At 62.8% G+C, this 57,671-nt stretch carries 48 protein-coding genes (1 of these 48 running past the window's edge); 14 read left to right on the top strand and 34 right to left on the bottom strand.

Features of this window, described 5'->3' with window-relative positions; genetic code table 11:
* The 3 genes from hisD to GBB14_RS03235 all read right to left on the bottom strand — a co-directional run.
* Positions 1-280, bottom strand: the start of a protein-coding gene (hisD, locus tag GBB14_RS03245) for a histidinol dehydrogenase (protein WP_151530324.1). It extends 1,037 nt beyond the left edge of the window; only the first 280 of its 1,317 coding nucleotides appear in the window; its start codon is at positions 278-280; its stop codon lies beyond the left edge, outside the window.
* Positions 281-422: 142 nt separating this feature from the next.
* On the bottom strand, positions 423-989 hold the full coding sequence (locus GBB14_RS03240; protein ID WP_151530325.1) for a hypothetical protein: 567 nt from the start codon (positions 987-989) through the stop codon (positions 423-425).
* A gap of 6 nt (positions 990-995) precedes the next feature.
* Positions 996-1,676 (bottom strand): hypothetical protein, encoded by a 681-nt coding sequence (locus GBB14_RS03235; RefSeq protein WP_151530326.1) that lies wholly within the window; start codon positions 1,674-1,676, stop codon positions 996-998.
* Positions 1,677-1,777: 101 nt separating this feature from the next.
* Here GBB14_RS03235 and GBB14_RS03230 point away from each other — a divergent pair, with 101 nt between their 5' ends.
* From GBB14_RS03230 to GBB14_RS10575, 7 genes are all read left to right on the top strand, one after another.
* A complete protein-coding gene (locus GBB14_RS03230; RefSeq protein ID WP_151530327.1) occupies positions 1,778-2,458 on the top strand; it encodes a TetR/AcrR family transcriptional regulator in 681 nt (226 codons plus the stop codon).
* A gap of 9 nt (positions 2,459-2,467) precedes the next feature.
* A complete protein-coding gene (gene glgX / locus GBB14_RS03225) occupies positions 2,468-5,107 on the top strand; it encodes a glycogen debranching protein GlgX (RefSeq protein WP_151588406.1) in 2,640 nt (879 codons plus the stop codon).
* Between the two features lie 180 nt (positions 5,108-5,287).
* Positions 5,288-6,490, top strand: a complete 1,203-nt coding sequence (locus tag GBB14_RS03220; RefSeq protein ID WP_151530329.1) for a BRCT domain-containing protein — start codon at positions 5,288-5,290, stop codon at positions 6,488-6,490.
* Positions 6,491-6,558: 68 nt separating this feature from the next.
* Positions 6,559-7,221: a hypothetical protein gene (locus GBB14_RS03215; protein WP_151530330.1), complete on the top strand. Its 663-nt coding sequence runs from the start codon at positions 6,559-6,561 to the stop codon at positions 7,219-7,221.
* Positions 7,222-7,485: 264 nt separating this feature from the next.
* Positions 7,486-9,909, top strand: a complete 2,424-nt coding sequence (gene treY / locus GBB14_RS03210) for a malto-oligosyltrehalose synthase (protein ID WP_151530331.1) — start codon at positions 7,486-7,488, stop codon at positions 9,907-9,909.
* A 6-nt stretch (positions 9,910-9,915) separates the two neighbouring features.
* The gene (locus tag GBB14_RS03205) at positions 9,916-10,944 is read left to right on the top strand and encodes a GTP pyrophosphokinase family protein (protein WP_151530332.1); all 1,029 of its coding nucleotides are present in this window, start codon (positions 9,916-9,918) and stop codon (positions 10,942-10,944) included.
* Positions 10,945-11,025: 81 nt separating this feature from the next.
* Positions 11,026-11,184, top strand: coding sequence for a hypothetical protein (locus GBB14_RS10575; RefSeq protein WP_192796151.1), 159 nt, complete (start codon positions 11,026-11,028; stop codon positions 11,182-11,184).
* Between the two features lie 85 nt (positions 11,185-11,269).
* Here the strand turns inward: GBB14_RS10575 and GBB14_RS03200 are convergent, their stop codons facing one another.
* From GBB14_RS03200 to GBB14_RS03190, 3 genes are read right to left on the bottom strand one after another with little or no spacing between them, the layout of a single operon-like run.
* Positions 11,270-11,659, bottom strand: a complete 390-nt coding sequence (locus GBB14_RS03200) for an RNA-binding S4 domain-containing protein (protein WP_151530333.1) — start codon at positions 11,657-11,659, stop codon at positions 11,270-11,272.
* 2 nt (positions 11,660-11,661) lie between these two features.
* The gene (locus GBB14_RS03195; protein ID WP_151530334.1) at positions 11,662-11,892 is read right to left on the bottom strand and encodes a hypothetical protein; all 231 of its coding nucleotides are present in this window, start codon (positions 11,890-11,892) and stop codon (positions 11,662-11,664) included.
* A 59-nt stretch (positions 11,893-11,951) separates the two neighbouring features.
* Entirely contained in the window at positions 11,952-12,620 is a 669-nt protein-coding gene (locus tag GBB14_RS03190; RefSeq protein WP_370451598.1) for a YigZ family protein, read from the bottom strand.
* A 97-nt stretch (positions 12,621-12,717) separates the two neighbouring features.
* On the opposite strand from GBB14_RS03190, the gene treZ reads away from it, so the two are divergent.
* Positions 12,718-14,490, top strand: a complete 1,773-nt coding sequence (treZ, locus tag GBB14_RS03185; RefSeq protein ID WP_151530336.1) for a malto-oligosyltrehalose trehalohydrolase — start codon at positions 12,718-12,720, stop codon at positions 14,488-14,490.
* A gap of 106 nt (positions 14,491-14,596) precedes the next feature.
* On the opposite strand, the gene ilvA is transcribed toward treZ, so the two are convergent.
* Both ilvA and dnaE read right to left on the bottom strand, forming a co-directional pair.
* Complete coding sequence (gene ilvA / locus GBB14_RS03180) at positions 14,597-15,922, bottom strand: threonine ammonia-lyase IlvA (protein ID WP_151530337.1); 1,326 nt, start codon at positions 15,920-15,922, stop codon at positions 14,597-14,599.
* Between the two features lie 139 nt (positions 15,923-16,061).
* Positions 16,062-19,607, bottom strand: a complete 3,546-nt coding sequence (dnaE, locus tag GBB14_RS03175; RefSeq protein WP_151530338.1) for a DNA polymerase III subunit alpha — start codon at positions 19,605-19,607, stop codon at positions 16,062-16,064.
* Positions 19,608-19,744: 137 nt separating this feature from the next.
* On the opposite strand from dnaE, the gene rarD reads away from it, so the two are divergent.
* The gene (gene rarD, locus GBB14_RS03170) at positions 19,745-20,623 is read left to right on the top strand and encodes an EamA family transporter RarD (protein ID WP_151530339.1); all 879 of its coding nucleotides are present in this window, start codon (positions 19,745-19,747) and stop codon (positions 20,621-20,623) included.
* 19 nt (positions 20,624-20,642) lie between these two features.
* On the opposite strand, the gene GBB14_RS03165 is transcribed toward rarD, so the two are convergent.
* From GBB14_RS03165 to lspA, 3 genes are read right to left on the bottom strand one after another with little or no spacing between them, the layout of a single operon-like run.
* Positions 20,643-21,281, bottom strand: coding sequence for a hypothetical protein (locus GBB14_RS03165; protein ID WP_151530340.1), 639 nt, complete (start codon positions 21,279-21,281; stop codon positions 20,643-20,645).
* Between the two features lie 24 nt (positions 21,282-21,305).
* Positions 21,306-22,238 (bottom strand): RluA family pseudouridine synthase, encoded by a 933-nt coding sequence (locus GBB14_RS03160; RefSeq protein WP_151530341.1) that lies wholly within the window; start codon positions 22,236-22,238, stop codon positions 21,306-21,308.
* Positions 22,235-22,726, bottom strand: a complete 492-nt coding sequence (gene lspA / locus GBB14_RS03155) for a signal peptidase II (RefSeq protein ID WP_151530342.1) — start codon at positions 22,724-22,726, stop codon at positions 22,235-22,237. The genes GBB14_RS03160 and lspA overlap by 4 nt, the downstream gene beginning before the upstream one ends.
* 138 nt (positions 22,727-22,864) lie before the next feature.
* Here lspA and GBB14_RS03150 point away from each other — a divergent pair, with 138 nt between their 5' ends.
* Both GBB14_RS03150 and GBB14_RS03145 read left to right on the top strand, forming a co-directional pair.
* Positions 22,865-23,836, top strand: a complete 972-nt coding sequence (locus GBB14_RS03150) for a hypothetical protein (protein WP_151530343.1) — start codon at positions 22,865-22,867, stop codon at positions 23,834-23,836.
* Positions 23,837-23,955: 119 nt separating this feature from the next.
* Positions 23,956-25,605: an ABC-F family ATP-binding cassette domain-containing protein gene (locus GBB14_RS03145; protein ID WP_151530344.1), complete on the top strand. Its 1,650-nt coding sequence runs from the start codon at positions 23,956-23,958 to the stop codon at positions 25,603-25,605.
* 78 nt (positions 25,606-25,683) lie between these two features.
* Here the strand turns inward: GBB14_RS03145 and GBB14_RS03140 are convergent, their stop codons facing one another.
* The gene (locus GBB14_RS03140) at positions 25,684-26,316 is read right to left on the bottom strand and encodes a hypothetical protein (protein WP_151530345.1); all 633 of its coding nucleotides are present in this window, start codon (positions 26,314-26,316) and stop codon (positions 25,684-25,686) included.
* Between the two features lie 383 nt (positions 26,317-26,699).
* On the opposite strand from GBB14_RS03140, the gene GBB14_RS03135 reads away from it, so the two are divergent.
* A complete protein-coding gene (locus GBB14_RS03135) occupies positions 26,700-27,668 on the top strand; it encodes an asparaginase (protein WP_151530346.1) in 969 nt (322 codons plus the stop codon).
* Here GBB14_RS03135 and GBB14_RS03130 read toward each other — a convergent pair whose 3' ends face one another.
* Entirely contained in the window at positions 27,669-29,069 is a 1,401-nt protein-coding gene (locus GBB14_RS03130; protein WP_151530347.1) for a DNA polymerase IV, read from the bottom strand.
* Positions 29,070-29,337: 268 nt separating this feature from the next.
* Between GBB14_RS03130 and GBB14_RS03125 the strand changes: the two genes are divergently transcribed.
* Positions 29,338-30,771 carry an HNH endonuclease signature motif containing protein gene (locus tag GBB14_RS03125; RefSeq protein WP_151530348.1) on the top strand — a complete coding sequence of 478 codons (1,434 nt, stop codon included), beginning with the start codon at positions 29,338-29,340 and terminating at the stop codon, positions 30,769-30,771.
* Between the two features lie 54 nt (positions 30,772-30,825).
* Here the strand turns inward: GBB14_RS03125 and ileS are convergent, their stop codons facing one another.
* Together ileS and GBB14_RS10570 are read right to left on the bottom strand one after the other, a co-directional pair.
* Positions 30,826-34,011 carry an isoleucine--tRNA ligase gene (gene ileS / locus GBB14_RS03120; protein WP_151530349.1) on the bottom strand — a complete coding sequence of 1,062 codons (3,186 nt, stop codon included), beginning with the start codon at positions 34,009-34,011 and terminating at the stop codon, positions 30,826-30,828.
* A 360-nt stretch (positions 34,012-34,371) separates the two neighbouring features.
* On the bottom strand, positions 34,372-34,536 hold the full coding sequence (locus GBB14_RS10570; protein ID WP_192795949.1) for a hypothetical protein: 165 nt from the start codon (positions 34,534-34,536) through the stop codon (positions 34,372-34,374).
* Positions 34,537-34,754: 218 nt separating this feature from the next.
* On the opposite strand from GBB14_RS10570, the gene GBB14_RS03115 reads away from it, so the two are divergent.
* Positions 34,755-35,621, top strand: coding sequence for an FTR1 family protein (locus GBB14_RS03115; protein ID WP_192796149.1), 867 nt, complete (start codon positions 34,755-34,757; stop codon positions 35,619-35,621).
* 128 nt (positions 35,622-35,749) lie between these two features.
* Here GBB14_RS03115 and GBB14_RS03110 read toward each other — a convergent pair whose 3' ends face one another.
* The 19 genes from GBB14_RS03110 to GBB14_RS03020 form a co-directional block, all read right to left on the bottom strand.
* Positions 35,750-36,724 (bottom strand): DivIVA domain-containing protein, encoded by a 975-nt coding sequence (locus GBB14_RS03110; protein WP_151530351.1) that lies wholly within the window; start codon positions 36,722-36,724, stop codon positions 35,750-35,752.
* A gap of 421 nt (positions 36,725-37,145) precedes the next feature.
* Positions 37,146-37,448: a YggT family protein gene (locus tag GBB14_RS03105; RefSeq protein ID WP_151530352.1), complete on the bottom strand. Its 303-nt coding sequence runs from the start codon at positions 37,446-37,448 to the stop codon at positions 37,146-37,148.
* 210 nt (positions 37,449-37,658) lie between these two features.
* Positions 37,659-38,144: a cell division protein SepF gene (locus tag GBB14_RS03100; RefSeq protein ID WP_151530353.1), complete on the bottom strand. Its 486-nt coding sequence runs from the start codon at positions 38,142-38,144 to the stop codon at positions 37,659-37,661.
* A gap of 101 nt (positions 38,145-38,245) precedes the next feature.
* Complete coding sequence (locus GBB14_RS03095; RefSeq protein ID WP_151530370.1) at positions 38,246-38,953, bottom strand: YggS family pyridoxal phosphate-dependent enzyme; 708 nt, start codon at positions 38,951-38,953, stop codon at positions 38,246-38,248.
* Positions 38,954-38,976: 23 nt separating this feature from the next.
* Positions 38,977-39,735: a peptidoglycan editing factor PgeF gene (gene pgeF / locus GBB14_RS03090; protein ID WP_151530354.1), complete on the bottom strand. Its 759-nt coding sequence runs from the start codon at positions 39,733-39,735 to the stop codon at positions 38,977-38,979.
* Between the two features lie 16 nt (positions 39,736-39,751).
* Complete coding sequence (gene ftsZ / locus GBB14_RS03085; RefSeq protein ID WP_151530355.1) at positions 39,752-41,020, bottom strand: cell division protein FtsZ; 1,269 nt, start codon at positions 41,018-41,020, stop codon at positions 39,752-39,754.
* Between the two features lie 188 nt (positions 41,021-41,208).
* On the bottom strand, positions 41,209-41,889 hold the full coding sequence (locus GBB14_RS03080; RefSeq protein ID WP_151530356.1) for a cell division protein FtsQ/DivIB: 681 nt from the start codon (positions 41,887-41,889) through the stop codon (positions 41,209-41,211).
* Positions 41,890-43,350, bottom strand: coding sequence for a UDP-N-acetylmuramate--L-alanine ligase (gene murC / locus GBB14_RS03075; RefSeq protein ID WP_151530371.1), 1,461 nt, complete (start codon positions 43,348-43,350; stop codon positions 41,890-41,892).
* Between the two features lie 112 nt (positions 43,351-43,462).
* Complete coding sequence (murG, locus tag GBB14_RS03070) at positions 43,463-44,542, bottom strand: undecaprenyldiphospho-muramoylpentapeptide beta-N-acetylglucosaminyltransferase (RefSeq protein WP_151530357.1); 1,080 nt, start codon at positions 44,540-44,542, stop codon at positions 43,463-43,465.
* A 9-nt stretch (positions 44,543-44,551) separates the two neighbouring features.
* Positions 44,552-45,982, bottom strand: a complete 1,431-nt coding sequence (locus GBB14_RS03065) for an FtsW/RodA/SpoVE family cell cycle protein (RefSeq protein WP_151530358.1) — start codon at positions 45,980-45,982, stop codon at positions 44,552-44,554.
* Positions 45,975-47,450, bottom strand: a complete 1,476-nt coding sequence (gene murD, locus GBB14_RS03060; protein ID WP_151530359.1) for a UDP-N-acetylmuramoyl-L-alanine--D-glutamate ligase — start codon at positions 47,448-47,450, stop codon at positions 45,975-45,977. Before murD ends, GBB14_RS03065 begins: the two co-directional genes overlap by 8 nt.
* Before the next feature lie 9 nt (positions 47,451-47,459).
* The gene (gene mraY, locus GBB14_RS03055; protein ID WP_151530360.1) at positions 47,460-48,560 is read right to left on the bottom strand and encodes a phospho-N-acetylmuramoyl-pentapeptide-transferase; all 1,101 of its coding nucleotides are present in this window, start codon (positions 48,558-48,560) and stop codon (positions 47,460-47,462) included.
* Positions 48,561-48,612: 52 nt separating this feature from the next.
* On the bottom strand, positions 48,613-50,106 hold the full coding sequence (murF, locus tag GBB14_RS03050; protein ID WP_151530361.1) for a UDP-N-acetylmuramoyl-tripeptide--D-alanyl-D-alanine ligase: 1,494 nt from the start codon (positions 50,104-50,106) through the stop codon (positions 48,613-48,615).
* A gap of 10 nt (positions 50,107-50,116) precedes the next feature.
* Positions 50,117-51,625 (bottom strand): UDP-N-acetylmuramoyl-L-alanyl-D-glutamate--2,6-diaminopimelate ligase, encoded by a 1,509-nt coding sequence (locus tag GBB14_RS03045; protein ID WP_151530362.1) that lies wholly within the window; start codon positions 51,623-51,625, stop codon positions 50,117-50,119.
* A gap of 178 nt (positions 51,626-51,803) precedes the next feature.
* Positions 51,804-53,666: a penicillin-binding protein 2 gene (locus GBB14_RS03040; protein ID WP_192796164.1), complete on the bottom strand. Its 1,863-nt coding sequence runs from the start codon at positions 53,664-53,666 to the stop codon at positions 51,804-51,806.
* Positions 53,667-53,996: 330 nt separating this feature from the next.
* Positions 53,997-54,845: a hypothetical protein gene (locus tag GBB14_RS03035; protein ID WP_151530364.1), complete on the bottom strand. Its 849-nt coding sequence runs from the start codon at positions 54,843-54,845 to the stop codon at positions 53,997-53,999.
* Between the two features lie 3 nt (positions 54,846-54,848).
* Entirely contained in the window at positions 54,849-55,898 is a 1,050-nt protein-coding gene (gene rsmH, locus GBB14_RS03030; protein WP_225976682.1) for a 16S rRNA (cytosine(1402)-N(4))-methyltransferase RsmH, read from the bottom strand.
* Positions 55,899-56,090: 192 nt separating this feature from the next.
* Complete coding sequence (mraZ, locus tag GBB14_RS03025) at positions 56,091-56,522, bottom strand: division/cell wall cluster transcriptional repressor MraZ (RefSeq protein ID WP_151530365.1); 432 nt, start codon at positions 56,520-56,522, stop codon at positions 56,091-56,093.
* A 598-nt stretch (positions 56,523-57,120) separates the two neighbouring features.
* Positions 57,121-57,525 carry a DUF3040 domain-containing protein gene (locus GBB14_RS03020; RefSeq protein ID WP_151530366.1) on the bottom strand — a complete coding sequence of 135 codons (405 nt, stop codon included), beginning with the start codon at positions 57,523-57,525 and terminating at the stop codon, positions 57,121-57,123.
* Positions 57,526-57,671: the final 146 nt, after the last annotated feature.

The following is a 57,671-nucleotide window of genomic DNA, read 5'->3' as shown; positions in this document are numbered from 1 at the left end:
TGCGAGAAATAGCCTCGTCGAGGGCGGCACGCACCTGCGGCTCAAGCGATGCCGCAGCCTTGCGCAGCACCGCCTGTGGCACCCGCACCGACTCGGGGCGGATGCCATCAAACTTCTCGCCATAATCTAAGGCTGCGGCGGCGCCGCGCTCCTGAACATCCGCCACCATGGGAGCGACGGTCTCGATAACAGCGCCCACATCGGTGGTACCGCGCGGCAGCGCCTCCCGCAGTTCGCGGGTCGAGGGGGTTGTTCCACGAAGGTCAGTAATCTGCAGCATCGCTCACACACATCTTTCGTTAAATTCATCGGCTGCTCGGCGGGCGTGTGGGGCTATTGTAAGAGCCCACCCTTAACTATCGGCATTCTACGCCCCGTACAGGTGTAGCCCCCCGATACCTCTACCGCAGGAAACGCCGCGCTCAGTGCCGGGCCGGTGCGGACTGCTCCGCTGCGGGCGGCTGCTCGCTGACGCCGACGCTCACCCAATAGGACAGCGCCGCCACCCCGGCCGCGGCCAACACGCCCACCCGTCCGGTGAGAGTCACAGCGATCATGGCGCTATCCCCCACCTCGATATCGTGCAGGTCGGGCACCGGATGGGCGATCATGGACAGCCAATTGCCAAGATCAAAAGCCATCAGGGCGCCGATGGCGGCGCTGCCCACCACGGCTGCCATCGTCCAGAGACTTGGAGCGGCTGGGCAGCGTCGATAAGCGCCCATGCCCAGCACCATCGCCACCGCGGAACTCGCGATAACCCACAGCGCATACTGCGGAAACTGCTGCGCAATGGCCGCGGCATCGCTGTATACCCGGCCATCAGCGGCCACGGTGACCCGCTGGCCGGGGCGCAGCAGACCCCACGGAAGAGCCCACGCGGCATTGACCCCCACCGCGAAGGCAAAGCTGCCGAGCGCCGTGCGCACAGCGGGGCGCTCGCTCACATAGCGCCGCAAAGAAGACGCGGCGCCAGTCGATCCTGCCATGCCCACCTAGTTACACATGGTCCAGCGGCCATCTTCGCGTTCAAAGCGCATGGTGCTGGTTTCGGCATTCGGGCCGGTCGGAGTGACCTGTGCGCTCGCGGAATCGCCATTGACCTGGATATCGCTGACGTCTTGCACCCCGAGGTTGAGATTAGGCTGATCCTGCAGCGACACATCCGGCACCTTCGAGGGATCGCCCGCGGCATAGCCGCCATTGCTTTCAATCACGCGCCGGCAGGTGTTGTTATTGGCATATTCCATAAAGGAGCGCAGGGTGGTCTGCTCGCCCCAGCCGCGCACGAGCTGCTCAATTTCCTGCTTGTCTTTCTCATTGGCCGGCTGTCCGCCTTCGATTGGCTGCTGGTCAGGGGCCGCCACGGCGGCCTGTTGGGCCGCTTGCCGGGCCGCCTCCAGCTGCTCCTGCTGGGCCTGCTGCACCCGCTCGCGCTCATCCTCTGGGCGGGGCTGCTCTGCCTGATTGTCGCCGTTCTCTTCGGCCTTCTCCTCCTCGGAGCGCTCCGGCGTGGCCGTGGAGGTAGAGGTTGTTGTGGTGGTGGATTGGCTACTGCTGCTCGAGGACGAGCTCGGTGCCGAGTCCTCCTCGTCGCGGCTGCAGGCGCTCAAGGTCAAAGGCAGCACCAATAGTGCTGCGACGACGCTCTTTTTGGACAGAGACGCGATGGACACGATAGACAACTTCTCCTCAGTTAAAGGTCTACTACCCGCATAGGCATCTCATCCCGCGGGTCAGTGCTGGATCAACCGTAGCAAACACACCTGACAACCATATGAGAATCCGCGCAGACCACTCCCAGACTCCGCTGAAAACCATCCTCACGCTTGTCGACGCCACCCGCTCGGCAGAGTTCACTACAGTAATCACTGTGCAACTATCGAAACAGGCGATTATTGACTCCGCCATGACCATCCTGGACACCTTTGGATTGGCCGATATGACCATGCGGCGCGTGGCCACACACCTCGGGGTCGCCCCCGGGGCTTTGTACTGGCATATCCCCTCCAAGCACGCGCTGATCGCGGAGATCGCCCAGGAGATCCTCGCCCCGGCGTGGGCGGAGATGCCCGCAGAGGGCGTCGATAAGCACTGGAGCGAACGCCTCGAGCAGGCGGCCGATCGGCTGCGGGAATGCCTGAACGCCCACCGCGATGGTGCCGAGATCGTAAGCGCCGCACTTCCCCAACCCGAGCTCGCGGCCCGCGCCGGCGAGATTTTCCGGGCGCATCTGCCGCCGGAGATCCCCGCCGCCCAGCGTGAGGACATGGCAGCAGTATTTCTGCACTACGTGATTGGCGCCGTGCTGGCGGAGCAGTCCACACGCCAACTCACTGAGCTTGCTCACCCGCGCGAAAAATGCCCTTCTCACCTGCACGAGGTGGACTATCGCGGCCGCTTCGATATGGGCGCCCAGCTGCTGGTTAAGGGTATTATCTCGCAATACCGTCTATGATCGTTCCCTATGAGCACTTCTGATCTACCCTTCGAAGTTTGGCCCGGCGACGCCTACCCTCTGGGTTCCACCTACGACGGCGCCGGAACCAACTTCGCCCTCTTTTCCGACATTGCGGAGAAAGTGGAACTCTGCCTCATTGATGCGGATCTGAACGAAACCCGCGTCAATATGGAGGAAGTAGATGCCCACATCTGGCACTGCTACCTCCCTGGCGTTCAGCCCGGGCAGCGCTACGGGTATCGCGTGCACGGCCCCTATGACCCCGACAACGGACACCGTTGCGACCCGAATAAACTGCTGGTTGATCCCTACTCCAAGGCCTTTGCTGGGGAATACGATGGCGATCCCTCGCTGTTCTCCTACGACATCTTCAAGCCCGAGGATCCGAACGCCCGCAACACCGAAGACAGCCTGGGCCACACCATGCTGTCGGTCGTGATTAACCCCTTCTTCGACTGGGGCGCAGATCGCGCACCGGAGGTTCCCTATCACGAGACCGTCATCTACGAAGCCCACGTCAAGGGCATGACGATGACGCACCCCGACGTGCCGGAAAACCTGCGCGGCACCTACGCCGGCCTGGCCCACCCGGCCATCATTGACTACCTCAAGCACCTCGGCGTCACCGCCATCGAGCTGCTACCGGTCCACCAGTTCTTCCAGGACGATCGTCTGCGCGAGCTCGGCCTGCGCAACTATTGGGGCTATAACACCTTCGGCTTCCTCGCCCCGCACGAAGACTATGCCGCCGCCTCCGAACCGGGCGGAGCCGTGGCCGAATTCAAGGGAATGGTGCGCAGCTTCCACGAAGCTGGCCTCGAGGTGATCCTCGACGTGGTGTACAACCACACCGCCGAGGGCAATCACATGGGCCCGACCATCTCCTTCCGCGGTATCGACAACGCCGCCTACTACCGGCTGGTGGATGGCGATCGCCGCCACTACATGGACTACACCGGCACCGGTAACTCCCTGAACGTGCGCCACCCGCACTCGCTGCAGCTGATCATGGATTCGCTGCGCTACTGGGTCACCGAGATGCACGTCGATGGCTTCCGCTTCGACCTGGCCTCCACCTTGGCCCGCGAGCTGCACGACGTGGACCGCCTCTCCTCCTTCTTCGATCTGGTTCAGCAGGACCCGATCGTCTCCCAGGTGAAGCTCATCGCCGAGCCCTGGGATGTGGGCGAGGGCGGCTACCAGGTGGGTAACTTCCCGCCGCTGTGGACCGAGTGGAACGGAAAATACCGCGATACCGTCCGCGATTTCTGGCGTGGCGAGCCCGCCACCCTCGGCGAGTTTGCCTCCCGTTTGACCGGCTCCTCCGATCTTTATGCCAATAATGGTCGCCGCCCCACGGCCTCCATTAACTTTGTCACCGCCCACGATGGCTTCACCCTCAATGACTTGGTGAGCTATAACAACAAGCACAACGACGCCAATGGCGAGGGCAATAACGACGGCGAATCCCATAACCGCTCGTGGAACTGTGGCGAAGAGGGCCCCTCCGAGGACCCGCAGGTGCTGCAGCTGCGAGCGCAACAGCGCCGCAACTTCCTCACTACCCTGCTGCTCTCCCAGGGCACGCCGATGCTGGCGCACGGTGATGAGATGGGGCGCACCCAGGGCGGCAATAACAATGTGTACTGCCAGGACAACGAGATCGCGTGGATGGACTGGGAGCAGGCCGAGACCAATGCCGATCTGGTGGCCTTTACCAAGCGCCTGCTGAACATTCGCGCCATCCACCCGGTGTTCCGTCGTCGTCGCTTCCTCGCCGGCGGCCCGCTCGGTGATGCGCAGCTGGCAAAGCGCGATATCGCCTGGTTGGTGCCGGATGGCAAGGTGATGAGCCAAGAGGACTGGAACTTCGCCTTCGGCAAGTCGTTCATGGTGTACCTCAATGGCGATGCCATTGCCGAGCCCGATGAGCGTGGCGAGAAGGTCCATGATGATTCCTTCATTTTGTGCTTCAACGCCTATCACGAAGACATCCAGTTCACCGTTCCCGATGAGCAGTTTGGTAAGAGCTGGCGGTTGATCGTGGACACCACCGAGGCCACCGGCTACCCGCTGGAGGAAGAAGTGGTCGAGGCCGGGCAGACCTTCGTGGTTCCCGCCCGCTCCACCTCCATCCTCAAGCAGATCGAGCCGCCAGAGGCCGAGGAGAACCAGGCCAACGATGACGAGTACGCTCGCCGTCTGCACGCCGTGAACGTGGGCTCCGAGCGCACCAACTACTCCGGTGAGCGCCTCGAGCGTGCCCTGCGCGACCGCGATCACCGCATCAAGCAGTCCCAGGCGCAACTGGCCAGGCTCGCCGAAACCGATCCCGAGAAGGCCAAGGCCAAGCTTGAGCGGGCCAAGGCGAAACTCGAGGAGGCAGAGGGCATGGACGAAGCCGAGGTGGACGCCCTGAAGGCCGAGGTGGAGCTCCTCATGGCCCAAGCCGAGCAGCACGCCCACGAGGATTCCGACAAAGAAGGTGAGCAGCAGGCACAGTCCTGTTCCTGCAGCGACACCGAGGCCCGCTCGCACACCGACTGGACCGAAGAGCTGGCGGATGCCGAAAAGCGCGCCCACGAGAAGGTCGAGCAGGTAGCCCGCGAGACCGCCGAACGCGTCGAGGAGAACAAGGCCGACTAGCTCGGCACGAGGCCGCCTCCAGGCTTCACCCACGCCCGCGTATGATCGTGACAGACATGTACACGCTCCTCTGCGCGGGGCGTCGGCTATGTGCGCGGGTGTGCGGCTAGGCGCCGAGTGCGCGGCCGCACAGGGCGTGTACGGCCTTGTTAGCGCGAATGAATATAAGGAGCGGGACACGTGGTTGCGGTTCATGGCGGAAATGTGGAATTTGTGGGCACCACGCTCACCTTTCAGCCCAGCGAGCTTGCCCGCGCCCTTCGGGTGCCGGCGCAGTCCTTGCGCCTGGATTCCTCCTGCACGTGGCAGCTAGAGGAGCCGACCGCACTCAGCTGCGGCACGCTCACCGTGCGTTCCGATCACGACTGCCTGACGATTACTATCGCACCCAACCACGCCGAGACCGCCCGAGATCTCGTGCGGGTGCTCACCGGCATCGCCACGGGAGAGGGCATGTCCATTCCCGGCTTGGACTGTGTGCTCGCCAGCGGCGAATTCACCCATGGTGATCCAGGCCAGCTCGAGACGCTGAGCCTCGCACGGGTTCGCGATGGGCGGATAGAAGAAGAGCGCACCCTCGAAGGCACAGACATTGCCCCTCGCTGCAGCGAGTTCCTGAGCCAGGACATCCTGGTGGCCTATAACGCGCAGCCACTCCTGCTGGGTATTGCCCAGGCGGCCCGCCGGGAAGGCGTGGATGCGCCGGAGTGCGAGTTCGGCTGCCTGCTTGCGCTCACCCGCGCCCAGGCCGCCACGGCGGATGCCCCCGCCCAGCAGGTCCGCTTGGGCATGCCCATTGCGGAGACACTCACCCTGCTTGGCGCTGCCACCGCAGACGCCACCGAGCCGGGGGATCTCCGCGCGGTGTGGGCAGCCTCCTCGCTGCGGCTGGGACGCTGCAGCTCCTCCGGAACAGTGCAGCCCGTGCTGCACGATCGTCTGGCCGGTGTCTCCGGCACGAGCGCGCGTGCCGCCGCGAGCACTACCGCTGGGCAGGAGGCATCCGATACGACTGGAGGCGCGAAAGCCAAGGGCTCTGCCAACGCCCCGGCATGGGCCAAGGTGCAAGCCCCCGACTCGGTGCCGGAGGCCAACCCCAATGCCACCAAGGACAACCCGCTGTTTGGCCAGAATGTCACTCTCACTGGCGAGTTCTCCCCCTTTGACAAGGGACAGCTCTGGGAGCGCATCGCCGATTGCGGCGCGACTGTGGGCAAGAACGTGACCAAAAAGACCACCATTCTGGTGTGCGGGCCGTGGAATGGGATCACCTCCAAACAGAAGAAGGCGGAGAAATACCGCGATCAAGGCCAGAGCATCGAATTCTGGGATCAGCCACGGCTGCTGCAGGTGCTGGGCTTGGACGAGGAGCCGCCATTCTAGCCCCCAATAAGGGGTGAAGATGCAGGGCGAGCGGAACCTCAACCGCCCTCGGGAGAGTCCACATCAGTATGACTCTTCATACGCATCTGATCACGCCCCTTCTCCGGCCGACGGCATTAGTGCGCCGGGACCGTCTCGACAGCGCCCACTTCGCGGCATCAGCACCGCTGGTGAATCTGTGCACCACCTTGGCCGCAACCCTCTGCCATGACGGCACCCCGCTGACCCAGCGCGATATCGACTCCCTGCAGATCAGCGTCTCCCGCGCGTGGGGCATGGCGGCCACGAACCTCGTCAACGCCGCCCGCACCCCGCGGGGCCTGCGTTTCCTCACTCGCCGGTGCGGGGAAATTACCCAAATCCGCACCCCTGGCTACTCGCCTAGTGCATGGCTGGCCCACCCCACCACCTTCACCATTCTCAATAATCATTGCAGCAACCTGCTCGGCAGCGATGTGGTGTTTGTAGCGCTCTCCGATGATCATCTCTTCGCTGTTCCGGTGCGCGCGGCCGCAGGCTTCAGCGATGATTGGATCACTGAGCTTGCGCGCATCCACCTGCCGCAGCGCCCCGGAGAGCCCCCGCAGCCGCTCAGCCCACACGCCCTGCTCTACCAAGACGGCTTTCCGCATGAGCTCAGCCCGCAGAATATGCCCAGCACGCTCGCGTCCTCCCCGGCCGCGGCGCGGCGACGGCGCACTATTCCGCTCATGGGAAGCGAAGCAAGCTAGCCCGCAGAGGAGCGGCTGGACTGGGGCATGCCCACCCGCACGAGAACCCGCAGGAGAACCCGCAGGAGAAAGAGAATCGCCCGCGCAGGGCTAGTTCTGCCGCTGCGGGCGCAAGCAGGTCTACACTCATAAGGCACATGTGCGTGTGCGCCTGTTCCGCTATAGCGGGGGCGAATCTTTCAGCCTCTGTCGCGCGGCGGCATAGGCGCGCCGCTTGTACTGTCACGCATTGTGCGATTTCTAAAACCTGAGGACTGATTTTTCATGCCCCGAACACCCATTACCTCCACGTATCGTCTCCAGCTGCGCGGCCCGAAGGCCGATGCCCAGGGCCGTGCGTTTGGTTTTGCCGAAGCAGCCGAGGTGGTCCCCTATCTGCATGAGCTGGGTGTCAGCCACGTGTACTGCTCGCCGATTCTGGCGGCGGCACCGGAGTCCAATCACGGCTACGATGTGATCGACCCCACCACCGTGAATCCGGAGCTGGGTGGTATCGAAGGCTTCCGCGCGTTGGCGAATGTGGTGCATGAGCACGGCATGGGCTTAGTTATCGATATCGTGCCCAATCACGTGGGCATCGATAATCCCCGCGATAATGCGTGGTGGTGGGATGTACTCAAGCGCGGCCAGGCCTCGGAGTTTGAGTCCTATTTCGATATCGACTGGCACAAGGATAATGGTGCCGGGGGCAAGCTGGGGCTACCAGTGCTCGGCGCGGAGGGCGATGAGGACAAGCTCGAGTTCCGCGAGGTGGAGGGCGAGACCGTCCTTGCCTACTATGACAATATTTTCCCCATCGACGAGGGCACACTCAGCGAGGATCCCCTCGAGACGTATCGCCAGCAGCACTATAAGTTGATGTATTGGCGCGACGGGGTGATCAGCTATCGCCGCTTCTTCTCCGTCAATGGCCTCGCCGGTATCCGCCAGGAAGATCCGCTGGTGTTTGAGCACACCCACCGCGTGATCCGTCAGCTCTGCGCTGAGGGGCTTATCGACGGTATCCGGGTGGACCACCCCGATGGTCTCTCCGATCCTTTTGGTTATCTCAAGCGGCTGCGCGATGTGATCGGTGAGGATCGCTGGCTGGTGGTGGAAAAGATCCTCGATGTACACGAACCACTCGATGCCCGTCTCGCCGCCGATGGCACCACCGGCTATGACGCACTGCGCGAGCTCGACGGGGTCTTTCTCAATCGTCGCGCCGAGGATGCACTCTCGATGCTGGCTCTCGAGCAGTCCGGCTCTACCTGGAATCAGGCGGCGATCGATGCGACTGAGCACGCCCTGAAGCGGGATGTGGCTGCCGATGAGCTCTCCGCCGAGGTGCGCCGCCTGGCGCGGGCGCTGCGCCGCGATAACTTCTCCACTGTGGGCGGGCGGGTCTCCGACGAGGAACTTTTCGACACCATTGTGGACTTGGTGGCCGCCATGCCGGTCTACCGCGCGGACTATCTCTCTTTGTCGCGCGTGACCGCCACCATTGTGGCGGATATGGGCCGGCGCTTCCCCTCTCGCCGTAACGCCCTCGACCTCATCTCTGCTGGCCTATTGGCAGATGGCGAGGCCAAGATCCGCTTCGCCCAGGTGTGCGGCGCGGTGATGGCTAAGGGCGTGGAGGACACCACCTTCTACCGCGCCTGCCGTTTGGTGGCGCTGCAGGAGGTGGGCGGTGCTCCGGGTCGTTTCGGTGTCTCCGCCGCGGAGTTCCATCTTTTGCAGCAGGAGCGCAGCGTGCTGTGGCCGAAGGCCATGACCACCCTGACCACGCATGACACCAAGCGTGGCGAGGACGTGCGCGCCCGCATCCTATCTATTTCTGAGACCCCCACCGAGTTCGCGGAACTGGTGCGCGAGGTCTTGGCGCTCACTCCTGCCCCGGATTCCCAGACTGGGCTCTTTTTGCTGCAGAACCTGCTGGGTATCTGGCCGGAAGACGGCGAGGTATCCGATTCTCTCGTGGAGCGTTTCCACGCCTATGCGGAAAAGGCGATGCGCGAGGCCAGTGTGCACACCACCTGGACTGATCCGGATGCCCAGTTCGAAGATTCCATTCACAATTGGATCGATGCGCTCATCCAGGGCCCCGCCACCCCGCTGATCACCGCCTATGTGCAGCGGCTGGCGCCCTCGGCACGGGTGCTCTCGGTGGGCCGTAAACTTCTGCAGCTCATCGGCCCCGGCATCCCGGATATCTACCAGGGCAACGAGTTCTTCGATGATTCCCTCGTGGACCCGGATAATCGCCGCTTCGTCGACTACACCAAGCGCGAACAGTGCCTGCAGATGCTGATCGAGCAGGGCCTGCGCACCGAGGAGGGCACGACGCTTATCGACGCCACCCCCGACCTGGTGAAGCTCGCCGTGGTGCACGAGTCCTTGACTCTGCGCCGGGAGCACCCTGATTACTTCATCAACGCCGACTACCAGTCGGTATTCGCCCAAGGTGTGGCGGAGAATCACCTCGTGGGCATGGCCCGCGGCGATGGGGAACGCAATGTGGATGTGATTGCGGTGGCCACCCGCACCCCGCTGCTCTTGGACGATGACGGCGGCTGGCGCGACACCACCATCACTCTGCCCGACGGCACCTGGCAGGACCGCTTCACGGGGCGCCAGTGGCAGGGCACCATCGCCGTCGCGGATCTTTTCGCCACCTTGCCGATCGCGTTGCTGGAAGGTATCTAAACCGGAGTGAGCACTGAACCTGTTTCCGAGGGTGACATCGTACACACCCCCGAGCACATATCCGCCCTCAGCGACACCTATACGCAGTGGTGCGCTGCGCATCCCGATGCGGCGGAACGCTTTCAAGATGTGATTGAGGATCTGCTCACCGATGGCGGTATCACCTATGACCGGGTGGTGGCGCGGGTGAAACAATGGCCCTCCTTAGAGGCGAAAGCCTATAAGCGGGATGCCGAGGGCGAGTGGGTGTATCCGCATCCCTGGGACGATATTCATGACATTCTCGGGGTGCGGGTCACCACGTTTTATTCCACCGAGATTCCCATCGTGATCGACATGCTGGGCGGGCATTTTCATGTGCTGCGCTCAATCGATAAAACTGCGCAGACACGGGTGAGCGGTAGTTTCGGCTATGGCAGTCACCACCTGGTGGTGCGGGTTCCTTCCGATCACGACGATCTGGAAGATTTCGCCGGGCTGACCTTCGAGGTGCAATTGCGTACCGTGCTGCAGCATGCGTGGGCCGAGTTCGAGCACGATATCCGCTATAAAGCCTCTGGGGTCACTGTGGATCCGCGGGTGGATCGCGCTTTTACTCTCGCCGCTGGGCTGATTGAGTTGGCCGATCAGCAATTTGATCAGATAGCGAGCATCCAGAATCCCTCCCCAGAGCCGGGCGATGATGTTGCCTTGACTGCGATCACCTTGCCCGGCGTGCTGGCCATTTTGTTGGGCTCGCAGTTCCCGCGTTCTAAATCCGAGCACTATCCGTGGCTGGAAGAGCTCCTCAAGCGCAATGGTGTCACCACCGTCGCCGAGTTGAAGGAGCTGGTGAACGCACCCGCGATTGCGCGGCTGCGGCGACGCTTGGACTACCGTTTCCAACCCAGCCAGGTGCGTATCGTGGACGATCTGCTGCTCGATCGCTTCGGCGAAGAGCATATTGCCCGCACTGATTCCACCGGTAACCGCGCTGCTCAGCGGCCCCATCGCCTCGCCCGCCGCTTAAAGCGGCTGCGCCGCGAGGACACCTAGAGGCTTCTCCACCGTAGGGTCGGTGGGCTAGACTGGCGGCTGGTAGATACCCCATCCGACTAGTGCAAGGAGACGATCGAGATGGATAGTTTTGCAGAGCAGTTCCCTGTTGCCGCTGACATGGTGCACGTGTGGGCGCTGCGGGCAGCCGATTTCTTCCGCGAGTACGGGATCGATATTCCGCCCGCTGAATGGGGCATGGACGATCTGGACGCTGTTGTAGGAAGCATTGAGTTCTAGCTTTCCACCAGCTATCGCACGCGCCGCACTGGAAGAAGGACATCACTGTTTTTCTTCCGGTGCGGCGCTCGTGTGTATCGCAGAGCTATAGCTCCTCGCTGCGGCCACGCAGGCGATCGAGTTGGCGGCGTTCTTTCTTCGTGGGACGGCCGGCGCCACGGTCGCGCCGTGGTTGCGAGACGAGTATTTCTCGCGGCGGAGGAGGCGGGGAATGATCCACATAGCAGGTGCGAGCAATGGTGGCGCTGACGCGTTTCTTGAGAGTCTGCGTGACCTCAAGCTCAAGGTTGCGGTGCTCCACCCACACGCTGACGCGGTCTCCCGGCGCGACGAGTTGGGATGGTTTGGCCGTGGTGCCATTGATCTTGACATGCCCTGCTTTGCACGTCGCCCCGGCACGGGTGCGAGTTTTGACGATGCGGACAGCCCAGATCCATGCGTCGATACGCACGGGCTCGCTACTGGGGGAGGTCACAGCTAATTCAGGTCCCGGTGGTTGATGATTTTGTTCACGCGCCAGGCGTTATATGACGCCCCCGCGACCGCGCAGATAAACACCAGCATCGCCAGCGTTGAGCCGATAATAAGCCCGGAGACAATGGCCGCACCGGTACCACCGATGCCCCAGATAGCCGCGTTGCGGGAGTACTGCCGAACTGCTCGTTTGCGCCGTTCGACGGGGTTATTGGGGTAGCGCTGCATACTCATGCACCCAATAGTACCCACTGCACTCGCCGCACAAGCAGCACGGGCACGGCCGTGTGCAGCTACTTTCGCTGCGGCGTGTCCACCCACATGGTGCCGTCCCGCTGGGCCTCCACCGTACCGCCGGTGAGCTGGGCGATCAGTGTCTGGGCGCGCTCCTCGTCCGCCGGGTCGAGAGCAAGGCTCAACGCCACCCCTTGGGCGGTGTATTCCGGATCGAGCACCGTCAGCTCGAAGCCATGCGGATAGCGCAGCTCTGCCTCTATTTTTCCGGCGGTGGCGTGATCGAGATCCAGTCGCAGCAGCAGCCGTTCCGCCCTTTCGACCACGTGGACGTTCTCCATGGCGCAGTGCACCGCCTGCCCATAGGCGCGCACCAGCCCGCCGGTGCCCAGTTTTATTCCACCGAAGTAGCGCACCACCACGGCCACAACGTTCTGCAGGCCGGTGCCGCGCAGCACATCAAGCATGGGCATTCCGGCAGTGCCGGACGGCTCCCCATCATCGCTGGAGCGCTCCACCGGCTGAGCGCCGTCCACGTGGAGGATAAAGGCGTGACAATGGTGGCGCGCATCCGGGTAGTCGGAGACGCAGCGCGCGATAAAGGCGCGGGCATCTGCTTCGCTGTCGGCGCGGGCGATCAATCCGATAAAACGGGAGCGCTTTTCTTCAAATTCTGCCTCTGCGGGCGCCTCGATGCTCTCTGCTGGCAGCTGGTACATAGGTGACATTCTTGCATTAGTCTGCGCGCTCGACCGCATTGTCCCGCCCCAGTCTGCTCGCTCGGTGCGGCGGTGCTGGCCGGGGTGGTTGCTACAGTGGACAAGCATGAAAACTTTTAGCGTATGGGCCCCGTATGCACGCGCTGTGTCGTTGCTTGTCCACCCCGGCGGAGATTCCTCCCGGGAGCGCATTATCGAGCTGCACCGCGATCCCCATCGCAGAGACGTCTACACCACCTCGGAGATCAGCCCCAGCCCGGGCGATCGTTATGGGTTCATCCTCACCATAGGCAATGAGGAGGCCGAGGGTGGCGTCGATAAGCTCGGGCCCCTGCCCGATCCCCGCTCTCATGCGCAACCGGATGGGGTGCATGGCCTCAGCGCCGTCGTGGATCACGATTATCCTTGGGAGGACCAGGCGTGGGCCGGCCGCAGCCTTCCCGGCCAGGTGCTCTACGAGCTGCATGTGGGCACCTTTAGCCCCGAGGGCACCTTCACTGGCGTGATCAATAAGCTTGATCACCTTGTTGATCTCGGTGTCACGGCGATTGAGCTGATGCCCGTGCAACCCTTCGGGGGCAACCGCAACTGGGGCTATGATGGCGTGTCGCTGCACGCGGTCCACGCCGGCTATGGCGGACCCGATGGGCTGAAGGCGCTTGTCGACGCCGCCCACCGCCGCGGCATCGCCGTGGTGCTGGACTGCGTGTACAACCACTTTGGCCCGGAAGGTAACTATGTGGGCGCCTTTGGCCCCTACACCTCGGGAGGCTCCACCGGCTGGGGCGAGGTAGTCAACCTCAACGGGGAAGATTCCGATGAGGTGCGGCGCTACGTCCTCGACGCCATCGAACACTGGCTGCGGGACTATCACATCGACGGGGTGCGCCTAGACGCGGTGCAGGCCCTCGACGATCCGGGCGCGGTACCGATATTGGAGGAGATCTCCGAAGTGGCGCGTCGCGTCGAGGCAGAGACTGGAATCTCGCGGTTCATGATCGCCGAATCCGATCAAAATGACCCCCGCTTGGTCACCGCGAAAGAAGCGGGCGGCTATGGCCTCGATGCGCAGTGGATTGACGATATCCACCACGCCCTCCACTCCCTCGTCAGCGGCGAGCAGCACACCTACTACACAGACTTTGGCGATACCGCCACCTTGGCGAATGCGCTGGAGGAGGTCTTCGTGCACACCCGCTGGCATTCCACGTTCCGCCGGAAGCGCCACGGCCGCCGCCTCCACACCGATGTGATTCCCGCCAGCCGCTTTGTCACCTACACCACCACCCACGACCAGGTGGGCAACCGCTGCCAGGGCGATCGCCCCAGCCAGAACCTCACCCCTGCCCAGCAGGTGCTCAAGGCGGCCACAATCTACCTCTCCCCCTATACCCCGATGCTCTTTCAGGGCGAGGAATTCGGTGCCACCACGCCCTTCCAGTTCTTCGTCTCGCATGGCGATGAGGAGCTGCTGCGCCTGACCGCGGAGGGTCGTTTGCGCGAATTCGCCAGCGCCGGCTGGGATCCAGCAGACGTGCCCAACCCAGCTGAGGAGGACACCTTCCTGCGCTCCAAGCTGAACTGGGACTTCGATGCCACCCAACACCGCATCATGGAGGCCTATCGCACACTGCTGCAGCTCCGCCGCAGCTGCGGCCTGGCCGATCCGTGGCTCGAGCACATGGAGGTCAGCTGCGATGAGCAGTGGGTGGCCATGGACCGCGGCGAGTACGTATTTGTGGGCAACTACTCCGGACGTGAGGCCCGCGTCCCCTTCGGCGGCACCCTCGTCTACTCCTTCACCTCCCCCGAGGTGGGCGAAACCCACACTACGCTCGGCCCTTGGGAGTTCGCGCTGATCAAGGCGGATAAAAGCTAGGACGAGCCGGTAGCACTACGCATCAACGCCACCTCTCCTCCGTGCCGAGGGCACGAACTGGGAGCAGGTGGCGTTGTTATGGGCTAGGCCGGCAGCGTCCTCAGAACTACACCAGGAACTGGTATTCCGGCGACTCTGGGGTGAGCATGGTGCACTTCATGCGGGAGGCATCCATGCGCTCGAGGAGAGGGGCGAGATCGCGGGCGCGGGAGAGCTGCAAGCCCACCAGGGCGGTGCCGGTTTCTCGGTTATTGCGCTTGAGGTACTCGAATCGGGTAATGTCATCATCCGGGCCGAGAATATCGGTGACAAAGCTGCGCAACTGGCCGGGCTCTTGGGGAAAATCAACCAAAAAGTAGTGCTTGAGGCCGCGGTGCACCAACGAGCGCTCCACGATCTCGCTATAGCGCAACACATCGTTATTACCGCCAGAGATGATGCACACCACGATCTCGCTGGGCTTGAGGGCGACGTCGAAAAGCCCCGTCACAGACAAAGCACCGGCGGGCTCGGCGATGATTCCCTCGTTTTGGTACAGCCCCAGCATCTGGGTGCACACCGCGCCCTCATTGGCGGAGATCATGTGCACGCGCGAGCGGTTGCGATCAATGATGCGATAGTTGAGATCGCCGACGCGCTTGACGGCCGCGCCGTCGATAAACGGATCGACAGTGGGCAGCGTGATGGGGCCCTTATTCTCGAGGGCGGCCTGCATCGAGGCGCCCGTCTCCGGTTCCACACCAACGATGGCGGTGGTGGGCGCCATATCGGCCAGATAGCTGACCACCCCGGCCAGCAGTCCGCCGCCGCCCACAGGCACCACGACGGTGTCTGCCGATTTGCCCATGGCGGTGAGCTGGGCGAGAATCTCGGCGGCCACGGTGCCCTGGCCGATGATGGTGTCGCGGGCATCGAAGGGCTCCACGATGGTGGCGCCGGTCTCCTGGGCATCGGCCTTCGCCGCCGCCGAGGCGGCGTCATAGGTATCGCCAATCTGGATGACCTCGACGAAGTCGCCGCCGTGCACGCGGATGCGCTTGAGCTTCTGCTTCGGGGTTTGCTCCGGCACATAGATGCGACCGGTGATGCCGAGGGTGCGGCACGCATAGGCCACGCCTTGGGCGTGATTGCCGGCGGAGGCGGCCACGATCCCGGCGGCACGATGCGCGTCATCGAGCTGCGAGATGTTGTTATAAGCGCCGCGGATCTTATAGGAGCGCACGTCCTGGAGATCTTCGCGCTTCAGATACACCTCCGCGCCGGTGAGCTCGGACATGCGGGGGCTGTACTGCAGCGGGGAGGGACCCAACACGGTGGAAATTCGCGCCTGCGCCATTTGAATATCGGACGCGTGAATCTCCAGGGATGCAAGATCGTGCGTCGCGGTGTCAGGTGGCGTGGGCGCGTCAGTCGCGCTGTGGTGATCCGTCATGCAGCAAGATTCTAGCGCCTCGCGCTATCGCCTTTGTGCTCCCCTCCCCTAGAGCGCAGAAAACGCCACCCTTCAGGGCCATCGCAGAGGCGCGCGCGATGGTGGCCGGAGGGTGGCGTCGATAAGCGACATAGGGGCGCTAGGCCAGAATGCCGGGCCCCATCTCTGCCTTGAGATCGCCCATCAAGCTGGGGGTACGGTTCACGCGCAAGTGATCGCCGAGCACCATCATCGTGGTTTCCTCGCCACACTCGAGCGTGAGATACACATCAGATTCGCCCTTATTGGCCTGCAGCACACCCTTCAAACGGGAAATATTCGCAATCGTGCACTGATCGGCGCGCATGCGCAGCCGCAGCGGAATACCATTGCCACTTCCCGCAAGATCGGGCTGTTTCATGTCATCGCAGAAGATCGATTGGCGCTCATCCTTTTCGGAAATGTGCGCCCTCACCAACACGATGCTGTCCTCGGCGATCATGCCACTCACCAGGGCGTAGACCTTGTTAAACACCAGCACCTCGAGCTGGGCGCCAATGTGATCCTCGATCGTGATAATCACCCAGGGCGAGCCATCGCGCTTCGAGAAGCGACGGTCCACCTTGGAGATAATGCCGCCGATGGTCACCTCCTGTCCGTGGCGCACATTGCGCTCCAAGATATCGGTGAATGCCGTATCGGTTTGCAGCGCCAGCGCGTCCTCGAAACCGTCCAGCGGGTGGCCGGAGACATACAGGCCGAGCATTTCCCTTTCGAGGGCGAGCTGCTGCTTTTTATCCCAATTCTGGTCCGGCACATCGATCTCGAAGATCGTGGTGTCCTCGGCGCCATCGCCCAGGCTGGCGAAGAGATCGAACTGGCCCTTGGCCACCGCCTTCTTGGTAGAGGAGACACCATCGACTGCTTCTTCGTGAATCAGCATCAGGCCTTTACGGGGATGCCCCAAGGAGTCGAAGGCGCCCGCCTTGATCAGTGACTCGGTCACGCGCTTGGTGCACGCCACGGTGTCGATTTTGTCCAAATAGTCGGAAAAAGAGGTGAAACTTCCCTTTTCTTCACGCGCGGCGATGATGGAATCCACCACTTCCTCGCCCACATTGCGCACCGCGCCCAGGCCGAAGCGAATGTCCTTGTCCACCGATTGGAAAGTCAGCTTGGAATCGTTCACATCCGGCGGGAACACGTGAATACCAAGGTGGCGGCAATCGGCCAGGTACACGGCCGACTTGTCCTTGTTATCCGAGACCGAGGTGAGCAGCGCTGCCATGTACTCAGAGGTGTAGTTCGCCTTGAGATAGCCCGTCCAAAACGAGACGAGGCCATAGCCCGCGGCGTGCGACTTATTGAACGCATAGGAGGCGAAGGGCTCGATGGTATCCCACAGCGCCTTGATGGCCTCCGAGGAATAGCCGTTTTCTTTCATCCCCTTCTCGAAGGTGATGAACTCCTTCGCCAGCACCTCGGGCTTCTTCTTACCCATGGCTTTACGGAAACTATCCGCTTGGCCCGCCGAGTAATTGGCCACTTTCTGCGAGATACGCATGATCTGCTCTTGGTAGACGATCAGACCATAGGTGTCTGCGAGAATTTCCTTCAGCGGCTCGTCCAGCTCGGGGTGGATCGGCTCGATGGGTTTGCGCCCATTCTTACGATCCGCATAGGCCAAGTGCGCGCCCACACCCATGGGTCCTGGGCGATAGAGCGCGAGCGCCGCGACGATATCATCGAAGTTTGTTGGTTTCATGCGCTTGAGTAGCTCTCGCATACCGGAGGAGTCCAGCTGGAACACGCCGAGAGTATCGCCGCGGGAGAGCAGCTCATAGGTTGGCTCGTCCTCGGTGCTGAGGTTTTCCAAATCCAGCTCTTCGCCGCGGTTTTCCTTGATGTTTTCCAGGGCGTCACCGATGACGGTGAGGTTGCGCAGCCCCAGAAAGTCCATTTTCAGCAAACCAATAGCTTCGCAGGCAGGATAATCCCAGCCGGTGATGATGGCGCCGTCGGAACGCTTCCACATCGGAATGTGGTCCATCAACGGCACCGAGGCCATGATCACCGCGCAGGCGTGCACACCCGCTTGTCGCACCACGCCCTCGAGGCCGCGGGCGGTCTCATAGATCTGCTTCACATCCGGATCGGACTCAATGAGTGAGCGCACCTCCCCAGCTTCCTCATAGCGCTCGTGCTCGGGGTCGGTGATACCGGCCAAGGGAATGTCCTTCGCCATGATCGCCGGCGGTAGGGCCTTCGTGATGCGGTCTGCGATCTGATAGCCGGGCTGGCCAAACTGCACGCGCGCCGAGTCCTTCAGCGCCTGCTTGGTTTTCACCGTGCCGAAGGTAATCACCTGCGCCACTTTGTCCTCGCCCCAGCGATCGGCGGCATAGCGCACCATTTCGCCGCGGCGGCGATCGTCGAAGTCGATATCGATATCGGGTGCGGAGGGACGCTCCGGGTTGAGGAAGCGCTCGAACAGCAGATCGTGCTCGATCGGGTCAATATTGGTGATTGTCAGCGCATAGGCCACCAAGGAGCCCGCGGCCGAACCACGGCCCGGCCCCACACGGATACCGACAGAGCGGGCGTGCTTGATCAGTTCCGCCACGATGAGGAAGTAGGAGGGATAGCCCTTCATGTCGATCACTTCGACCTCGTATTGGGCGCGGTCGATATAGTCCTGCGGCACCTCTCCATCGGGGAAGCGGTTACGCAGGCCCTCAAGCACCTCGTGCTGCAGCCACGACGTCGGAGTTTCGCCCTCCGGCACATCGGCGATCGGCATGCGATCGTGCGGATGCGGCTCCCAGATTTCGCTGTAATCTTCCACGCGCTCCGCGATCCACAGCGTATTATCGCAGGCCTTGGGCACCAGAGTGTCCCAGGTATCGCGCATCTGATCGGCGCTTTTAATGAAGTAGCCGGTGCCGCCGAATTTGAAGCGATCTTCATCGTGCAGGGTTTTGCCGGTCTGCACGCACAGCATCGCCTCGTGGGCCTTGGCCTGGGATTCGAGCACATAGTGGCAGTCATTGGTCACCAGCGGCGGCAGCTGGAGCTTCTGCCCAATTTCGAGCAGTTCCCGTCGGACCCGCTTTTCGATATCGAGCCCGTGGTCCATGAGCTCGAGGAAGAAGTTGTCCTTGCCATAAATGTCTTGCCACATGGCGGCCGCCTCGAGGGCTTGATCGAACTGCCCGAGACGCAAACGGGTTTGCACATCTCCGGAGGGGCAGCCGGTGGTGGCGATAATGCCCTCGGCGCGCTCGGCGATCAGATCGGCGTCCATGCGCGGCCACTTACCCAATTGGCCCTCATAGGAGGCCATTGAGGAGAGGTAGAAGAGATTTTTCAACCCGGTGGCGTTTTCCGCGATCATCGTTTGGTGCAAATACGCGCCCGAGGCGGAGACGTCATCCGATTTTTGGTGCGGCTCGCCCCACCGGATGCGCTGTTTATTAAAGCGCGACTCCGGGGCCAAATAGGCCTCCACGCCGATGATTGGCTTGATGCCCATATCGGTCATCTTGCGATAAAACGCATCAGAGCCGTACATGTTGCCGTGATCGGTCATACCCACGGCAGGCATGCCCTGACGCTTGACTTCCTCAGCGAGCAGGTCGATCTTGGCCATGCCGTCCAGCATGGAAAACTCTGTGTGATTATGAAGATGAACGAAGGATGAGCCCATAGTGTCACGATTCTAACTGCTTTCTGCTGCCGCCTCGAAGCCCCTCGTGGCGCGACTCTTTTTCCCCACTGCGCGCTTATCGACGCTGCCCCACAGCAATGAATCCCGCCTGCAGCTGAGGGCCTAAGGTATCTATCATGGTCTACGGCGTTCTTGCTTATTTGCTGTGGGGACTTTTTCCCGCCTATTTTCCTCTGCTCGACCCCGCGAGCCCCTTCGAAATCCTGGCGCACCGCATCGTGTGGACCGCCGTAGTGATGGCAATCGTTATCAATATCACAGGGGCGTGGAAAGAGCTCTGGCGTGCCAGCAGCCGCACCTGGATGACTGTGGCCGCCGCCGCGGTGGTGATCGCGATCAACTGGCTCGTCTACGTTATTGCGGTGACCACCGACCATGTCGCCGAAGCCGCGCTGGGATACTTCATCAATCCCCTCGTGGCCGTGGTGCTCGGATTGGTGTTTTTACGCGAAAAACTGCGCCCGCTACAGACGGTCTCGGTGGTAATCGCCAGCATCGCGGTCGCGTTACTGCTGCTCTTTAGCTCCACCCCACCACTCATCGGCCTCACCCTGGCGTTAAGTTTCGCGATCTACGGTCTGCTCAAAAAGCGGGTGCCGCTACGCCCGAGCGCCTCGCTCGCGGCCGAAACTATCGTGCTGCTGCCCTTCGCCCTGCTCTATATCCTCTGGCTCGAGACCAGCGGTGAGGGCACATTCCTCTCCACTGGGATCGGGCACATGGGGCTGCTCGCGTCTGCCGGCGCGGTCACGGCGCTGCCGCTGCTGCTTTTCGGCATGGCGGCACAGCGCATCCCGCTCTCCACGGTGGGCATGCTGCAATACATCACCCCCACCATTCAGATGTTCTGGGCGCTCTTTGTCACCCACGAACACCTCGATCAGGTGCGCTGGGTCGGTTTCATCATTATCTGGATCTCAGTCACGATCTTCATCGTCGATATCGCGGCGCACGGAGTACACCGCCGCTCCCAGAACCGACGCCAGAACTCCTAACGGCAGTGCCCGGCAGGCTTTAGAGCGCCGGGATCTGCTGCGTGGTGGCCGGGGCCTGCTGCGCCGTCTCGAAGTCGGCGCGGTGGACGGGCATGATTCCGAAACGCCCCCACGCGGCGTCATTGGGCAGCGCCTCCAGATAGGCGACGTCCTCATTCAAACTAAGCGTCTTAATGGTGCGGGTGGGAGCCCAAATCACCAGTCCTTCGATCGGCGTGGACTCGGCGTCGTCAAGCAAAAACTGGGCGGCCAAATCGTGGCGCAGCGCCGTAGCAAATACCTCACGCCTATCCGCGGCGGCCGAAGGCTCCGGCACCACCACCGGCGAGGACATGTTGAGCACCACCGCCGAGACCCGGGGCACATCCAACTCATCGGCGATACGCGCCGCCCGCGTCACCGACACGGGCGCGTCGAAGGTCACCAAAGCGAAGGCCGGCTCTGTACTGTCGAGCCCCGATACCGTCGCCGCGGCGCGCTCGGCATAGTGATCGATAGATTCGCCTGTCTCCCGCCCCAGCATGTCTCCATTCGAGCTCGGGGGACGCTCGCCGGTGTAGACCCGGCCGGCCGTGAAGACCACGGCAATGGTCAGTAACGCCACGCCCACAGCAATGAGGACATAGCGCAGCATCGAGGAGTGGTTCACATCAGACATTGCGTACCCATCGTGGTGTATCGGCTAACTTTCCCGAAGAGTATCGAGCGCTCGCGCAAGATCCTCTGGGTAGTCGCTCGTGATCGTCATCTTTTTGCCCGTGGCAGGATGATCAAACGTTAATGACACGGCATGCAGCCACTGCCGGTTGAGGCCGAGCCGCTCCGCGAGCGCCGGATCCGAACCGTACATGGGATCGCCCACACAGGGATGGTGCAAACTGGAAAAGTGCACGCGAATCTGGTGGGTGCGCCCCGTCTCTAGGTGAATATCGAGCAGAGATGCCTCGGCGAAGGCCTCGAGAGTCTCGTAGTGGGTGACACTCGGCTTGCCGTCGCGCGTCACCGCGAAGCGCCATCCCGCGGAGGGGTGGCGGCCAATGGGGGCATCGATCGTGCCCTCGAGCGGATCGGGGTGGCCCTGGATGAGGGCGTGATACGTCTTGGTCACCGTGCGCTCCTTGAAGGCGCGCTTGAGCACCGAGTAGGCGAGCTCGGATACGGCCACCACCATCACTCCCGAGGTGCCCACATCGAGCCGCTGCACGATGCCCTGGCGCTCCGGCGGCCCCGAGGTGGCGATGCTAAAGCCCGCGGCTTTCAACCCGCCGACCACGGTGGGCCCCTCCCAGCCGATCGTGGGATGCGCGGCCACGCCGACGGGCTTATTGATGGCAATGACGTGCTCGTCGGAATACAGCACCTCCATGCCCTCGATCAGTTCCTCTTTGGGAATGAGATCCTGGTTCGGCCCGGGCAGGGTGACCTCGAGCAGCGCGTCGACGGCGAGCCGATCGGATTTTCGCACCGGCTGACCGTCGATAAGCGCATCGCCCTTCGCAACAATATCCGCGGCCGCCGACCGAGAAATCCCCAATACCTTGGATAGGCCTTGGTCTACGCGCATTCCCGCCAAACCATCGGGGACCAGCATGCGGCGAAACTGCTCAGAGCTCATGCTTTCTCCTTCGTTGGCTCGGGTTCCAAAAACATCGACACAATCACCACAACGACCCCAATGGTGATCGCGGAATCCGCCAAGTTGAATACGGCGAAGCTGCCGATGGAGATGTAGTCCACGACATGGCCGACGAAAAAACCGGGGGCGCGAAAGAGCCGATCGATGAGGTTTCCCAGGGCCCCGCCCGCGATGAGAGCGACTCCGATGATCTGGGGACGGTGCACCATTGTGCGACCGAAGTACAGCGCGCCGAGAACAAACACCAACTGCACTGTGGTGAACACCCAGGTGTGATCTTCTCCCATAGAAAACGCCGCACCAGAATTAAATACCAGCACAAGACGCGCCCAATCGCCGATGACTGACACGGGATTGAGGGGGTCGATGGTGTGCAGAATGGCTTGTTTAATCACCTGGTCCAGCACCGCGATCACCACGATGATCGGGACCAGCACTCTCAATGCGCTCCTCTTCTTTGTTTCCACGCCATCAATATTGCCTTACTCCCCGCGCAGAACAGAACTGCCGCGCCTTCCGCCGCGCTTATCGACGCCTACCTCCATACCGCTGCACACTGGCCCCCGCACTAACCAGCCCGTGCAGTCTCACTAGAATCATCGGTTATGACACCCCCGTGCCGCAGCCACCGCCCTCGTCGTTTATCCCGCAGCGTCATTGCCCTGTGCGCAGTTGGCGCCGTGGGTTTAGCAGGATGCTCCGCTGAGGAGTCCTCCCCCGACACCGCTGCCGTTGACAGCGATAACGCGGTGGAGTTGCAGCTGGACTCCCCCAAAGTCACCGTCATCGATGCCGGGGCGCAGGATTCTGCCGCCGAACTTCGCTACACCGCAACCTCAGACAGCCCAGAAGAAGAACTATCGGTGGTGGCCTACGACGGGTTTAGCCAACAGATCGCAGCACTCAGCGAGGTGACACCCCAGGCCCCCGCCGGCGGCGATGTCACCAGCCTCACCCTGCCGCTCACCGGCCACATCGACGGCGATAGCGGCCGGCTCGAACTCGCCCTGGGCGCCCCCACCTCGACGGATCTATCCCTCAACGACACCCTCGCCAGCGCCGAAGGCTTCCGGATCGCGGTCGACCGCAGCGATCGTGGAATAGCGAACTCGGTGCGCCTCGCCGCCCCGAAGGAAGCATCCGACGAGGCCCGCTCCATGGTGGAATCCGCGGTCTTTACCTGGCTATCGCTTTCCGTGGTGTTCCCCGAGGAGCCCCTCGGCGACGGCGCCCAGTGGACCGTGGACAGCCGGGTGCCCGGGGAAAACTCCATGCTCCAAACCATCACCTACACCCTCAACTCCCACGAGGGAGCCACCGCCACACTCAGCGCCGAGATTCAACGCCGCTCCACCCTCGGGGCGCTCAGCGCCGGCGAGGATCATCCAGAACTGGAGGTTGTCTCCACGGAATCAACCTCCACAGGCGAACTCACCGTGGACCTCGACAGCAGTATCCGAAACACCGGCCGCATGGCAGTAACCACCCGATTGGTCTACGCCGCCGATGCGGCACGCGAGGACCAACAGGCCGTGATTCAAGATCTCACCAGCGCAGTGGAGTATTCTTCCCCATAGAACACTGGGTGTCACCCCACTACAGCAGTCGCCGCGCGCCCTGCCCGCACGCCGACGACGTCTCAACGAGCCTGCCCGCTGTGAGGCCGACACCATCACCCGCCGACGAGGAGCAGCCCATGTCTAAACACATCCATATTGCCGTCGACGGTGTCAGCTTTTCCTATGGGGCACACCGCGTCCTCACCGATGTGTCCTTCGCCGTCGGCGCCGGCGCGGTAGCCGGACTGATCGGCGAAAACGGTGCCGGGAAATCAACGCTCATGCAGTTGATCAGCGGCAGCCTCGAACCCGATGTGGGAGCAATCATCACGCCCACCAAAACCGGCTACCTCACCCAAGAGGTATCGTGGCCGCCCACCGCTCCCCTGCACTCTATCATCTCCGACGCGATCGGCGAGCTGAAAGCCATCGAGCGCGACATCATCAGTGTCTCCGAAGAACTCGCCACCCACCCCGACTCGGCCGAACTCGCCCAACGCTTCGACACCCTGCTCGCCGCCGCCGAACGCCACCAAGTCTGGACCCTCGACGCCCGTATCGCAGAAGTCCTCGCAGGCTTGGGGCTGGCCAAAGTTGATCTCGACGCCCCCATAGGCTCCGTCTCCGGCGGGCAACGCCGCCGCCTCGCCCTCGCCGCGCTCCTGCTCCGGCCCGTCGACGCGCTCATCCTGGACGAGCCCACCAACCACCTCGACGATCTCGCCTGCGACTTCCTCATCGACGAACTCCGGTCCTTCGACGGGCCGGTGCTGATGGCCAGCCACGACCGCTGGGTATTGGACAAAGTCGCCACCCACATCGTCGATCTCGATCATTCCCTCGGGCCGGAGGGCGGCGAAGGTGAAAATCTCGCACAAGGCACCGTGTTTGGCGGAAGTTTCTCCGAATACCTCGCCTATCGCAAAGAACTTCGCGCCCGCTGGGAGCACGACTACCGAATCCAGGAAGCAGAACGCTCCCGCCTCGAAGCCGGGGTGCAAGTAAGCGAAACCGACCTCTTTTCCCACCAGGAAGCCAAAACAGAAACCCGCTCATCGGCCAAGTACTACGCCGACAAGGCAGCCAAAGTGCACGGGCAGCGCGTACGTACCGCCCGCAATCGCCTCGACGCTCTCGAGCGACGGGAGATTCCCGCGCCGCCGAAGCGGCTCGAATTTGCTGGTTTGCCGGAGCACTTTCTCACCACCACTGGCTCGGACTACGCACTCATTTTCCGTAATTTCACCGTTGCTGGCCGCATGGACCACGCATTATCGGCAAAGATTCGCCACGGCGACCACGTTCTCATCACCGGCCCGAACGGCGCCGGAAAATCTTCTCTGCTGGAAGCAATCGCGAATACCACCGATGACGAGAACCCCAATCTGATCATCGGCGATGATCTCCGCGTCGGCTGGATGCAGCAGGACACCGACTGGGACGACCCATTCCGCAGCACCAATGACATCTACGCCGATCACGCACCCAAGGGCGCCGCTTCCCTCACCGAGCTGGGTTTGCTCAGTGCGGAAGCCGCCCGGCGCCCGATTGAAAAGCTGTCTTTGGGGCAGCGCCGCCGAGTGGCGTTGGCGATCGTGTTGGCGGATCCACCGGATATTTTGCTGTTGGATGAGCCCACCAACCATATTTCTCTCACCTTGGCCGAGGAACTCGAGGAGGCGCTGGACGGCTACGAGGGGGTGCTGCTGCTGGCCACCCACGACCGGTGGATTAAGCGGCGGTGGCAGCATCGCGTGATCGATATTCCCGCACCGCGCCCCGAATAGAGCGCACAAAAATGGCCCATCCTCCCGCTGCGGGGAGATGGGCCATATGCTGTGCGGCGATGCGCTCGCCGTGTCAGCTTATTGCGGAGCTGGGGCGCCTTCCGGTGCGGGCGGTGCCTCGCCCTCGGGTGCGGGAGGAGCCTCGCCTTCAGGAGCGGGTGCTTCGCCCTCGGGGGCGTTGTCCTCGGGCACCGGTGCCGGGGCGGGGAGCTCCTTGCAGAATGCGGGAACTTCCTCCGGGGCGACGGTGCTGTTGACCACGGTGCAGGCCCAGTCTTGGGAGACCTTCCAGTGGCCGTCTTCGTTGACGAACTCCACGCCCTCAGCGATCTGCGGCTCGCGATCCGGGAGGGTGAAGTGGATGGTGGCCATCACGCTATCTGGGGTCCAGCCGGGCAGGATCGGGTCCACCACTTGGAAGTTGGCGCCGGACTCTTGCTTGGAGCGGGTCATGACGTCGAACAGCTCGGGGGCCTGGTCACCGTTTTGTACGGTGAGCACGCGCTCCTCGATGGGCAGGTTCGGATCGGTGGCCCGGGCCAGAACGCCGTTGAGCTCTTCCAAGGTAGGAAGTTCGACAGCGGCGGTCGAGGAGCTGGTGCTGGAGCTGGTCTCAGACTCCTTGGAATCGCTGTCCTCAGAGCCGCACCCTGCCAGCACCAGCGATGCGGCGGTGACTAGTGCGAGTGCACGTGCCTTGTAAAGTTTCACTACTCTCCTCAGTCCTTGACTGTGTAGGTCAGTTTTGTGATTGTCCACCCAGCGCCACTCGGCGTGGCGCTGGCGCGTCCACACGGAGAGGAACCACGATTGCGGGCACCATCAGTGACCGCAGATCACGAGATGACACAGCCATCTCAGTCCCTTCTCAGCGGCAGCTTAGAGCCGCTTCATGCAGGTCTCGGGCGGAAAATCTAGTACTTGGATTCTACACGGGCCAACGCGAATGGCCACATCCTGGACGGCGTCGATAAGCGCCGAATGGCGGGTGTGGGCGTACGAGAGGAGCCACGCTCGCTGTTCGGAGTAGCGCGGCAGCGGACTATCGAGGCGTTTCCGCCCGCGGCGCGGCGGCGGTGTGGCACGCTATATGCATGACTAACGAGACCGATACCACTGCGGAGCACGCCACCACCCCAGCTGCCAAGATTGTTGTGATTACCACAGGCGGAACGATCGCCTGCACAACCGATCGCGACGGAGTGCTCTTGCCCACAGTGAGCGGAGCCGAGCTGCTGGAACCGGTCGCCCAACGCTTCGAAGACACACAGCTGGCACTCGAGGTCCGAGAACTCGACCGCCTCGATTCCTCCGCGATGACCCTCGCCGATATCGACGCCATCATCGCCGCCGTCCACGACGCCCTCGACGATCCCACGGTCACCGGCGTCGTCGTCACCCACGGCACCGACTCCATGGAAGAAACCGCCATTGCCGTCGACACCTTCCACGATGATCCCCGCCCCGTTGTCTTCACCGGCGCCCAACGCAGCTTCGACCACCCCGACTCCGATGGGATCGGCAACCTCTTCGAGTCCGTCGTGATCGCCATGGACTCCAGCGCCCGCGGCATCGGCGTCATTATCGTGTTCGGCCACGCCGTCATCCCCGCCCGCGGCGCCACCAAATGGCACACCAGCGACAACCTTGCCTTCGCCACCAACGCCCCCGAAGAACCCACCCGTGCCGAACCTGTGCCGCTCGCACCCCTGGCTGATGTCTCCGTCGATATCATCGCCGCCTATCCCGGCGCGCCACGCACGCTTGTCGACGCCGCCCTCGAGCACGGAGCCGACGGCCTCGTCATTGAAGCCATGGGGGCGGGCAACGTCGGCCGGGAACTCGCCATCGCCGTCGGCGAAGCCCTCGACGCCGGCACACCCGTGGTAATCACCACCCGCGTTCCCCGCGGCGACGTGCACGGCTCCTACGGCGGTGCCGGCGGCGGTGCCACCCTGCTCCAAAAGGGAGCCCTGGGATCCCAGTACTTCCGCGCAGCTCAGGCCCGCATTCTGCTTGCCATTGCTATTGCCACCGGCGTTCACCCCGCGACGCTGTTCTAGTTAATCCATGTCTTCTTCATACCCGGCCAACCACTCCTCCCACTCCAGGGAGGCCAGTGGATCGGCGGGCTGAAGATCCGGGTCATCTACAGCGAAACTTCGCGTAAGTCCACGCGTTGTCGTGCGAGTTTCAAAACGCACCGACACGATTCCGTGTCCAGAGCCCTGTACCCAGCCGTGACCGTACTCCGAGTGTACCACGTCCTGGGTGGCAGTCCAGGTGGGGCTGTCCGGCTCTGGTTCTGGGGATTCTTCGCCGTCACGAGCGGGCTCTGGAGAACTATCCCGAACGCCCACCTCAGTATCGTCAAACTTCGCGGGCGGCAGGACCCGCTGATCAAGTTCTGGAAACATGACGTTTTGCCGTGCAGCTTCCAGGCCGGAAAAAGACACTCCCACGAGCCTGATCGGCCCGAGTTCATCTGGGTAGCGCACCATTTTCTTGGCCACCGCGTGCAAAGTGTCGAAATCATCGGTGGCATAGTTCAGCGTGTGCGAGCGGGACTCGATGTGAAAGTCCGCCATACGCAATTTCACTGTGACCGTACGGGCGCCGCGGCCATCCTGGAGTAGCCGTCGGTGTGCTCCGCTTGCGGCGCGCTCCACTGCAGCGTCCACCTCATTGACTGTGACAAGATCCAGCGGATACGTGTGCTCTTGAGAGATTTGTTTCGCAATCGCGCGCGGTTTTACCAAGCGGTGATCGTGTCCGCGCGCAAGATTCCACAATTCGAGGCCGGTTTTACGGCCGAGGCTTATCACCACTTCTTCTTCGCTGAGTGCCGCGAAGTCACCGATCGTTTCCACCCCGAGCGCCCGCAGCTTGGATGCGGAGACAGGACCGATCCCCCAGAGTTTGCCCACGTCCAGGGGATGGAACATGGCTGATTCCTCTTCTTGGGCAACCACGAAGACGCCATCCGGTTTCGCCTCACCTGAGCCGATTTTCGCGAATTGCTTACCGCTGCCGGCCCCAATCGAGGCGGGCAGGCCTGTTTCTTCGCGAATTTCTTCGCGCAGCTCTTCGGCCCAGGCTTTCACAACGTGAGGTTCCTCGCCTTGTATCTCGTGGGGTTCGAGAAAAGCTTCATCGATGGAGAGCTGTTCAATAACGCCGGCTCGCCGTGCCACGATCTCGAATACGCGCGCCGATGCTGCCTTGTACACGGCCCGGCGCGGCTGCACGACCACTGCCCCGAAGCCCACCATGGCTTTCGCTTGAAACATCGGCATGGCCGAGTGCGCGCCAAACGTGCGCGCTTCATAGGATGCCCCGGCCACCACACCGCGCCCGTGCACCCCGCCTACGAGCACGGGCCGACCGCGCAGCGTGGGCCGTGTCAGCTGCTCACAGGATGCATAAAACGCATCCATGTCGATGTGCAGCACCCAACGTCTCATACCTTCGAGTTTTCCAGATCTTTCTCATGTGCTTATCGACGACGTTTCCTGCCGATGTACCCGCACAGGAGAGTGACCAAACACCGCAGTCTAGTTCCACACCGTCGTTTTGGGTGAGGCGGTACGCCCCAGTTGTGCATAACCCCGGACCAAAGCTGAGTATTTCACAGGCACACCGCGTATCAGGCTTTCTGCCAAGCCGAGATCGCCTGGGGCCGCTAGTCTTCGGCTACACCCCAAGAACTACCGCCTCTAGGAGAACACCATCATGTCTGTACAACGCTGTCACCAGCTCATTCGCATCATCGGCGACGCTTATGAGGAGCTCGTCGAACTTTTTGACTTTGACCAGGGTGGAACCCTGAGCCTCGCCGAGAGTTTGCCGGCGCTCGTAGAGCTGGAAAAACACAAGGCTGTACAAGCGCATTTAGACATTCTGCTCTGCCATCTGGCTGGCAAAGAAAACCTCACCCACGTCGCTGGAACCAATAAGCCACGCCGCGTATTGCGCGAGCATCTGGGCTGGTCAGGAAGAAAAATTACCGCTGCTATAGGCGAGGCGAGCCGGCTGTACAGTCCCGTGAAAGATGCCCGCATCGAAGCGGCCGAAACCGATCCCGCTCTGGACGCCGAGGTCAAGGCAGATGTGGGTCTCGCCACCGATTTACGCGCCATCTCCCGCAAGAAACTGCTCACCCAGCACATTGGCGCAGAAAAACGCACCCTCATTGATAAGCAGCTGCTCAACCTCATGGCACACAACTCCCTACAAACCGAAACTTTGCGTGCTGAGGCCATCGACTACGCCGCCAACCATAGCTTCAATGCCACCCGCTCCTTCCTCCGTGAGAAGGTAGCCTCGCTCAACGACACGCTCGAACCCGACAAAGAGCACGCCGAACGCAACCGTTTCTTCACCGCATCCAAGCCCGATAGACACGGCGGACAGCGTATTCACGGCTATCTGCCGCCACGCACCTGCGCCAAGTTGCGTTCCCACATGGACAAGCATCTGCGCACCACCCGCGATAAAGACGATGCCCGCAGCCTCAACCAGGTCATGGCCGACGCCTTCGACTCAGCCATCGGTTCACACCAGAACAAGGGGGTCTTTGCCATCTCCATCTCAGCGAAGGACTTCGAAACCGAGGACTACCAAGCCGCCAACGTCAGCTTCCCCACTGACACTGGCGTGAGCCTGAGCCCAGCAGACGTACTCAAGGTAGCCGAGCAGAAATATGGCTTCGTGTGTGTCCACGACCCAGAGACAGGCCAAGCACTGTCTGTCCGCAAGGTGGAACGTCTTGCCAGCTTCCGCGACCGCATAGCGCTGCTCGCCTCCGAATTGGTGTGCTCGCACCCAGACTGTAACGAACCAGCGAGCCGCTGCCAGGTCCACCACCTGCTCGCGTGGAAGGACGGAGGAAAAACCGAGCTCCCGAATCTCACCCTGCTCTGCCCCGAACACCACAGCGATAACGACGACTCGCGCAGCAACCCCCACAAAACCCACGCGGTACGCGATCCCCGCACTGGCCGTGTGGGCGTGACCTACCCCGCCACAGCCACACACCCCACCCCCACCATCACTTTCAACGACTCCCCCGACGCTCAGCGCTCAGCGGGGGCACGTATCCGACAGCAACCATGGCCCCAGCCCCTGCACACAGAGGAGACCACGGAATGGCACTATGCCAGCTAACCAGCCCCACAAACGCAACAAACCCCGCCGAAGCGGGGCTTGGTGACGCGGCTACTATGCCTCGTTCTTCTTCACAGAGACATACACGCCGTCGAGAACAGGATGGCCGTCCTCGAGAGCATCATCAGTGATGGACAGATCCGTACACAGAACCTCACCAGCAATGGCGTCCTTGTGCTCAGTTGCCCACTCCAGCTTGTCTTCCGGAACCGACAACACGGCAGTGATTCGATCGGACACCTCAAACTCGGCGGCCTTACGAGCATCCTGGATACCGCGGATTACATCGTTGGCCCAACCTTCGGCCTCCAAATCCTCGGTGAGAGTCATGTCGAGCACCACGAGGCCCTCCATACCAGCAATCTGGTTGGTGGACTCGGGGTTGTCCGCAACTAGCTTCTCGGTGAACTCGCCCGGCTGCAGCTCGACGCCATCGGCAACCACGGTGTCGCCGGAACGAGAATAGTTGCCGGCCTTGACCGCCTTGATTGCTTTCTGCACATCCTTGCCCAAGCGCGGGCCAGCGACACGTGCGTTCACCACGACCTCGAATCGCCCAACGGCATCCACATCGTCAGTGAACTCAACCTCCTTCACGTTCACCTCATCACGAATGATGTCCGCGAAAGGCTCGAGGCGCTCCGCGTGCGGCACAGCCACGGTGAGTTTCGGCAAAGGCAGACGGTTACGCAGCTTGTGCGACTTACGCACCGAGGAGGTAGCCGATACCACCATGCGCACCTCGTCCATTGCCTGAACAAGCTTCTCGTCACGCGGGAACTGCGACGCATCCGGAAAGTCAGTCAGGTGCACCGAACGCTCACCGGTCAAACCGCGGTAAATTACCTCAGTAGCCATCGGCAGCAACGGAGCGGCCACGCGCGTGAGAGTCTCAAGCACGGTGTAGAGAGTGTTGAATGCCTCCGGGAATTCCTGATCGCCCGCCCAGAAACGGTCACGAGAACGACGCACATACCAGTTGGTCAGAGCATCACAGAACCACCGCACCTCATCACAAGCAGTAGCAATGTCCAGATCATCGAGGGCCTTGTCTACGGCCTCGACGAGATCACCGGTCTTAGCCAAGATGTAGCGGTCCAGCACATTCGTCGAGCTGGTATCGACGCGCGCCGGGGTGGAGCTGTACAGCTGCAGGAAGCTGTAGGCGTTCCACATCGGAAGCAGCGCCTGGCGCACGCCCTCGCGGATTCCTTGCTCGGTCACGATGAGGTTACCGCCGCGCAGGATGGGTGAGGACATGAGGAACCAGCGCATGGCGTCGGAGCCGTCCCGATCAAATACCTCGTTTACGTTGGGGTAATTGCCCTTAGACTTGGACATCTTCAGCCCGTCATTACCCAGTACGATGCCGTGGGCCACCACATTGGAGTAGCCGGCCTTGTCCCACAGTGCAGTCGCGATGACGTGCATGGTGTAGAACCAGCCACGCGACTGGCCCGAGTACTCGACGATGAAGTCGGCCGGGTTGTGGGTGTCGAACCACTCTTTGTTCTCGAAGGGGTAGTGCTTTTGGGCGAACGGCATGGAACCGGACTCGAACCAGCAGTCAAGGACTTCTGGTACGCGCCGCATGGTGGATTGCCCTGTCGGATCGTCTGGGTTGGGCCGGGTCAGTTCGTCGATGTAGGGGCGGTGCAGCGACGTGGGTCGCGTTCCGAAGTCGCGTTCAAGCTCGTCGAGGGAGCCATAGACGTCGACGCGCGGGTACTCGTCATTGTCGGAGACCCACACTGGAATGGGCGATCCCCAGTAGCGGTTGCGGGAGATGTTCCAGTCGCGTGCGCCTTCCAGCCATTTACCGAATTGGCCGTCGCGAATGTGCTCGGGAACCCAGCGGATCTGGTCGTGGTTGAGTTCCACCATCCGGTCGCGGATTTTGGTGACCTCGATGAACCATGAGGGCAGCGCCATGTAGATCAGGGGCTCTCCAGAGCGCCAGGAGTGCGGGTAGGAGTGCTCGATGGTTTGGTGGCGTAGGACGCGCTTGGAGGCCTTGAGGTCCTTGATGATGTGCTTGTTCGCATCAAAGACCAGTTGTCCCTCGTATTCGGGCACAGCGTTGGTGAACTTGCCGTCCATGTCGACGGGGATGACCACGTCGATGCCATTGGCCGAGCAGGTGTTCATATCGTCTTCACCGAAGGCGGGGGCCTGGTGAACGATGCCGGTACCGTCTTCGGTGGTCACATACTCGGCGGCGAGGATCTGGAAGGCGTTGGGGTGGTCCTTGAAGTGCGGGAAGATCGGCTCGTAGCTCAGGCCAACGAGTTCGTTTCCGGGGTGGGTGGAGACGATCTCGTGATTCTCGCCGAGCTCCTTGGTGTACTGCCCCAGCAGGTTTTCGGCGATCAGGAAGTCCGCGCCGCGGAATTCTTCCAGTCCGTCGTCGCCGACGCGCACCCGCAGGTAGGTGACGTCGGGGTGCACGGCGAGCGCCAGGTTGGACGGCAGGGTCCACGGGGTGGTGGTCCATGCAAGTGCCTGGGTGCCCACGAGCTCGGGGTTGGCGTCGCCGTGAGCTGCGGTGATGGGGAAGGTCACCGTCAGGGTGGGGTCTTGGCGCATTTTGTAGCTGTCGTCGAGGCGGGTTTCCTGGTTAGACAGCGGAGTGTGCTCGGCCCACGAGTAGGGCAGCACGCGGAAGCCTTGGTAGATCAGGCCCTTCTCGTAGAGAGTTTTAAACGCCCACATGATGGATTCCATGTAGTTCAGATCCATCGTCTTGTAGCCGTTGTCAAAGTCCACCCAGCGGGCCTGTCGGGTGACGTATTCTTTCCACTCTTCGGTGTACTGCAGCACGGAGGTGCCGCAGTATTCGTTAAATTTCGCCAAACCCATGTCTTCGATCTCACCTTTGTCGGTGATTCCGAGCTGCTTTTCTGCTTCGAGCTCGGCGGGCAGGCCGTGGCAGTCCCAGCCGAAGACGCGATCGACTTTCTTGCCCTTCATCGTTTGGAAGCGGGGCACGATGTCTTTGACGTAGCCGGTCAGGAGGTGGCCGTAATGCGGCAGGCCGTTGGCGAAGGGAGGCCCGTCGTAGAAAACGAATTCTTTGGCGCCTTCGCGTTGTTCAACGGAGGCGTGGAAGGTGCGATCGTTCTTCCAGTAGTCGAGAACGTTCTTTTCCATGTCGGGGAATCGGCTGCTTCCGCCGCTCATGTCTACGCGGGGATAGACTCCGCCTACGTTGCTCTTGGATGAGCTGTCGCCTGTGGTCATGTGGGCTCCTTACAAAGACAATTCTGGGCAGTTATGCGTGTGGTGTTATTCGCCTAGGGACGAGTTTCCCTGAGCATGTCTGCCCTGGGTACCCGCGGTACCACCCTATTTGCGTGCACCCTAGATGGGGCGCGCGCCTCTTCGTTTGTCTTGTGTAAGGATTATCGACCCTCGTCGGCTGGTTCTACTTGCCGCTGTGGCGGGGTTCTTCCAGCAGCTCCCCGGTGATGGCCGGATCAACGCCTTGTGTTGCGTCACGGGGTGTTCACCCCTCGTATGTGATGCTTCCGGGCAAGTATATCGGAGAATTCTCCTTCAGCGATAGTTCGGTTTTCTTCGCCCGTCGCCGCGCGACGGTGGCTATCGCTTTCGCCGCGCGTAGCGCCACGTATCGATCCCCCACACCGCGATGCCTGCGATGGAGGTGGCGATAAGAAGATAAGCGAAAATGATCTCCTCGGTCTGCACAGTGAGAACAAGCAGGAAGAAACTTGCGAGGGCGAGCACGATAGCGAGAAGCATCATAGCCAGGATTGTAGAGGGTGAGGGGCTGTTTTTTGCTTTACGACGCCGCCCTAGCTCCCGAGTGTTCACCACCCCCACATGCGCCCACCGCCACCTTGCTCTTTTAGGTAAGCCTGCATTGAGGAATACAATCGCGCCGAGGCTACTTTTCGCTCGGCCTCGGATAAGTGTTGAGGGCCTATGAGGGCTACGCGATGTCGTGCATAAGGGAGTGTCAGGTGTTTCTGGCGAATTTCCTCTTTAGCCTCCGCGAGGGGGTCGAGGCCGCAGTGATCGTGGGTATGCTCATTGCCCTTGTCACCCGTGCCGGTCGCCGCGATCTTCTGCCGCGGCTGTGGCTGGGCGTGGCCCTGGCCGCAGGGCTGTCGCTGCTGCTGGGCGCTGTTGCCGCATGGGGCCCGTATGCTGCGTCGGCCCGGGCCCACTTATTGCTCAGCGGCGTCTTGTCTGTGGCGTCCGCCGGTGTGGTGACGTGGCTGATTTTCCTGCTGGCCACGCACTCCCGTGGTCACAAACGCCGGCATGATCCACCAGCAACACTCACCCCAGCGAGCACGAAATGGGTGTTGGTGCTGGCCATCATCAGTGTCGCCCGCCTCGGTACAGACACTGCCCTTGTTGTGTGTTCTGCCCTCAAAGCCGTCCAGACGGACGGTGTGGTGGTCCCTGCTGCGGGCAGTGTGGCCGGGTTGATCGCCTCGGCAGTCATTGGATGGTTGGTCTATACCGGCATCGGTTGGATGAATTTTTCCGTATGTATCCGCTTCATGGCTGCTCTTTTCCTGCTGACCGCCGCGGGCAGTGTTTCCCACGGCCTCGGGGATCTTCAGGCGGCCTCGCTACTGCCGGGCTGGGGTAGTCAGCTCTATGACGTCTCGGGATACTTCGACAACGGTAATTTTCTCCTACGCACCGATACTCTGTGGTTTGTTCTGGGCGAGTCCATGTTCAAGCTGAACCTCTCCCCCACGCATCTCCAGGTGGCGGGCTGGGTGCTCTATCTCTTCACCGTATTGCCGTTGTATCTTCGCGCTTCTTCCCCTCGCCAGTCGAGTCCCTCCGCGGAACGCTGTCAGCAGAGCTAGACCGCTCCCCCACGTTCCCAACGTTATGACCGGGCGCCGGGCCTGCCGGCCTTCAGGGTGGCGTCGATAAGCGAGCATGCCGAAGGCCCCACACACATCGGTGCGTGGGGCCTGTGGGCTAAAAACTGCTAGTTGTTCGAACCGTTGTGGGGGTTCGGAGCCGAGGTGGTGGTGGTATCCAGCTCCTGCAGCTTGGTCTCCAGCAGGTTCTTCAGGCGGGTGCGGTACTCGCGCTCGAAGACGCGCAGCTCGTCGATACGGTTCTCGTAGACGCTCTGCTGCTGCTTCATGGTGGCCATGGTCTCGCTGTACTTGCGGTCGGCCTCGGTCTGCAGGCTGGAAGCCTTCTGCTCGGCCTGCTTGACCTTGGCATCGGACTGCGCGGTGGCGTCGTGGATCATGGTCTCGGAGCGCTGCTTGGCGTCGGAGAGCATGCGCTCGGACTTCTCGTTGGCTTCCGCAATGGTCTTTGCGGCCTGATCCTTGGCGGTACCCAGGGTGCGGCGAGAGGTCTCGTTGGCCTCGTTGATGGTCTTCTCGGCGGTCGCGCGGGCCTCGTCCAGCATGGACTGAGACTCGTTGCGGGCGTCGTTGGTGAGACGATCGGCCATCTCCTGAGCCAGACCCAGGACGCGAGCGGCCTGCATGTGGGTCTCGGGGGAAGCGTTCTGATCATCTGCGGCAGCGGCCACGGAGACCGGCTGCTGCGGCTGCTGCTGAGCGCCAGCGTTGTCGCGGGCCTGAGCTGCTGCCTTGCGGGCCTCTTCGGCCTCCTTGCGGGCAGACTCGGCCTGCTTCTTGGCTTCTGCGAGTTGGGACTCGTACTTGGTGGCGAGCTCCTTCTCGATGCGTGTGCGCAGCTCGGTCTCGTTGACCGCCGGGCTGGCAGCAACTGCGCCACCGCGCACGGTGTCGGCAGAGTCGAGCTCCGACTGGAGCTCCTCTACCTGTGCACGCAGTGCATCGTTGTCGTCCTGGAGTTGACCAAGAGTGTCTTCGACGAGATCGAGGAACTGGTCAACCTCATCCTCAGCGTAGCCTCGCTTGCCGATCGGCGGCTTGCTAAAGGCAACATTGTGCACGTCGGCTGGAGTCAGCGGCATTGACGATTCCCTTCGCGTTAGTTTCTCTATCTTAAAAATTCTCTCAGCCGCTCTGGCGCCGCACAGGATGCTTAGACACTCTTTCGCAGCTTTGAAAATTTTTCGCGACCGACGGGGGATCTGCCTCCGTCGAATCTATATTTCTACGTTTTTCTCTTATTACGTTATCTTACGCAGATTCCCTCAAGGTGCACTGCACCTTAACACAATATACGGGTTTGATTTCGGATGTCTACGCAATTTGCTGCCGAGTCCGCGAGGACTCTGCCCGCAGGTTACCCCCGCTAGCCACATCGTAGTATCCGATTTCTCATGCTCTACACAGAACATCACCCCGTATACCGGGCCACAGCCTCACGGCAGTGAAGCTGATATCCCGAGTGTACGGGGTGGGAGGTGAAACCGTCGAGAATTGCACAAATTACACGAACGCGGCGCTATAGATGGCGATGACGATGTACTCCAGCAGGATGAGGCCGATGAACAGCACCAGCACGGAAACGTCCAGGGCCACTCCGCCCATGCGTACCGAGGGGATCATCCTGCGCAGGGCCTTCACGGGCGGGTCGGTGACCATGAAGATGGGCTCGGCGATGTAGTAGAACCAGCGCGGCGGGGAGAAGCTGCGCGAGAACGACACCACCATCTCAATCAGGATGCGGGCGATGAGCACATAGCGAAAGATGCGGATCGCCCAAAGCAGAATCATAAAAGCTGTAGTCACGGGTGTAGAGCCTAACGTATCTCACGTGTCGAGGAACAATATTTCTCGCCCTGCGTGGGCCGACCAGTCGCCGCGGAGTGTAGCGAACGTCATACTCCAGGCGCGGCGCTCAGCGGGGCGCAGGTGCTGCACACTGCTGCTAGTACGACGCCCACCGACGAAAAGAGGAGCGTCGGTGGGCGTAAAAAGATCGTGGGGGCGGCCGGCGTATTAGACGCGGGCGGTGCGCTCCAACTGGGTGGTGGAGACGTGTGCCCCGTCCGGGATGAGAGCGAAGACACGCGGGGCAACCTTCTTCATGGTGCCACGCAGTGCAAAGCCGAGGCCGGCAGCGAAGTCCACCACGCGATGGGCGTCCTCGCTATTCATGCGGCTGATATCGAACACCACGGCATCGCCATCACGGAAGGGCTCGCCAATGCGCGCGGCTTCGGTGTAGCTGGAGATCTCCACGGGCACGATGGCACAGGCGTAGGAGCGGTCACGGTCACGATCCCGCTCGTAGTAGCCCTCGGATTCCCGGCTCGGCTCCTCGTAGCGACGGCCGTAGCGCTCGCTGTAGCGATCCTCACCATAGGGGCGCTCGGCGTAGCCGCGCTCCTGGTAGCCGGCCTCGTCGCCGTAGTAGGCGTCATCCATGTCATCGGCGATGGGACCGAGTCCGAAATACTCTTTGAACTTGTTCAAGCTCGACATCGTGTGGTGTTCCTCTTCTTAGATCTATGTGGAGGGATTGTGCTGGTCAATTGGGGTGTAACCAAGAGTGCGCGAGGCTCACAACCGCGTAATTTCTATCGTTAGACTACTGGCCGCGGGCCGAGGATATCCGTTCCGACACGCACAAATGTCGATCCCGACTCAATTGCGTGCACCATGTCCGCACTCATGCCTGCCGAGTAGTCCAAGCGCCGCCCTAGCTGTTCCGACCAGCGCTGCACGACCGCGGCGCCGCGCGCAAAAACTTCGCGCGGATCGGCGTCGAGCGGCGGCACACACATGAAGCCGCCACAGCGGGTGCGGGGCTGCGATTCGAGCATCTCGACGATCTCTGCCAGCTGATCCAGTCCGGTGCCGCCACGCGCGCTATCGCCATCGGCGGAGAGCTGCACGAGGCAGTGCAGCACCGCGTCCTCCTGGCGCTGGCCACGCTCGATGGCCAGCTCCATTCCGCGATCTAGCTTCTCGGCGATGGCCACCGAATCCACGGAGTGCACCCAGTCTGCCCAGCGAGCGATCGAGTTGGCCTTCTTGGATTGGATCTGCCCGATCATATGAAAGGACATCTCCGGCAGGGCTTCCTTCTTTTCTTTGGCCTCTTGGTCCCGATTCTCCCCCACCGCTGTCACTCCGAGCTCCTGCAGCAGCGCCACATCGGAGACGGGATGAAACTTCGTCACTGGCAGCAACTGAATCTCGGCGGCCTCGCGGCCCGCATGGGCGGCGGCCTCGGCGATGGTGGCGCGCACCCGCTCTAGCCGGGTGGCGAGTTCCTCGCGCCTGGTCAGCGTCTCTTCACTCATTTTTCCTCCTAGGATCGGCGTGGCTCGTGTGCGTGAGCCGCGGCGCTACCGTTGAGCCACACCAGTCCCGCCTGGCGCCCGGTGGGACCCTGGGCGCGGCGATAGGAAAATAGCGACTCGTCCTCGATGGTGCAGCGGGGATCAACATCAATGGCGCGCACGCCCAGCGCGCGCAGCTGCGCTACCAGCCCGGCCCGAATATCCAATCCCGTGGTCCCCGTGGCGGTGCGGCACCGACTGCCCGGCAGGCGGGACTCGACATCGGCGGCCATCTCTGGCGGCACCTCATAGCGTGCCCCCGATGCGGCAGGGCCGAGCAGCACATGGATGGCCTCTGGCCGGGCCCCGAGCTCCACCATGGTCTCCACGGTGCGGCGGACGATGCCATTGCGCGCGCCCATCCGGCCGGCATGGGCGGCGGCGACCACGCCGGCATGGTGATCCGAGAGCAGCACCGGCACGCAGTCAGCCACCAGCACGGCGAGAGCGAGGTCGGCGCTGGTGGTCACCAGCGCATCGCTTGCGGGCACCGGCTCCTGCTGCGGTCCATCGACCACGGTGACTGTCGGGGAATGGATTTGCTCCATCCACACGATGCGCTCCGGGGCGAGGCCGATGATGCGGGCTAGCCGGCGGCGATTAGCGGCGACAGCCTGCGGATCATCGCCCACGTGATCGCCAAGATTAAAACTGTCGTAAGGGAAGGCCGAAGCCCCGCCGGCACGGCTAGTTACAACCTTGCGGACGGGGCGAGTATCGATAGTCACGTAACTGCTTCAGTTCCTAACGCATGAAATCGGGAATGTCGAGGTCATCCACCGGCGGCTCGGAGCGGCGCGGTTCGGGGCGCTCCTCGTAGTCATTGTGGGTAAACAACCCCGGGGAGCGATCGCTGCCCAAGCGATGGCGCGCCTGGTTAGCGCGGTCATCATAGGCGCGGTGCTCGCGGGCCGGCTCCTCGGCGCGCTCAGGGGCGGGGCGCTCGCCGGACTCGGCGCGCTCGCCGCGGCCGAACATGCCCTCGTTCTGGCGCGGTGCCGGGGTGGGGCTGGCCGCAGCCGGGCGCTCCGCGGGCTGGCGCACATTATCGTTATCGGCCACCGAAGCGGCATCGTCGAAGCCCGTGGCGATCACGGTGACGCGCACCTCGTCGCCGAGGGTGTCGTCGATGATGGTGCCGAAGATGAGGTTCACATCCGGATCGGACTGGCTCTCCACCATCTCTGCGGCCTGGTAGACCTCCTGCAGGCCCAGGTCGGAACCACCGGCGAAGGAGAGCAGCACTCCCTTGGCGCCTTCCATGGTGGACTCCAGCAAAGGAGAGTTGATGGCCTGCTCTGCTGCCGCCACTGCGCGATTATCGCCCCGCGAGGAGCCGATGCCCATGAGAGCGGAGCCGGCATCGGACATCACGGCACGCACGTCCGCGAAGTCCACGTTGATAATGCCCGGGGTGGTGATGAGCTGGGTAATGCCCTGCACGCCGTTGTAGAGCACCTCGTCCGCGGAGCGGAAGGCTTCCATCATGGAGAGGTTGGCATCGCCCAATTGCAGCAGGCGATCGTTAGGAATCACGATGAGAGTGTCGCAGGAGTCGCGCAATGCCTCGATGCCCTCGAGCGCCTGACGCATGCGGCGACGGCCTTCGAACTTGAAGGGGCGAGTCACAACGCCCACGGTGAGCGCGCCCATCTTCTTGGCTATATTGGCCACCACCGGGGCAGCGCCGGTGCCGGTGCCGCCACCCTCGCCGGCGGTCACGAAGACCATATCGGCGCCCTTCAGGGACTCCTCGATCTCTGACTTGTGATCCTCGGCAGAGGTGCGACCCACCTCGGGGTTCGCCCCAGCGCCAAGGCCACGGGTGGCCTCACGGCCAATATCGAGCTTGACGTCGGCATCCGAGAAGAGCAAAGCCTGCGAATCGGTATTAACGGCGATAAATTCAACGCCCGCCAGGCCCTCTTCAATCATGCGGTTGACGGCATTGACGCCGCCGCCGCCGACACCGACGACCTTGATGACGGCGAGGTAGTTGTTCGGTGAGGTCATGGTTATAAGGCTCGCCTTTCGGGTTTTTCTCGTGTGATCCTAGTTTTATGTGCGCTCAGGTGTAGCCCACATACTGTTGAAACAATGTAAGTCCATCATGGTCGACACATACGCATTTGAGGGTGACATTCGCGCGGCGTGTCTTTAACCCTAAAGCTCAACTTTAGACTTCTGACGTGGGCTTTCGCTTAGCGGGTCGTGACCATGTTGGGGTTGGTAACATTCCACCACTCCTCGGGGCGCGTGAGCACCGCACGGGTGGCCCGCGCCTTATTGGCGGCATCCTCGGCCGAGCCCCAATACACGGCCTTCGCCCCCATCTCGGCGTTCTCGAAGTGCAAGGTCAGCTCGAAAGGGCTCGGGGCTTCGACGAAGCGCAGCAGCCCGCGCTGGTCGCCGGCGATCTCCTCCCACGCGTTCACGGCGTCGACAACGGCCGCATAGATCTTGGGGTTGTCATCACTCATGCCCACGACCTTCCTCGCTCCGCGCGGATCATCACTGATCACGAAGGGCACCCCATCGCGGTCGGCGAGGTGCGCGCCATCGGCTTGCTCGGAGAAAATGAAGGGCTCGCGCTCCACCACCTGGACTTCGATGCCGCGGGGCGAGGAATGGCCCACCGTCGCTGATTTCACCCACGGCAACTCCGCGACGCGGGTCGCCGCGCCGGCGGTATCCACCCGCAGCGAGTTTTCCCCTTCCACCACACCAGCGGCAGCGAGCACCTCCTCCGTGGAGGTTTCCTTATTTCCCTCCACCGAGACTTGAGAGACGGTGATGATGGGAAAGAACACGCAGATCAGCACTGCCACTGCCCCCAGGGCGATCACCGCGCCGAAAGCTTGGACAATCCTCCTGCGGCTCACTTATTCCCCCGCCTCTGCTGTGGTGGTGGAGCTGCTCAGGCCCTCGAGAATTTCGTCGGCAAGCATCGTCACCGAGCCCGCCCCCATGGTGAGCACAATGTCGTGCGGGTTCACGAGCTCGGCCACCACTCCGGGCACCTCGGCGAAGCTATCCACATAGCGGCAGGGCGCGCTCACCTTATCGGCGATGATGCTGCCGTTCACGCCTTCGACGGGCTCCTCGCGGGCCCCGAAAATGTCGAGCACGACCACGGCGTCTGCCAGCGACAGGGCGGCGGCGAACTCTGTGGCGAACTCGATCGTGCGGGAGTAGAGGTGCGGCTGGAATACCACCACCACTTTGCCTCGGCCGATCGCGCCGACCTTGTCTTGGGCAGCACGAATCACAGCGGAGACCTCGGTGGGGTGATGCGCATAGTCATCAAAGACACTCACCCCGAGAGCCGGCCCCTCGGCCACGGTGCCGTGATACTCGAAGCGGCGGCGCACCCCCGTGAACTCGCTGAGGCCCTCGGCGAGGGCAACCACATCGCCACCGGCGACATGGCCGGCGAGCAATGCGGCGGCGGCGTTGAGCACCATGTGCTCCCCGGGTACGTGAATAGTGACGTCCACGGCGGTATCGCCGAGGCGGATCCGGGCACGGGTGCCGTAGACCGTGGTGGTGCGTTCTTCGATAACCGCGCCGGCCGGCACATCTGGGTGCATGGAACAGGCCTCGCGGGTGCCATAGCCGACCACAGTGGTGCCCTTAGCTACACACCGCTCCCCCAACGCGGCGGCGTGTGCATCATTGAGGCACACCACCAGCGTGCCGTCGTCGACAAGCCGCGCTGCGAAATCATCGAAGACAGTGAAATAGGCGTCGTGAGTTTTGAAATAATCCAGGTGATCCGGCTCAATATTGGTCACCACGGCCACCTTGGGCCGGTATTGCAGCAGCGAGGCATCCGATTCATCGGCCTCGGCCACAAAGCAGCTGCCGGTGCCATGGTGGGCGTTGGTGCCGGCCTTATTGAGCTGGCCCCCGATAGCGAAGCTGGGATCCATGCCCGCCTGCTGCATGGCCACCACCGCCATGGAGGTCGAGGAGGTTTTGCCGTGGGTGCCCGCGAAAAGGACTTGATCGTGGCTGTCCATGAGCAGCGCCAGCATTTCCGAACGGCGCAGAATAGGAATATTGAGCTCACGGGCGCGCACCAGCTCGGGGTTATCCTGGGGGATCGCCGCGAAGGAGGTGACCACGGCCGTGGGCGGCGTGCCCTCCCGGTCGATATTGGCGGCGTCGTGGCCGATGGAGATGTCCACTCCCATGGAGCGCAACGCCAACACCACCCGGGAATCCTTGGCATCGGATCCACTGACCTCGGATCCTCGTGCCAGCAAGATGCGCGCGATGCCGGACATGCCCGCACCGCCGATTCCAATCATGTGCACCCGCGTTAGGTCCGCGTCCACCATCTGCTCGCTCACCACTGTTCTCCTCGTGTATGTGTGTTTCTATGCTCGTGACGACGCCGCCTCACCGCCACACTCCTCCGGTTGTGCGGCGCGGCGCGCCTTAGGGTTGATGTTAGTCGCGTGCGGCCTGAACGATACGCGCCGCGATGTCCTCGGCGGCGCTACCCAATCCGGCCTGGTCGGTGGAGTGCACCATGGCCTCATAGAGCTGTTCATCGCTCAGGATCGCCAATACCTGGGTGGCGAGGCTGTGACCGTTGAGATCGGCATCGGCAATGATGGTTGCGCCACCAGCGCTGATCACCGGCTGGGCATTCAATCCCTGTTCGCCATTGCCATGCGGCAGCGGCACGTAGATGGCAGGGGTGCCGGAGGCGCTCACCTCGGCCACCGTCATCGCGCCGGCACGGCAGCAGATGATATCGGCGGCCGCATAGGCCTTGTTCATCTCGGTGATATACGGCAGCGGCACATAGCCGGTACGCGCCTCGGGTGCCTCGTTCTTCTTGCCATAGGCGTGCAGCACCTGCACCTCGCCGGCGAGGAGCTCCTCGAGTCCCTCGGCCACGGCACGGTTGAGCGAGCGCGCGCCCTGGGAGCCGCCGGTGACCAGCAGGGTGCGGCGCTGCGGATTTAGACCGAAGCTCTCCCGCGCCTCCTGCTGTGCCTGCTCCCCGCGGGTATGGGCGTGGGCGCTGCGGATGGGCACGCCCACCACATCGCCGGGGATGCCGGACTCGGCCACCGCATTCAACCCGGTGCCACCGAGACGCACGCCCAGCTTATTGGCCATGCCGGCGCGGGCATTGGCCTCGTGTACGAAGAAGGGGATGCCGAGGCGTCGCGCCGCCAGATAGGCGGGCGCGGAGACATAGCCGCCGAAGCCGATGAGCACGTCGGCGTCGACATCCTTGAGAACCGCGGTGGTGGCGCGCACCGAGTTCAGCACCCGCCACGGCAGCTTGGCTAGGGCCATGCTGGGCTTGCGGGGCACCGGTACCGGTGGGATGGTGCGCAGCTCATAGCCGCGCTCGGGCACGAGATCCATCTCGAGTCCTCGGGTGGTACCGAGGGCCGTAATGCGGATATTCTCCTCCCGCGCCCGCAGTGCATCAGCAACAGCGAGGGCAGGTTCGATGTGGCCAGCGGTTCCGCCGCCAGCCACCACCACGGATAGTGTTGTCTCGCTCATGGGGCCTTTCTACCTTTGCCGATTATGGGAACTAGGACGGCGACGCACATGGGTGAGCGGTTCGCCATAGCGACGCACCCGATCGCGTTCGCTGTGCCGGGTGAGCGCTTCTCGACGCCGCGAGCTCGGCCGAGCATCACGCTGCTCGTGCTCTCCCCCGCCGCGGGGTGACTCGCCCCGGCCTTCGCGCACGGACACGCCCGTGACCATCGGCTCGGGCAGCATGAGCAGCCGATCGAACCACGGCCGGCCGTGGGACTGCAGTGCGGAAATCGCCTCCGGCTCGTGCCGGGCGCAGTTCAACAACAGGCCCATGGATGCCAGCGTGATAATCGCCGAGGTACCGCCGGCAGAGATCAGCGGCAGCTGAATACCCGTCACCGGCCACAGGCCGATCACATAGCCGATATTAATGAATGCTTGGATCACGATGGAGCCGGTGAGCGTGGCCGCCAACAAGGACAGGAAGCGGTTATTGCTTCGCAGCGCGATGCGGAAGCCGAGCACGCATAGCGCGGCGTAGAGCACGATCACCATGGTGGCGCCCAGCAGCCCGGTTTCCTCGCCGATGATGGCGAAGATGAAGTCGTTTTTCGCTTCCGGCAAATAGAACCACTTGGCGCGAGACTGCCCCGGCCCCACTCCGAACAGGGAACCATCGGAGAGGGAGAGATAGCCCTGGTAGGACTGGAAGGCGGCGCCGCGGGTGTCATCAAAGCGACCAAAAAAGGCGTCTTTAAACACCGAGATGCGATCGGAACGAAAGCCCGAGGAATTCTTCACTGCCAGCGCCAATCCGATAACAGTGGCGAGAGCCGTGAACACGATATAGCGCAAATCCAATCCGGCAAACACCAGAGTCACACCCACCACGACGAGGAAGGCGAGGGCCATGCCGACGTCCTTCTCCAAAAGGATGAGCCCGAGCATCAGCAGGGCGATGACGATGAAACCGATGAAGCGTATTTTCTTCTTCTCCGGAGGGCAGTCCGCGAGCCACGCGGAGCCCCATACCGCAATCGCCACCTTGGCCAGCTCCGAGGGCTGGAGCCGGATGGGGCCGAGCACGATCCACGATTGGGAGCCCACCTCTTCCAAGCCGGTACCAATGGAGGGCACGAGCACAAGCACCAATAAAAGGACGGATACGATCAGCACCCACGGGGCACTGCGCCGAATGGACTGGGGGCGCAGACGCAGACACAGCCACATCGCCACGAAGCCCACGCCCACCATGACGGCCTGGCGCATCGCCGTGCCAAACACGGAGGCGCCCTCAAGCACCGACCACGTCATGGAGGAGCTGGCCACCATCAAAATGCCGAAGAAGGCGAGGATGACCACGATGGAAGCAACAGCGTAGTAGTCCAGCAGTGGCCGCAAGGCCACGTGAAAATACTTCCGTCGGCCGCCGTGTTCGTTGGTGAGCACGTTAGACATTGCCACCTCCAGTTGCGGGGAATGCGGCACGCATGGCGTCGGCGAAGATATCGCCGCGTTCGCCCATGCCGCTATACATGTCCAATGATGCCGCAGCAGGCGCCAAGATCACGTCAACACCGGCCACGGCGTGTTCGCGGGCGAACGCAGCGATCTCCGCCATGGCCTCGTGCTTATCGGTGCTGGTTGAGACATAGACCGGAAGCTCGGGGACGTGCAGCGCCAGCTGCTCGGCAATGAGCGGGGCGTCCACGCCGAGCAGTGCGGCGGCTACCATGCGCTCGCCATGAGCGCGGACCACCTCGGAGACATCGGCGCCTTTGAGCTGGCCACCGGCCACCCACAGGATGGACTCGAAGCCCTTGAGGGCGGCATCAGCGGCGTGCGGATTGGTCGCTTTGGAATTATCAATCACGGTGATCGCGCCGGCGGCATCAGTCACCTGGTGCACCACCTGGCCGCGGTGGGCGGCCACCCCGAAGCTATCGAGAGCGGCGGCAATGTCGGTGGGGGCAACACCGTGGGCGCGGGCCATGGCAGTGGCGGCCAAGGCGTCGAGCTGACCGGCGCGTCCTGCGGGGGAGATCCCCTCGATGGGGCGGATGGGAATGCCCTCCTCGGCATCGGCTGCGGCGGGCAGAAACGCCCGATCCACGATCCAGCCCTCCCGCACCCCCACCTGCCCGGGGGCGGGCTCGCCGAGAGTAAAGCCCACGGTGCGCCCAGCGGCCTGGGGCTGCATGGCGCGCACATGCTCATCGTCCACGCCGAGTACGCTCAACTCGCCGCGCAGGATGCGTGCCTTGTCCGCACCGTAGTCAGCGAAGCTGCCATGCCAGTCGATGTGGTCCTCGGCCAGGTTGAGCACGCAGCCGCAATCCGGGGTGAACTCGCTGCTCCAGTGCAGCTGGAAGCTCGAGAGCTCCGCTACCACGACCTCCACGCGCGGGGTGGCCAGCAGCGCATCGGGGATGGCAATACCGATATTGCCCACCGCCGCCGAGGCCGGATTATGGCGCTTGAGCATCGCCGCCAGCATGGCGGTGGTTGTGGTTTTCCCATTGGTGCCGGTAATCGCCAGCCAGGTGCGGCGCGGGCCGAAGATCTCGGCGCGGTCGACCAGGTAGGCGAATTCCACATCGCCAAGGACGGGAATGCCCGCGGAGATGGCGTCGACAAGCACCGGCGAATCGGGGCGCCATCCAGGCGAGGTGATCACGCAAGAGAAGTCGTGGAGACGGGCGCGGGCCGCCGCCGTGCTGAGGGCTGCGGCGCCGAGCTCGGCGATGGCATCGGCGGCGGCGGGGTTATCGTCGGCGATCGCCATCTCCGTCCCCAAGGCACGCACGAGTCTGGCGCAGCCACGGCCCGAGATGCCGGCCCCGGCCAGCAGGATGGGACCTGCGAGAAACTCCGGCAGCCCAGAGCTGTCAGCGGTGGATAGATGGGAGAGCTGATCTGCAGACATGATGAAAGGCTATACCCCTGCGCTGGTGAGCCACTCGCTGTAGAACAGCGCCATGCCCGCGGTGCAGGCCATGGCTGCGAGCAGCCAGAATCGGATGGTGACGGTGGTCTCAGCCCACCCGCCGGACTCGAAGTGGTGGTGGAAGGGGGCCATGCGGAACACGCGGGTGCCGCGAGTTTTGAAGACGATGATCTGAATGGCCACCGAGGCGACCTCAATCACGAAGAGCGCTCCGACGATAATCATGAGCAGCTCCGTGCGCGAGGCCACGGACAGTCCCGCCACGAGGCCGCCGAGTGCGAGCGAACCGGTATCGCCCATGAAGATCTTGGCGGGCGCGGCATTCCACCACAGGAAGCCCGCGCAGGCGCCGGCGCCGGCCGCAGCGAGCATGGCGAGATCGAGCGGATCACGCACCGAATAGCAGCCCGGCTGCACGGCGACATCGCAGGAGTTACGGAATTGCCAGAAGGTCATGGTGGTATAGGCCACCATCACCATGGCGGTGGAGCCGGCGGCGAGTCCGTCGAGACCATCGGTGAGGTTCACCGCATTCGACCAGGCGGACACGAGGATGTAGATGAACACGAGGAACACCAGGGTGCCTAGGATGCCGCCGCCAAAAGCCAGATCCACGGTGTCGATATCGCGAATGAAGGACAGGTGGGTGGACGCGGGGCTGATGCCCTGGTCATTCTCGAAGCGCAGCGCACAGAATCCGAAGATGACGGCGACTGCGAGCTGCCCGAAGAGCTTGCCCTTCTTATTCAGGCCGAGATTGCGGCCCTTCGCCAGCTTGATGTAGTCATCGGCGAAGCCCAGCCCGCCGAGGGCGAGCGTCAACAACAGCACCAAGATGCCGGAGGCGGTGAAGGCGGTGGATCCGGTGATCGCGCCCACGATGGTGGCGACCACATAGCCGCCGAGAATACCGGCGAGGATCGCGATACCGCCCATGGTGGGGGTGCCGCGCTTACGGAGGTGCGAGGCCGGCCCATCCTCGCGAATCTCTTGGCCCAGCCCCTCGGCCGAGAAGCGACGAATGAGCACCGGGGTGAGGAAAATGGCAATGAGGAAGCTCACTACCCCGCTGATGATGATCTGCGTCATGACGTAATCTACCCGTGCGTTTCTTTCTATACCTGCGTGACTGTTCTGGCGTTTATCGGCTCTTGCTCAGCTGCGCCAATTGCTCGGCGACGTACCACAGCCGATCGGCATTGGACGCCTTGACCAACACCACCTCGCCCGGCTCGACGCCGGCGGCGATGATATTCAGCGCCCCGTCCACGCCCTCGGCGATGTGGGTGTCGATACCCAGCTCCTCGGCCACGCCGGCAAGGGCGTGGGTATTCACGTCTGTACCGACCGTGATGAGGTGATCGATGCCGTTCTCCACCAGCACCTGGCCCAGCTCCTCGTGGGCGCTGATGGCATCCTCGCCCAGCTCGGCCATCTGTCCTAAGATCGCCCAGCTGCCGGTGTCCGCGGCGGCGGCCGTGGAGGCCAGCGCCTTGATGCCGGCGCGCATGGAGTCCGGGTTGGCATTATAAGAGTCGTTGATAATCACCACTCCATCGCTGCGGGTGGTGATGGCCATGCGGTTCGCTGAGGCCGCCGTGTGGGCGCTCAGAGCCGCCGCAATCTGCGCGCACTCCAAGCCCACAGCATGCCCCACCGCCGCCGTGGCCAGGGCGTTATACACCTGGTGTTCGCCGCTGACCTGCAGCTGGACATCGGCGCTGCCGCTCGGGGTGGTGAGGACGAAGCGCGGGCGCGCCAGCTCATCCACGCGCACCTCGGTTGCCGTGATATCGGCGTGCGGCTTCGGGGTGCGCCCGTCGAGCGCGGCCGAGGTAAAGAGCACCCTCGCCGCGGTCGTCCGCGCCATCTGCGCCACCAGCTCGTCATCGGCGTTGAGCACCGCGACACCGTCGGCGGGCAGGGCCTCGATGATCTCGCCCTTGGCGGTGGCGATATTTTCCCGCGAGCCAAACTCGCCCAAGTGGGCGCTGCCCACGTTGAGCACCACCGCAATATCGGGGCGGGTGATCTCGGTGAGATGACGAATGTGCCCGATCCCGCGGGCCGACATTTCGCTGATGAGATAGGTGGTGTCCTCATCGCACTTGAGCGCGGTATAGGGCAGGCCGATCTCATTATTAAAAGACCCGGGCGGGGCGACAGTCTCCGCCACAGAGCGCAGCAACGTGGCGACGAAGTCCTTGGTGGAGGTCTTCCCAGCGGAGCCGGTGACACCCACCACCTTCAAGCCGTGCTCCTGCTGCAACTCCGCAGTATTGCGGCGGGCCAGCGCCGCCAGCCCGCCCACCACGGCCTCCGTGCGGCCGGTGGTATCCACAGCAAAGGCATAGGCGTTGTCCATGCTGCGATCCAGTTCGGTCACCGGTAACACGATCGCGGGCCCCTCGACCTCTTGGGCCACGAGGGCGGCCGTCGCCCCCGCCTCGAGGGCGGTAGGCACGAAGTCGTGGCCATCCACATTCGCCCCGGGCAGGGCGACAAATAGCGAGCCCTGGGCAACATTGCGGGAGTCAAACTCCACCGGCCCGGTCACGATGGACTCCGGATCGGCACTGGCAGATAGCTCCCCGCCGGTGATCTCGGCGATCTGCGCGAGCGTGTACTTCTTCATCAGCTGGCCTTTACTTGCTCTCGGTACCGCGCTGCTGCAGTGCGGCACGGACCTCTTCACGATCATCAAAGTGGTGGTTAACGCCCTTGATCAGCTGGCCGGTCTCATGGCCCTTGCCACACACCACCACCGCGTCGCCCGGCTGGGCCCAGTTGATGGCGGCGATAATGGCCTCGCGACGATCGCCGATCTCAGTCACCTCGGCGCCCGGGGTCTCGGCCTGCTGCTCGGTGGCGCCGCGCACGACCTCGGCGCGGATGGACGCCGGCTCCTCGGAACGCGGGTTGTCATCGGTGATCACCACGAAGTCGGCGCGCTTGACGGCCTCGGCACCCATGATCGGGCGCTTGGTGGCGTCGCGATCGCCGCCGGCACCAATCACCGCTGCGACCCGACCGGAGATCTGGGCACGCACAGTGTCCAGCACCTCGGCAATCGCCCCCGGCTTATGGGCATAATCCACCACGGCCATGAAGTCTTGGCCCTCATCGATGGATTCCATGCGGCCGGGCACGGCCACCTCGGCGATGCCCTGGGCCACTGCGTCCACATCGGCGCCGGCGGCATGGGCACAGGCGATGGCCAGCGCGGCATTAGCCACGTTGAAGCGGCCGGGCAGAGGCAGCTCCACGGTGTGGGCGGCGCCATCGACGGTGAGCGTGAAACGCTGGGAGCCGGTGGCGGAGACCTCAATATCGGAGGCGGTCACATCGGCGCTCTGGCCGTGGGTGGCCACGCGCAGCACGGACTCGCCGGCGCGCTCGGCCATGGACTCGCCCCAGTGATCATCGATGCACACCACTGCCTGGGCGGCGTGCTGTGTGCTGGAGGGATCAAAGAACAGGGCCTTGGCCTCGAAGTACTCCTCCATGGTGGGGTGGAAATCGAGGTGATCCTGCGACAGGTTGGAGAAGCCGGCGACGGCGAAGTGCGTGCCGGCGACGCGGCCGAGCACGAGGGCGTGGCTAGAGACCTCCATGATCACGTGCGTGACGTCCTCCTCCACCATGGTGGCGAAGAGCTTCTGCAGGGTCGGGGCCTCCGGGGTGGTGAGCTTGGTCGCTACCGGGGTGCCGTTGATACGGGTACCGGTGGTGCCGATCAGCCCCACCCGGTGCCCAGCCTTCATCATGCCCTTTTCCAGCATGTAGCTGGTGGTGGTCTTACCGGAGGTGCCGGTGACACCGATGATGCTGAGCTTCTCCGAGGGGTTGTTATAGATCGCCGCAGAGACCGGGCCGAGGATCTCGCGCACGTCCTCCACCACGATGATGGGGCGGGTCTCGTCCGCGTCGCGGAGAATAGCGGCGCCGGCCTGGTCGGTGAGGATCACCGCGGCCTCGCAGCTGCCGGCGTAGGTGGCGCCGTGCACCTTCGTGCCGGGAAGCGCCGCGAACACGGCGCCCGAGGGCAGCTGGGTGGAATCCAGTCCAATCTCGCTGACGCTCAGAGCCTCGCTGGGCTCATTGATCACGCTGCCGCCGCTGAGGTTCAGGACCTCAGAAAAGTTCAGTGCCACGCGCAGTTTCCTCCTTGATATATAGGGCTCATTAGTCTCTAGCGCTATTCAGTTATACGGTGCCGAGCTGCTCGCCGGCGCCGTCGTGCTCATTCGGTTGCGCTCTACTTTAAGCGCAACCGCCGGGCGATGCCGCACCCGCCTGCACCGCCCGCTGCGGGTGGTGCGGAACCTGTGCCTAGTAGGCCTGAAGCACAAGGTTGCCTTCGCGCGGCGGGCTGAGCGGAACATTATCCCGCGCCAGCAACCACTGCGCAATGTCTTTAAACAGGGGCGAGGCCGTGCCGCCACCGCCGCCGTGGACGCCCCGTTCCGGATCATCGAGCATGATGCCGATGACATAGCGGGGATCATCCGCCGGGGCGATACCGGCGAAGGTGATCCAATAGTCCGAGTTGGAGTACGCGCCGGTGTTTTCATCGACCTGCTGGGCGGTACCGGTCTTGCCGGAAATCTGATAGCCCTCGATCGCCCCATCGGGGGCGGTACCGGATTGGCCGCCATCGGCGCCCTGCACCACACCTTGGAACATATTGCGCACCACCTTGGCCGCCTCGGGCTTCATCACCTGCACGCTCTCGGGCGCCGCAATGGGCACCTCATTGCCCTCGGCATCGGTCTTGGATTTCACGATCCGCGGTTGGATGCGCTCGCCGTCATTGGCGATGGTTTGATAAATCCCGGTCATCTGCAGCAGCGACATCGCCATACCCTGTCCGATGGGCAGGTTGGCGAAGGTACCGCCGCCCCAGTCCTCGCGGGCAGGCAGCAGGCCGGCGGTCTCGCCGGGCAGCTCCACTCCCGTGGCTTCCCCGAGGCCGAAACGGTGCAGATAGTCATTGAAGCGGTCCTCCCCCACGCGCTGGGCGAGCATCAGGGTGCCCACGTTGGAGGATTTAGCGAAGACACCGGTGGTGGTGAAGCCCACGGTGCCGTGTTCCCACGCATCGCGCACGGTCACGCCCGCCATGTCGATAGAGCCGGGCACGCTGAGCACCTCGTCTGGGGTGGTCAGCTCATTGTCGATCGCCGCAGAGGCGGTGATGATCTTCGCCACCGAGCCCGGTTCGAAGGGGTTGGAGATGGTCGGGTTGGTGAAACTCCGCCCCTCTTCGAGCTGCTTCTTAATATCGCCATTGGGGTCGATGGTGTCGGAATTGGCCATGGCGAGCACCTCGGCGCTCCGGGCGTCGAGCACGATGGCCTGGGCGCTCTCGGCGCCGGAAATATCCTTGGCCTGCTGCACCTGCTGCTGCACATAGGTCTGCAGATCCAGATCCAGTGTGAGCTCATAGCTGGCGCCATCCTGCACCGGGACGACGTCGCGAAGCGTGCCCGGAATGGCCTGGCCATTGGTGGAGACATCCTCCTTGGAGGAGCCATCCTGCCCCGCCAGATTCTCGTCCGCATAGAGCTCGAAGCCGAATTGGCCCTCGCCCTCCATGCTGGTCTTACCCACCACGTTCTGGGCAATAGCCCCATTGGGGTAGTTACGAATCTCTTGATAGTCCGCGGCGATACCGGGGAAGGTGTCGACGATCTCCGCCGCCACATCCGGATCCACATTGCGCACGAGGATCTCATACGTGGAGTCGGCCTCAAGCTTTGTGAGGATATCCTCCGGCTTCACGTCCTCCGCGCTGGCCCCCGCCTCCTTGATGGTGGCGGGAATCTCCTGCGCAATTTTCTCCAATTGCTTATCGACGTTGTCCGCGATGGCCTGCTCGCGTTCCTGCTCGCTCATATCGTTGTAGCCGCCGGCCTCATAGAGCTTATAGTCCTGGCGTTCGCGCTCTTCCTCGCGGAACTGCTTCGGCGAGACGGTCAGCGAGCGGGCCTGCATGGTCGAGGCAAGGCTGTGGCCATGACGATCCTCGATCGCGCCACGGCGCGCGGGATCCACATAGAGGCGGCTGCGCTGGGCCTCCGCCTTGGCCGCGAACTCCGGACCCCACACGACCTGCACGAGGGCGAGTCGGCCGATAAGCACCACGGCGAGAAGGATCGCAAAAACTTGCGCCACGCCGAGGCGCTTTTTCAGATTGACGGGGCCACTGGTGCTGAGCCACGTCCAGAAACGCGAGGTGGCCTGGGGCGGCTGCGACCCGCGTTCCGAGCGCGGGGCACGGGGAGCATCGTCGAGCCGAGGGCGACGGCGAGAACGCGCCGAGACGTCGGCCGCCTCACCGCGTTCGCGGCGAACCGGGCGGCGGGGTTCCCTGCGGCGCGGCCTAGATGATTCACTCACGAACCGAGACTCCTTCACTACCCTTAAAGAAAACGCTGGCCTTGGAACTGACAAGACAGGGCTTTTAGCCTCAAAACTACAGCTAGTGCCCTGTCTATAGAGGTCGAGTTCAGTCTAAACCGCCTAGCGCCCCGCATAGGGGAGCGGCGCACCGGATTGACCGCTATTCGGCGTCTCGCGCGTTTCGGCGACACCATCATTCACCGAGTTATTACGCGGCGCGACGGCTTCGAGACGATCGCGCATCTCCTCGGTGCGGTTGGGATCGCTGCTGGCGCGGTTCGGCCGGCCCTGTCCCTTATTGACGTCAATGATCGGCAAATTCCCATTGGGGTTGGGAGCCAGCTTCTCCTCCACTACCCCATCACTGCGCACGTCGAGAGCACCCGGCTGGCCGGGAATCACCATCTTGTGATCGGCGGCCATGGCGGCAGCATCGGCGGCGGCTCGGGACTGCTCCACATCGCGGCGCAGGGTTTCCAGCTGATTACCCAGCTGGGCGTCCTGCTGTGAGAGGCGCTGAATAGTAAAGGTCTGCTCCGTGTTCAGTCCGGAGAGCGACATCGTGCCCACCACACCGAGCACACTGAGCAGGAGGAAGAACACCAAGGTGCGTACCACGCCCTGATCCGGGCGCGGGGATTCCACGCGGCGGCCGCGCACCGAGACCACCTGTTGGCTGCCCAGCCTGCGCTGGAACTTCCGCTGCGGCTTCGGCGCCGCCGGCGCCTGCGGCCGCAAGGTGGTGGCGCGGTGACCATAGCGCGTGCTCAACGACTCCCGCTCGGCGGTGTCCTTGTCACGCTCGAGCGTATCGACGCTGCTGAAAGTGCTCGAGCTGTAATCCCGCGAGCGATGGGAAGAATCCGCCCAACGCGGGGAGGGGCGATAAGCATCGTGCTCTGCCTGGCCCGAGCCATCCTGCGCGCTGCGCCGAGGACGCCGCACGGGGGTTCCTGCGGTGAGGGTCATGTCTTAGAGCCTTTCTTCCGATACTTTTTCAGCGGCGCGCACCCGCACCGATGCAGCGCGGGGGTTCACCTCGATCTCGGCGGCGGATGCCTTCTCCGAGCCGCGGGTGAGCAAGCGGAACGACGGAGCGGTTCCCGGGAGATCCATGGGCAGCCCCGGCGGAGTGGTGGACGTCGTGAGATCGGTGAGCACCTTTTTCACGATCTTGTCCTCGAGCGATTGATAGCTCATGAACACCATTCGCCCGTGCGGGGCGAGGCGTTCGGCCACCACGGGGATGAGGTTCTCCAGCGATTCGAGCTCCGCATTGACTTCCACGCGCAGGGCCTGGAAGGTGCGCTTGGCTGGATGCCCGCCCGTACGCCGGGTCGCCGCGGGGATGGTGTCGTACAGCAACTCCACGAGCCGCGCCGAGGACTGGAAGGGCTCCTTCTCGCGTTCCCGCACGATCGCGCTGGCAATCTTGCCCGCGAAACGCTCGTCACCATAGGTTTTAAGGATGCGCGCGAGATCTCCGTGGCTATAGGTGTTGAGCACATCCGCCGCGGTTAAATGCTGGCTATTATCCATGCGCATATCCAGCGGGGCGTCCACCTTATAGGCGAAACCCCGATCGACTTGATCGAGCTGCATGGAGGACACACCCAGATCGGCGAGCGCCCCGGTGAGGCCGTGCTGCTGGGCGCGGATAGCGGCCGGCGCCGTCGAGCGATCGATCTCCTCACCCAGATCATCAAAGCGGGCGTGGATCGGACAGAAGCGAGCGCCGAAGCGCTCGAGCCGAGCGGTGGCCTCAGCCAGGGAGCGGGCATCGCGATCGACGCCGATAACGAAGCAGCTGGGGAAGGTGGACAGCAGATGCTCGGTGTGTCCACCCGCACCGAGGGTGGCATCGACGACGACGGGATGCTCGGAGGCATCGATCGCGGGAGCGAGCAGTTCGGTGACACGATCGCGCAGCACGGGGACATGGCCATGATTGGCTTCGAGCTCCCGCGCTTGGGCGCTGGCTGTATCCACGTCGTGTTCCTGTTGTGTGTGCTGTGCCGTCATGGTGCGCGATCGCACCCCCTCTCGCTATGAGTCGTGCAGGTAAATAGATGTGTGGTCTCACCGGACACGTCGGCGGTGTATATAGAGCTCCGTCCGAGGGAACATTCTGGTATCGGGGAAGTACACCAGAACTTCAACCTCAGCCGGAGGTCTACACACACCGCGTGCGCGCTGTCGACAGCGAGCCTTGTGTTAGATAAAGCCGCCCAAAACGTCATCCTCTGCGTCCGCGAAGGAATCCTCGGTTTCGGCCTGGTACGCAGCCCACGCCTCGGCATCCCAGATTTCTAGGAAGTCGACCGAGCCGATCACCACGCACTCTTTCTTCAAGGCCGCATACTCGCGATGCGCCGCCGAAAGCGTAATTCGACCGTGCCCGTCAGGGCGTTGCTCGTCCGCGCTCGCAGCGAGGTTACGAATAAACGCCCTCGCCTTGGGGTTGGTACGCGACACCGCCGCTGCCTTGCGTGCTCGAGCAGCAAACTCCTCACGGGGATACACGGCCAAGCTGTGATCTTGGCCCTTGGTAACCATGAGGCCGCCAGCAAGTTCCTCACGAAACTTTGCCGGCAGTGTGAGCCGTCCCTTGTCGTCGAGCTTCGGGGTATAGGTGCCAAGAAACATGGGTTTATTGGCCTCCTTTACGTGTCAATCACCTCGAAACCCAGTGATGCGGGATACCTCGTTCAACGCGGCACTCAGGTGCGCATCTCGCATGCCTTCGATATCCAATTTCCTGCCCGCCGAGCGGCCACAAAGAGCCGGCCAGCTGACCTAGGCCCCACAATACCCCACTTTCCCCCACTTTTAACAGCCTGCGCCGCCTATTTCTTTTCCTTCTCGCCAAATTCACTGTTCACAGCGGTATTTTTCTCCCGAGCGCGGTGGGAGACACCGTGCGCGAAGCCCCTCTGGGGCGCCACAATAGGGCACGAGAGGTGACTGTAGTGCTCCTCTCCCCCACAATCCCCATACACATCACCTCTATCTTTTCGCTTTTCAGCCGCACTATCTTCACCTTTTACTCAGCGGGAAGCTCCGCGTGGGACACAGTGGGGGATCATGGTGGGAGAAAGTGGGAAACCGCGCAGCGCGGCAGCCCCATAGGGGTGCTCCGCCGCCGATGGCGCACGGTAGAGGCATGAAAAAAGCGCGCACCTTCAGGCGCGCGCGCTGGGTGGGAGCGTCAGACCCTTAGCCCCCTAGAGATCACTGGCGGAGATTAGTGCCCGCCGAAGCGGCGGCGGAAGCGCTCCTCCATCGAGCTCGTGTCTTGTTTCGGTGCGGCTGCGGGGCGGGAGCTACCGACGGTGTGCAGCTTCGGCCCAGAATCGGCCGAGCCGCCTTCGCCACCGCTACGCAGCATCCAGAGGCCAGCGCCAAACATGATGAGAAAGCCCACCACACCGAGAGCGATGAACCACAAATTGGTCTGGCTCAGCGCGATGCCACCAATCAACACAAGAAGGCCGATGACACCGACGGCAATCCCTCGCAGGCTCAGCGATCCGGAACCACCACCGAAAGCGGATTCCTCTTTAATCGAGGATCCAAACTTGGGATCGTCTGCAAGTAGTGACTGCTCAATCTCACGGAGAAGCTTTTTCTCCTGCTCTGAAAGCGACACTGTTCCTCCCGGGCGGGTGTGTGGCTGGGCTCCATGTGCAGAGCACCTGCCGCTGATGGGTCTTCAAAATACAACAACGTTTCACTGCCGTGAATTGTTCCGATCGCCATTCACCGGCAGTACTCCCACCCCCGACAGCCCCACAC

It is taken from the genome of Corynebacterium sp. 51B (genome assembly GCF_008930785.1).
GTDB classification, from domain to species: domain Bacteria; phylum Actinomycetota; class Actinomycetes; order Mycobacteriales; family Mycobacteriaceae; genus Corynebacterium; species Corynebacterium megadyptis.
This window is presented reverse-complemented; position numbering and strand designations above follow the sequence as displayed.

What these genes read in the sequence shown, in the direction of transcription:
- GBB14_RS03240 (WP_151530325.1), bottom strand. Translation starts at nt 989, where the DNA reads ATGGCAGGATCGACTGGCGCCGCGTCTTCTTTGCGGCGCTATGTGAGC.
- GBB14_RS03230 (WP_151530327.1), top strand. Translation starts at nt 1,778, where the DNA reads ATGAGAATCCGCGCAGACCACTCCCAGACTCCGCTGAAAACCATCCTC.
- glgX (WP_151588406.1), top strand. Translation starts at nt 2,468, where the DNA reads ATGAGCACTTCTGATCTACCCTTCGAAGTTTGGCCCGGCGACGCCTAC.
- GBB14_RS03215 (WP_151530330.1), top strand. Translation starts at nt 6,559, where the DNA reads ATGACTCTTCATACGCATCTGATCACGCCCCTTCTCCGGCCGACGGCA.
- treY (WP_151530331.1), top strand. Translation starts at nt 7,486, where the DNA reads ATGCCCCGAACACCCATTACCTCCACGTATCGTCTCCAGCTGCGCGGC.
- GBB14_RS10575 (WP_192796151.1), top strand. Translation starts at nt 11,026, where the DNA reads ATGGATAGTTTTGCAGAGCAGTTCCCTGTTGCCGCTGACATGGTGCAC.
- GBB14_RS03195 (WP_151530334.1), bottom strand. Translation starts at nt 11,892, where the DNA reads ATGAGTATGCAGCGCTACCCCAATAACCCCGTCGAACGGCGCAAACGA.
- GBB14_RS03190 (WP_370451598.1), bottom strand. Translation starts at nt 12,620, where the DNA reads ATGTCACCTATGTACCAGCTGCCAGCAGAGAGCATCGAGGCGCCCGCA.
- treZ (WP_151530336.1), top strand. Translation starts at nt 12,718, where the DNA reads ATGAAAACTTTTAGCGTATGGGCCCCGTATGCACGCGCTGTGTCGTTG.
- ilvA (WP_151530337.1), bottom strand. Translation starts at nt 15,922, where the DNA reads ATGACGGATCACCACAGCGCGACTGACGCGCCCACGCCACCTGACACC.
- dnaE (WP_151530338.1), bottom strand. Translation starts at nt 19,607, where the DNA reads ATGGGCTCATCCTTCGTTCATCTTCATAATCACACAGAGTTTTCCATG.
- rarD (WP_151530339.1), top strand. Translation starts at nt 19,745, where the DNA reads ATGGTCTACGGCGTTCTTGCTTATTTGCTGTGGGGACTTTTTCCCGCC.
- GBB14_RS03165 (WP_151530340.1), bottom strand. Translation starts at nt 21,281, where the DNA reads ATGTCTGATGTGAACCACTCCTCGATGCTGCGCTATGTCCTCATTGCT.
- GBB14_RS03160 (WP_151530341.1), bottom strand. Translation starts at nt 22,238, where the DNA reads ATGAGCTCTGAGCAGTTTCGCCGCATGCTGGTCCCCGATGGTTTGGCG.
- GBB14_RS03150 (WP_151530343.1), top strand. Translation starts at nt 22,865, where the DNA reads ATGACACCCCCGTGCCGCAGCCACCGCCCTCGTCGTTTATCCCGCAGC.
- GBB14_RS03145 (WP_151530344.1), top strand. Translation starts at nt 23,956, where the DNA reads ATGTCTAAACACATCCATATTGCCGTCGACGGTGTCAGCTTTTCCTAT.
- GBB14_RS03135 (WP_151530346.1), top strand. Translation starts at nt 26,700, where the DNA reads ATGACTAACGAGACCGATACCACTGCGGAGCACGCCACCACCCCAGCT.
- GBB14_RS03130 (WP_151530347.1), bottom strand. Translation starts at nt 29,069, where the DNA reads ATGAGACGTTGGGTGCTGCACATCGACATGGATGCGTTTTATGCATCC.
- GBB14_RS03125 (WP_151530348.1), top strand. Translation starts at nt 29,338, where the DNA reads ATGTCTGTACAACGCTGTCACCAGCTCATTCGCATCATCGGCGACGCT.
- ileS (WP_151530349.1), bottom strand. Translation starts at nt 34,011, where the DNA reads ATGACCACAGGCGACAGCTCATCCAAGAGCAACGTAGGCGGAGTCTAT.
- GBB14_RS10570 (WP_192795949.1), bottom strand. Translation starts at nt 34,536, where the DNA reads ATGATGCTTCTCGCTATCGTGCTCGCCCTCGCAAGTTTCTTCCTGCTT.
- GBB14_RS03110 (WP_151530351.1), bottom strand. Translation starts at nt 36,724, where the DNA reads ATGCCGCTGACTCCAGCCGACGTGCACAATGTTGCCTTTAGCAAGCCG.
- GBB14_RS03100 (WP_151530353.1), bottom strand. Translation starts at nt 38,144, where the DNA reads ATGTCGAGCTTGAACAAGTTCAAAGAGTATTTCGGACTCGGTCCCATC.
- ftsZ (WP_151530355.1), bottom strand. Translation starts at nt 41,020, where the DNA reads ATGACCTCACCGAACAACTACCTCGCCGTCATCAAGGTCGTCGGTGTC.
- murC (WP_151530371.1), bottom strand. Translation starts at nt 43,350, where the DNA reads ATGGTGGACGCGGACCTAACGCGGGTGCACATGATTGGAATCGGCGGT.
- murG (WP_151530357.1), bottom strand. Translation starts at nt 44,542, where the DNA reads ATGAGCGAGACAACACTATCCGTGGTGGTGGCTGGCGGCGGAACCGCT.
- GBB14_RS03065 (WP_151530358.1), bottom strand. Translation starts at nt 45,982, where the DNA reads ATGTCTAACGTGCTCACCAACGAACACGGCGGCCGACGGAAGTATTTT.
- murD (WP_151530359.1), bottom strand. Translation starts at nt 47,450, where the DNA reads ATGTCTGCAGATCAGCTCTCCCATCTATCCACCGCTGACAGCTCTGGG.
- mraY (WP_151530360.1), bottom strand. Translation starts at nt 48,560, where the DNA reads ATGACGCAGATCATCATCAGCGGGGTAGTGAGCTTCCTCATTGCCATT.
- murF (WP_151530361.1), bottom strand. Translation starts at nt 50,106, where the DNA reads ATGAAGAAGTACACGCTCGCGCAGATCGCCGAGATCACCGGCGGGGAG.
- GBB14_RS03035 (WP_151530364.1), bottom strand. Translation starts at nt 54,845, where the DNA reads ATGACCCTCACCGCAGGAACCCCCGTGCGGCGTCCTCGGCGCAGCGCG.
- rsmH (WP_225976682.1), bottom strand. Translation starts at nt 55,898, where the DNA reads ATGACGGCACAGCACACACAACAGGAACACGACGTGGATACAGCCAGC.
- mraZ (WP_151530365.1), bottom strand. Translation starts at nt 56,522, where the DNA reads ATGTTTCTTGGCACCTATACCCCGAAGCTCGACGACAAGGGACGGCTC.